This window comes from Streptomyces sp. NPDC058579 (genome assembly GCF_042718575.1).
Lineage (GTDB): Bacteria > Actinomycetota > Actinomycetes > Streptomycetales > Streptomycetaceae > Streptomyces.
In genome coordinates this window covers 168674-226344 of sequence record NZ_JBHXPI010000009.1, presented here as the reverse complement: position 1 = coordinate 226344, position 57671 = coordinate 168674, and the positions used below count along the sequence as shown (strand labels likewise).

Annotated in this window: 42 protein-coding genes and 4 pseudogenes (2 of these 46 running past the window's edge); 34 read left to right on the top strand and 12 right to left on the bottom strand. The window is 69.8% G+C overall.

Annotation, left to right across the window (positions count from 1 at the left end):
* Positions 1–1097 carry the 3' portion of an MFS transporter gene (locus tag ACFWRO_RS15125; protein ID WP_384509686.1) on the top strand. The gene continues 571 nt to the left of window position 1, outside the view, so only the last 1097 of its 1668 coding nucleotides appear in the window; its start codon lies beyond the left edge, outside the window; the stop codon is at positions 1095–1097.
* An 89-nt stretch (positions 1098–1186) separates the two neighbouring features.
* Here the strand turns inward: ACFWRO_RS15125 and ACFWRO_RS15120 are convergent, their stop codons facing one another.
* Positions 1187–1621, bottom strand: coding sequence for a cell division protein SepF (locus ACFWRO_RS15120; protein WP_384509683.1), 435 nt, complete (start codon positions 1619–1621; stop codon positions 1187–1189).
* Between the two features lie 322 nt (positions 1622–1943).
* Here ACFWRO_RS15120 and ACFWRO_RS15115 point away from each other — a divergent pair.
* The 5 genes and pseudogenes from ACFWRO_RS15115 to ACFWRO_RS15095 all read left to right on the top strand — a co-directional run bounded on the left by ACFWRO_RS15115 (position 1944) and on the right by ACFWRO_RS15095 (position 8943).
* A pseudogene (locus tag ACFWRO_RS15115) lies at positions 1944–3199 on the top strand (DUF5685 family protein).
* A 312-nt stretch (positions 3200–3511) separates the two neighbouring features.
* On the top strand, positions 3512–4324 hold the full coding sequence (locus ACFWRO_RS15110) for a DUF1684 domain-containing protein (protein ID WP_384509680.1): 813 nt from the start codon (positions 3512–3514) through the stop codon (positions 4322–4324).
* Positions 4325–4553: 229 nt separating this feature from the next.
* On the top strand, positions 4554–5444 hold the full coding sequence (locus tag ACFWRO_RS15105) for a S1 family peptidase (protein WP_384509678.1): 891 nt from the start codon (positions 4554–4556) through the stop codon (positions 5442–5444).
* A 100-nt stretch (positions 5445–5544) separates the two neighbouring features.
* Positions 5545–6252: a hypothetical protein gene (locus tag ACFWRO_RS15100; protein ID WP_384509675.1), complete on the top strand. Its 708-nt coding sequence runs from the start codon at positions 5545–5547 to the stop codon at positions 6250–6252.
* 69 nt (positions 6253–6321) lie between these two features.
* Positions 6322–8943 (top strand): DUF6185 family protein, encoded by a 2622-nt coding sequence (locus tag ACFWRO_RS15095; protein ID WP_384509673.1) that lies wholly within the window; start codon positions 6322–6324, stop codon positions 8941–8943.
* A gap of 9 nt (positions 8944–8952) precedes the next feature.
* Here ACFWRO_RS15095 and ACFWRO_RS15090 read toward each other — a convergent pair whose 3' ends face one another.
* Entirely contained in the window at positions 8953–9816 is an 864-nt protein-coding gene (locus ACFWRO_RS15090) for an alpha/beta fold hydrolase (RefSeq protein WP_384509671.1), read from the bottom strand.
* Between the two features lie 225 nt (positions 9817–10041).
* On the opposite strand from ACFWRO_RS15090, the gene adhE reads away from it, so the two are divergent.
* The gene (gene adhE / locus ACFWRO_RS15085) at positions 10042–12636 is read left to right on the top strand and encodes a bifunctional acetaldehyde-CoA/alcohol dehydrogenase (protein WP_384509668.1); all 2595 of its coding nucleotides are present in this window, start codon (positions 10042–10044) and stop codon (positions 12634–12636) included.
* An 83-nt stretch (positions 12637–12719) separates the two neighbouring features.
* Here the strand turns inward: adhE and ACFWRO_RS15080 are convergent, their stop codons facing one another.
* Positions 12720–13766 carry a DUF3533 domain-containing protein gene (locus ACFWRO_RS15080; RefSeq protein WP_384509666.1) on the bottom strand — a complete coding sequence of 349 codons (1047 nt, stop codon included), beginning with the start codon at positions 13764–13766 and terminating at the stop codon, positions 12720–12722.
* 206 nt (positions 13767–13972) lie between these two features.
* Between ACFWRO_RS15080 and ACFWRO_RS15075 the strand changes: the two are divergent.
* The 7 genes and pseudogenes from ACFWRO_RS15075 to ACFWRO_RS15045 form a co-directional block, all read left to right on the top strand.
* A pseudogene (locus tag ACFWRO_RS15075) lies at positions 13973–15889 on the top strand (PHP domain-containing protein); the annotation flags it as partial.
* Between the two features lie 136 nt (positions 15890–16025).
* Positions 16026–17573, top strand: coding sequence for an integrase (locus tag ACFWRO_RS15070; RefSeq protein ID WP_384509664.1), 1548 nt, complete (start codon positions 16026–16028; stop codon positions 17571–17573).
* The gene (locus ACFWRO_RS15065) at positions 17570–19534 is read left to right on the top strand and encodes a hypothetical protein (RefSeq protein WP_384509661.1); all 1965 of its coding nucleotides are present in this window, start codon (positions 17570–17572) and stop codon (positions 19532–19534) included. The genes ACFWRO_RS15070 and ACFWRO_RS15065 overlap by 4 nt, the downstream gene beginning before the upstream one ends.
* A complete protein-coding gene (locus ACFWRO_RS15060; RefSeq protein ID WP_384509658.1) occupies positions 19531–21726 on the top strand; it encodes a hypothetical protein in 2196 nt (731 codons plus the stop codon). Before ACFWRO_RS15065 ends, ACFWRO_RS15060 begins: the two co-directional genes overlap by 4 nt.
* Positions 21707–22168 (top strand): hypothetical protein, encoded by a 462-nt coding sequence (locus tag ACFWRO_RS15055; RefSeq protein WP_384509655.1) that lies wholly within the window; start codon positions 21707–21709, stop codon positions 22166–22168. Before ACFWRO_RS15060 ends, ACFWRO_RS15055 begins: the two co-directional genes overlap by 20 nt.
* Before the next feature lie 122 nt (positions 22169–22290).
* Complete coding sequence (locus ACFWRO_RS15050; protein WP_384509652.1) at positions 22291–23388, top strand: helix-turn-helix domain-containing protein; 1098 nt, start codon at positions 22291–22293, stop codon at positions 23386–23388.
* A gap of 10 nt (positions 23389–23398) precedes the next feature.
* Positions 23399–24598, top strand: a complete 1200-nt coding sequence (locus tag ACFWRO_RS15045; RefSeq protein WP_384509650.1) for a hypothetical protein — start codon at positions 23399–23401, stop codon at positions 24596–24598.
* On the opposite strand, the gene ACFWRO_RS15040 is transcribed toward ACFWRO_RS15045, so the two are convergent.
* The 5 genes and pseudogenes from ACFWRO_RS15040 to ACFWRO_RS15020 form a co-directional block, all read right to left on the bottom strand.
* Positions 24583–25185, bottom strand: a complete 603-nt coding sequence (locus ACFWRO_RS15040) for a hypothetical protein (RefSeq protein ID WP_384509647.1) — start codon at positions 25183–25185, stop codon at positions 24583–24585. The two genes, ACFWRO_RS15045 and ACFWRO_RS15040, sit on opposite strands and share 16 nt — an antisense overlap.
* A gap of 63 nt (positions 25186–25248) precedes the next feature.
* A complete protein-coding gene (locus tag ACFWRO_RS15035) occupies positions 25249–25539 on the bottom strand; it encodes a hypothetical protein (protein WP_266513747.1) in 291 nt (96 codons plus the stop codon).
* Positions 25540–25683: 144 nt separating this feature from the next.
* Positions 25684–26658 (bottom strand): hypothetical protein, encoded by a 975-nt coding sequence (locus ACFWRO_RS15030; protein ID WP_384509644.1) that lies wholly within the window; start codon positions 26656–26658, stop codon positions 25684–25686.
* A 6-nt stretch (positions 26659–26664) separates the two neighbouring features.
* On the bottom strand, positions 26665–30138 hold the full coding sequence (locus tag ACFWRO_RS15025) for a DNA polymerase III subunit alpha (protein WP_384509640.1): 3474 nt from the start codon (positions 30136–30138) through the stop codon (positions 26665–26667).
* Between the two features lie 125 nt (positions 30139–30263).
* Positions 30264–30805: pseudogene (locus ACFWRO_RS15020) on the bottom strand (UvrD-helicase domain-containing protein); the annotation flags it as partial.
* Positions 30806–31111: 306 nt separating this feature from the next.
* Here ACFWRO_RS15020 and ACFWRO_RS15015 point away from each other — a divergent pair.
* From ACFWRO_RS15015 to ACFWRO_RS14975, 9 genes and pseudogenes are all read left to right on the top strand, one after another.
* A complete protein-coding gene (locus ACFWRO_RS15015) occupies positions 31112–31858 on the top strand; it encodes a hypothetical protein (RefSeq protein ID WP_384509637.1) in 747 nt (248 codons plus the stop codon).
* Complete coding sequence (locus ACFWRO_RS15010; RefSeq protein ID WP_384509634.1) at positions 31843–35472, top strand: DEAD/DEAH box helicase; 3630 nt, start codon at positions 31843–31845, stop codon at positions 35470–35472. The genes ACFWRO_RS15015 and ACFWRO_RS15010 overlap by 16 nt, the downstream gene beginning before the upstream one ends.
* A 277-nt stretch (positions 35473–35749) precedes the next feature.
* Positions 35750–37921, top strand: coding sequence for an AIPR family protein (locus ACFWRO_RS15005; RefSeq protein ID WP_384509631.1), 2172 nt, complete (start codon positions 35750–35752; stop codon positions 37919–37921).
* Positions 37914–39341 carry a protein kinase gene (locus ACFWRO_RS15000; RefSeq protein ID WP_384509629.1) on the top strand — a complete coding sequence of 476 codons (1428 nt, stop codon included), beginning with the start codon at positions 37914–37916 and terminating at the stop codon, positions 39339–39341. Before ACFWRO_RS15005 ends, ACFWRO_RS15000 begins: the two co-directional genes overlap by 8 nt.
* An 89-nt stretch (positions 39342–39430) precedes the next feature.
* Positions 39431–40981 (top strand): annotated as a pseudogene (locus ACFWRO_RS14995) (OB-fold nucleic acid binding domain-containing protein); the annotation flags it as partial.
* Positions 40982–41012: 31 nt separating this feature from the next.
* A complete protein-coding gene (locus ACFWRO_RS14990; protein WP_384509627.1) occupies positions 41013–42077 on the top strand; it encodes a helix-turn-helix transcriptional regulator in 1065 nt (354 codons plus the stop codon).
* 142 nt (positions 42078–42219) lie between these two features.
* Positions 42220–42534, top strand: coding sequence for a hypothetical protein (locus ACFWRO_RS14985; protein ID WP_384509625.1), 315 nt, complete (start codon positions 42220–42222; stop codon positions 42532–42534).
* Positions 42535–42662: 128 nt separating this feature from the next.
* A complete protein-coding gene (locus ACFWRO_RS14980) occupies positions 42663–43703 on the top strand; it encodes an ImpB/MucB/SamB family protein (RefSeq protein WP_384509622.1) in 1041 nt (346 codons plus the stop codon).
* A 127-nt stretch (positions 43704–43830) separates the two neighbouring features.
* On the top strand, positions 43831–44703 hold the full coding sequence (locus ACFWRO_RS14975; protein WP_384509619.1) for an esterase/lipase family protein: 873 nt from the start codon (positions 43831–43833) through the stop codon (positions 44701–44703).
* A gap of 15 nt (positions 44704–44718) precedes the next feature.
* Here ACFWRO_RS14975 and ACFWRO_RS14970 read toward each other — a convergent pair whose 3' ends face one another.
* Both ACFWRO_RS14970 and ACFWRO_RS14965 read right to left on the bottom strand, forming a co-directional pair.
* On the bottom strand, positions 44719–45735 hold the full coding sequence (locus ACFWRO_RS14970) for a lytic polysaccharide monooxygenase (RefSeq protein WP_384509617.1): 1017 nt from the start codon (positions 45733–45735) through the stop codon (positions 44719–44721).
* A 639-nt stretch (positions 45736–46374) separates the two neighbouring features.
* The gene (locus ACFWRO_RS14965) at positions 46375–47499 is read right to left on the bottom strand and encodes a hypothetical protein (RefSeq protein WP_384509615.1); all 1125 of its coding nucleotides are present in this window, start codon (positions 47497–47499) and stop codon (positions 46375–46377) included.
* A gap of 346 nt (positions 47500–47845) precedes the next feature.
* Here ACFWRO_RS14965 and ACFWRO_RS14960 point away from each other — a divergent pair, with 346 nt between their 5' ends.
* Positions 47846–48289 (top strand): GntR family transcriptional regulator, encoded by a 444-nt coding sequence (locus ACFWRO_RS14960; RefSeq protein WP_384509613.1) that lies wholly within the window; start codon positions 47846–47848, stop codon positions 48287–48289.
* An 11-nt stretch (positions 48290–48300) separates the two neighbouring features.
* The gene (locus ACFWRO_RS14955) at positions 48301–48867 is read left to right on the top strand and encodes an HD domain-containing protein (RefSeq protein ID WP_384509611.1); all 567 of its coding nucleotides are present in this window, start codon (positions 48301–48303) and stop codon (positions 48865–48867) included.
* Here ACFWRO_RS14955 and ACFWRO_RS14950 read toward each other — a convergent pair.
* Together ACFWRO_RS14950 and ACFWRO_RS14945 are read right to left on the bottom strand one after the other, a co-directional pair.
* Entirely contained in the window at positions 48855–49328 is a 474-nt protein-coding gene (locus ACFWRO_RS14950; RefSeq protein ID WP_384509608.1) for an NUDIX hydrolase, read from the bottom strand. The genes ACFWRO_RS14955 and ACFWRO_RS14950 overlap by 13 nt on opposite strands.
* Positions 49325–50095 (bottom strand): helix-turn-helix domain-containing protein, encoded by a 771-nt coding sequence (locus ACFWRO_RS14945; protein ID WP_384509605.1) that lies wholly within the window; start codon positions 50093–50095, stop codon positions 49325–49327. The genes ACFWRO_RS14950 and ACFWRO_RS14945 overlap by 4 nt, the downstream gene beginning before the upstream one ends.
* Before the next feature lie 561 nt (positions 50096–50656).
* Here ACFWRO_RS14945 and ACFWRO_RS14940 point away from each other — a divergent pair.
* The 9 genes from ACFWRO_RS14940 to ACFWRO_RS14900 form a co-directional block, all read left to right on the top strand.
* Positions 50657–50920 (top strand): DUF6284 family protein, encoded by a 264-nt coding sequence (locus ACFWRO_RS14940; RefSeq protein ID WP_384509603.1) that lies wholly within the window; start codon positions 50657–50659, stop codon positions 50918–50920.
* The gene (locus ACFWRO_RS14935) at positions 50920–51195 is read left to right on the top strand and encodes a DUF6303 family protein (protein ID WP_384509601.1); all 276 of its coding nucleotides are present in this window, start codon (positions 50920–50922) and stop codon (positions 51193–51195) included. Before ACFWRO_RS14940 ends, ACFWRO_RS14935 begins: the two co-directional genes overlap by 1 nt.
* Positions 51192–52196, top strand: coding sequence for a DUF2637 domain-containing protein (locus tag ACFWRO_RS14930; protein WP_384509598.1), 1005 nt, complete (start codon positions 51192–51194; stop codon positions 52194–52196). The genes ACFWRO_RS14935 and ACFWRO_RS14930 overlap by 4 nt, the downstream gene beginning before the upstream one ends.
* Positions 52193–52549: an RRQRL motif-containing zinc-binding protein gene (locus ACFWRO_RS14925; protein ID WP_384509595.1), complete on the top strand. Its 357-nt coding sequence runs from the start codon at positions 52193–52195 to the stop codon at positions 52547–52549. The genes ACFWRO_RS14930 and ACFWRO_RS14925 overlap by 4 nt, the downstream gene beginning before the upstream one ends.
* Complete coding sequence (locus ACFWRO_RS14920) at positions 52546–52785, top strand: hypothetical protein (RefSeq protein ID WP_384509592.1); 240 nt, start codon at positions 52546–52548, stop codon at positions 52783–52785. Before ACFWRO_RS14925 ends, ACFWRO_RS14920 begins: the two co-directional genes overlap by 4 nt.
* A 95-nt stretch (positions 52786–52880) precedes the next feature.
* The gene (locus ACFWRO_RS14915; RefSeq protein WP_384509589.1) at positions 52881–54464 is read left to right on the top strand and encodes a hypothetical protein; all 1584 of its coding nucleotides are present in this window, start codon (positions 52881–52883) and stop codon (positions 54462–54464) included.
* Positions 54465–54467: 3 nt separating this feature from the next.
* On the top strand, positions 54468–56564 hold the full coding sequence (locus ACFWRO_RS14910) for a hypothetical protein (RefSeq protein WP_384509586.1): 2097 nt from the start codon (positions 54468–54470) through the stop codon (positions 56562–56564).
* 223 nt (positions 56565–56787) lie between these two features.
* Positions 56788–57273 carry a hypothetical protein gene (locus ACFWRO_RS14905; RefSeq protein ID WP_384509584.1) on the top strand — a complete coding sequence of 162 codons (486 nt, stop codon included), beginning with the start codon at positions 56788–56790 and terminating at the stop codon, positions 57271–57273.
* A gap of 87 nt (positions 57274–57360) precedes the next feature.
* Positions 57361–57671, top strand: partial view of a bifunctional DNA primase/polymerase gene (locus tag ACFWRO_RS14900; RefSeq protein ID WP_384509581.1) — the 5' end (the start) only. Its footprint extends 592 nt past the window's final position; 311 of the gene's 903 nt are visible here — the first part of the coding sequence; it begins with the start codon at positions 57361–57363; its stop codon lies off the right edge, out of view.

Here is a 57671-nt window from a genome sequence, read left to right as displayed (position 1 = left end):
TGCCGCTCGGCCGCTGGCTGCTGCCCGAGTCCAAGGGTCGCGACGACGGCCCCTGGGACGTCCTCGGCGCGCTGATGGCCGCGGCCGGCGTGCTCGGCATGGTCCTCGGCGTGAAGCGGATCGGCGGGGGCGAGAACCTTTTCGCCCCGGCGACCTGCGGCCCGCTGCTCATCGGCGCGGCGCTGCTGATCCTCTTCGTACGGCGGCAGAAGCGCCGGGCGCACCCGCTGATCGACATGCGGCTGTTCTCCCGGCCGGCCTTCACCACGTCCGTCGGCTGCATCGTGCTCGCCATGCTGGCCCTGGTCGGCCTGGAGCTGATCGCCGTCCAGTACCTCCAGCTCGTCCTCGGGCTCAGCCCCCTGGAGACCGGGCTCAGGCTGCTGCCGCTCACCTTCGCCGCCATGGCGGCCGGTGCCACCGGCTCGTACACCCTGCGCCGGATCGGACCGCGCCGGATGGTCTGCTGGGGCTTCGTCCTCACCGCGGCCGCCGTGCTGCTGCTCGTCATGATGGGCCAGACCGACCGGCCGCTCCTGCTCACCTGCGGCTTCGTGCTGCTCGGCTTCGGCCTGCAGACCACCCTCTTCTCCGCCTACGAGTCGATGCTCAGCGAGGCGCCGCCGGAGAGCGCGGGCGGCGCGGCGGCGATCGGCGAGACCTCGTACCAGCTCGGCGCGGGCATGGGCATCGCGCTGCTCGGCAGCGTGATGAACGCGGCGTACGCCCCCGGTCTCGCCTCCGTCCCCGAGGTCCCGGCCGCCGCGAGCACGGCCGCCGCGAACTCGCTCGGCGAGGCCTACCAGGTCGCCGACCGGCTCGGCGGCACGGCCGGCGCGGCGCTGTACCACGCGGCCCGGCACGCCTTCGTGGACGGACTGCACATCACCCTGTTCGTCAGCGCGGGGCTGCTGCTGCTCGGGGCGGTGATGGCGCTGCGGCTGCCGCGCGTCATGGAGTGCACGGTGGATCCGGAGGACCTGGTGGCGCCGGTCCCCGAGGAGGTGCGGGTGCCGGGCCGTCGCGAGCCGGCCGAGCGTGAAGCGGTCGGCCGCGAGCCGATCGAGCCCGTCCGCTCCGGCCGCCCGGCGCGCTGAGACCCGCTGAGGCCCGCTGAGGCACCGGGGCGTCGGCCGGCGTTCGGTGGGCGGCTTCCGGCGCCGTTGCCGGAAGGGGCGCCCACCGGTCAGCTCTGGTTGAAGAAACCGTCCTGCGTACGCGCGGCCGGGTCCCCGCTGATGATCTGCGTGTCGGCCGGGGTCAGCAGGAAGACCCGAGTGGCCACCCGCTCGATCGAGCCACGCAGACCGAAGGCGAGTCCGGCGGCGAAGTCCACCACGCGCTTGGCGTCGGAGGGCTCCATGGCCGTGAGGTTCACGATGACCGGGACGCCGTCCCGGAAGAGTTCGCCGATGCCCCGGGCGTCCCGGAACCCGTCCGGGGAGACGGTCGCGATCCGGCGGCCCTGCTCGTGGGCCGAGTCGGACGCAACCCGGACCCGGGGGTCCGTCACCCAGGCGTCGCCGCTCTCGTTACCCTCGGCGTACTCGTCGTCGTAGTAACGCTCGTCGTTGTCCTCGACGAGTCCCAGCCAGGCGCTCGCCTTGCGCACCGATCCCATGGACGCCTCCTTTCAGCGCGGTCACTTGTGGTTCCGCAATACCTATCGTCGTCCATGATGCGGATTGCGCGCCAAGTGGATAGTCGGCGCGCGCGTGTTTCGTGACGGTACTGGTGCAGAACGTGAGGCCCCGTTTCTGGCGATTCGTCAGGAATCTTGCGGTATGCGGGGCCTGACGGAGGTTCCGCAGGAGCTGTGCAACTTAAAATATGAAAGTCGGGCCAGAAGGGTGACGGTCGGAGCGTCCGGGTGAACGGGACGCTCGATACGATGCCCCGCACACGCACCACCAGCACATGCGCGCGACTCACGGGGGAGTCTCTTGTTCGGAATAGTCAGGCCCTGCACGCACCGGCTCACCGAGGGCCTCAAGACCGAGTGGATGGCCCATCTCTGCGGCCTCTGTCTGGCACTTCGGGCCGACCACGGGCAGTTCGCCCGGGTGGTCACCAACTACGACGGGCTCATCGTCTCGGTTCTGACGGAGGCTCAGACCGGCCCGCTCGACGGCATACGCCGCACGGCGGGCCCCTGCCCGCTGCGCGGGATGCGGAGCGCGCCCGTCGCCCAGGGCGAGGGCGCGCGGCTCGCGGCCGCCGTCTCGCTGGTCCTCGCGTCGGCGAAGGTCCGGGACCACGTCGCCGACCGGGACGGCCTGTTGGCCCGCCGCCCGGTCGCCGCGGCGGCCCGCCGGGTCGCCAGGTCCTGGGACCGGGCGAGCGGACCGGGCGCGCGCTCGGCTTCGACACCGCCCTCCTCGTGGACGCCGTGGACCGGCAGACCGGGATCGAGACGCTCGCCGGACCCGGCACACCGCTCCTCGTCGTGACCGAGCCGACCGAGACCGCGACGGCGGCGGCCTTCGCGCACACCGCCGTCCTCGCCGGGCGGCCCGGCAACGTCGAGCCGCTCGCCGAGGCCGGCCGGCTCTTCGGGCGGCTCGCGCACCTGCTGGACGCCGTGGAGGACCGGGAGACCGACGCCGCTTCGGGCGCGTGGAACCCGCTCGCCGCGACCGGCACCTCGCTCGTCGAGGCCCGCCGGCTCGCGGACGACGCGCTCCACGGCATCCGCCTGGCCCTGCGGGACACGGAGTTCGTCGACGGCCGGCTGGTCCACATGCTGCTCGCGCACGAGCTGCGGGTCTCGGTCGACCGCGCCTTCGGCACGACGACCTGCGCGCACGGGACGCCGGGTCCCGGCCAGGGGCCGGTGCCGGGGAATCCGTACGCGGGCGGGAACCCGTACGGGAGCGGGGGTGGCAATCCGTACGGGGGCGGTGGCGGGAACCCGTACGGCGGGGGAGGGCCCGGCGGCCCGGGTGGTCCCGGCGGTCCCGGTGGGCTGCCGCCGCAGTTCGGGGGCGAGGGGCCGCAGCGGCCGAAGCCGCGCGGATTCCTGGCCGGATGCGCCGCGTTCACCTGGCTGTTCTGCACCTGCCAGATGTGCTGTGCGAAGCAGTACGAGGGCCCGTGGTCCCGGAAGAAGCGCAAGGGCACCTGCCGGAACCGGGACAACGCGGAAAACGCGGCCGACGCCTGCGAGTGCTCGTGCGACTGCTGCGGCTGCGACTGCTGAGTCCCGGCGGCGGCGCGGGCGCGGGCGGGAGACACGGTCGCTGGTGATCGTCGGCGCCGGGCCGCGCGGGACCGGGGTCCTGGAGCGGATCGCCGCCAACGTGCCGGAGCTGTACGACGGTTCCGGTCTCGACGTCCATCGTCGACCCGTACCCGCCGGGCGGCGGCCGGTTCGCGCTGCGGCAGAACGACGCGACCGCGCGGACGGTCCTCGCCCTCCTGCGCGACCTGCCCGGCCCCCGCCGGGCCTGACCGCATCACCCGAAGCGTCGCGTCCGGGGCTTTTCGGACCCGTATGGAAGGGTGGATCACCATGAGCACGGATAGCACCGATCCCCAGGACCGGCAGGACCGGCAGGACTGGGAGCACTGGCACGAGCAGCGCACGGCGGCGGTCTCCTCGTCGTACGGTCCGCTCTCCCTCACGGGCACGTACTGGCTCTCCGACTACCCGGAGGGTCGAATTCCGGCCGTTCCCGGGCGTTGGCGGGACGAGGGCGACGAGGTGGTCCTCACGGCCGGTGCCGAGGACGCCGTGACCGTCGACGGCAAGCCCCTGATCGGCAGCGTTCGGCTCACCGCCGACCACACCCCGATCCACGAGTCCCGGGCCGAGTCCGCCGGGCGGCGCCTTGTCGTGCTGCGCCGCGAAGGGCTGTGGGCGGTACGGGACTTCGACCCCGAGTCCCCGGCGCGGCGCGCCTTCCGGGGCATCGAGGCCACCCCGTACGACGCGAGCTGGGCGGTGCCCGGCACCTTCCGGGCGTACGAGGAGTCGCGGAGCGTCCGGGTGGAGAACGCGGACGGGAAGGAGCGGGGGCTCGGGCTCGCGGGCGTGCTCTCCTTCGAGCTGCGCGGTGTCGAGCACACCCTGCGGGTCGCGGTGGAGGACGACGGCACGCTGTGGGCGGTCTTCGCCGACGCGACCAGCGGCCGGGACAGCTACCGCTTCCGTTTCCTGCGCCCCGCCGCGCCCGCCGAGGACGGCTCGGTGACCGTCGACTTCAACCGCGCGCTGCTGCCGCCGTGCGCCTTCGTGGACCACTTCATCTGCCCGTTCCCGCCGCCCGGGAACACGCTCGACACCGCCGTGCCGGCGGGGGAGCGGCGACTGATGGAGGGCTGACGCGGGGGACGGCCGGGGGCTTCCGTGGACGGTGGGGAGCGCCGTCCACGACACGCTGGTGATCAACTCCCTTGTGGCGTCAGGTAGTTGAGCGTCGTACGGCCGAAAGACGCCCTTGCGGCGGCCGGTCGGGGACCCCGAGACTCCCCCACAGCGCCGGCCCCTGGCCGCGCCTCACGGGTCCGACACCCCACTGTGGACCCCCGATTCCCCTCTGGAGGAACGTCAAGTGAGGATCAAGCGCACCACCCCCACGAGAACCATCCGCCTGCTCGCCGTCGCCACCGGTCTCGCCGCCGCCGCGGCCGTCGCGGTCCCCGCCGCGAACGCCGACACGGCGCAGACCTTCAGCGCGTCCCAGCTCACCGCCGCGGGCGACGCCGTCCTCGCCGCCGACGTGGCCGGTACCGCCTGGCACGTCGACCCGGCCACCGACACCCTGGTCGTCACCGCCGACTCCACGGTGTCCAAGGCGGAGATAGCCGACATCAAGCGCGAGGCCGGCGCCAACGCCAAGGCCATCCGCGTCGAGCGCACCCCCGGCAAGTTCAACAAGCTGATCTCCGGCGGCGACGCCACCTACGCCACCAGCTGGCGCTGCTCCCTCGGCTTCAACGTCCGTGACAGCGCGGGCAACTACTTCTTCCTGACCGCCGGGCACTGCACCGACGGCGCGGGCACCTGGTACGCCGACTCGGGCCGCGCGACCGTCCTCGGCTCCACCTCGGGATCCAGCTTCCCGACCAACGACTACGGCATCGTCCGGTACACCAACGCCGGCATCACCAAGTCCGGCTCGGTCGGCAGCGTCGACATCACCAGCGCCGCCAACGCCACCGTGGGCATGTCCGTGACCCGTCGCGGCTCCACCACCGGCACCCACAGCGGCTCGGTGACCGGCCTCAACGCCACCGTCAACTACGGCGGCGGCGACATCGTGTACGGCATGATCCGCACCAACGTCTGCGCCGAGCCCGGCGACTCCGGCGGCCCGCTGTACTCCGGCAGCCGCGCGATCGGCCTCACCTCCGGCGGCAGCGGCAACTGCTCCAGCGGCGGTACGACGTTCTTCCAGCCGGTCACCGAGGCGCTGAGCGCGTACGGGGTCAGCGTGTACTAGAGCGTCCGACCGGGCACCATGATCCGAACAGAAGTCGGGTCCCCCGTCCCCCTCGTGGGCCGGGGGACCCGACGCGTGGACTCGTGGTGGGGAGAAACGTGTGACCGTCCGGCCCGGTGGACCGATACCCGAATCCGACGCCCAGCGCAGGGTCCGGCGCAGCCGGCTGCTCTACACGGCCCCGATCGTGCTGCTCTGCCTGCTCACGGCCGTCCTGGGCTGGGAGATCGTCCGCGCCAACATGACCGAGCAGGCCAGGACCGACTGGCCGTGGCGGCTGCAGTTACTGGACATGGAGCCGCTGGGCAGCCTGCTCGCGGTCGCGGCGGCCGCCGTCCTCGCGCGGGCGCAGTACGCCCGTACCGTACGACCCCTCCTGGGCTGGCGCAGCGACTGGACGACCGGGCAACTGCGCGGCGGCGGAGTCGAGTGGCGGGCCGGGGTCTACAACGGCGGCCCGTACACGGCCGTGATCGAGCGGTGGGAGTGCCGGGTCGTCCTGGCGGGGGAGCCCGCCCCGGAGTCGACCCCGTGGACGGACCTCCCGGCTGCCGTGGCGACCCTGACCGGGGCCGGTCTGGTCGCGGGCGAGGACTTCCAGATCCCTCTCTACGGCAACTTCCCGCTGGTCGGCACGGGGACGTACGAGACCGTCCTGATGGGGGCGTTCTCCCGGCGCTTCGTCGACGAGGTCGACGCCTTCCACATCCGGCTACGGGTCGTGGACACCGTCGGCGACAGCCATGAGCGGATCATGAACTGCCTCAAGGGCGCCCGCTCGGAGGGCTATCCGCCGCCGCCTTCCTGAGCGGTCGTTCCCAGGCCGTCGGCGCGTGCGCCATGATGTGGTCCACACAGCGGGGGCGGGGGGCATCCGGTGAGAAGACGCGCGCTCACGTCGGTCGTGGTGATCCTGCTGGCGGCCCTGGGGACTCTGGGCGCACCGACAGCGGCTCGTGCGGCCCCCTCGCCGCCGGCGGCCGAGGAGTGCGAGTCGGCGGGCCTTGCCAAGGCCGAGGTCAGCGCGTCGGCCCGGCTGCAGCACGACGACCGTACCTACACCAAGGTCGACACAGAGCTGAGCGTCGAGGTCCCCGGCGACTGGGCGTTGGCACCGGACCTGATGCTCGGCGAGGGCAGTCAGCGGTACATCACCGCCATGGCCTGCCTCACCATGAGTGAGGTGGGCCAGCAGCGTCGCTGGTCGGAATGGCGTACCAGCAAGCCGCGCGTCTCCTCGAAGGACGGTCGCGTGAGGGTGGTGGACAGGGCGCATTCCTGGGTCAACCGGTACGGGACGAGCATCGACGTCGGCGTCTGGCGGCTTCGGGTCGGAGCGGATCGCTGGACCATGACCCTTCGGCCGCCGCCCGCGCTGGCCGGAGCCCGGTGGAAGAAGGTCACCGTGGATCCCGGCTCGCCGGGGGCCGACAGTGCGACGCCTCGTCCGACGGCCGGGGTCGGCGCCACCGGGCTTGTCTGGCAGCCCGCCGAACCGAGCGAGGCCCCGGAACCACGCCAGACGAAGCAGCCGACAGGAGGGGGCTCCGCGCGGACTGCCGTCGGCGGCCCGCCACCCGACGTGTCCGTCTCCCTCATACCCCCCTGGCAACGTTCATGGAGCGCCCAGACCAACCGCCTGACCGTCGTCGCGCTGGACCGCCTCGGCTCTCTGCTCTGGACGGCCGGCATCTCGGCGCTGCTGTGGTTCGCCGCCCGGCGATACCGCAGTCGCTTCGGCGCTCCGACGGTCGAACAGGACCGTGCGCTGCGCAACCTCGGCGGGTGGGCCCTGACCGCCGTCCTTCTCGACGTCTTCATCCGCGCGGACGACCTCATCACGCGGTACGGGGACCGAAGAGGCGGGTTCCGGTTGGAGGAGTGGCTCCTTCTCGAGAACACCTTCGCGATGGCCGCCATCGTCGTACTGCTCGGCTTCGCCAAGCCGTCCGGACGGGTCTGGGCCGCGTCCGGCGTCCTGGCCGTCCCTCCGTTCGCGGTGATGACCTGGCCGGACGGGTTCGCTCGGCGTCCTTCCTCCGTCGAGCCCGCCGATCTCGGCGTTCTCGCCGTCTCTTCCTCTTGTCTTCTGGCGCTCGCGCTGCTCGGCTGCGCCGCGGCGACATGGCGCCTGGCCGTCGACGGAGGCCTGCTGCCGCCGAGCCGTCGCTTCCCGGGCAGCCGACGGGTCCTGAGGCTCCGCTGGGCCGGACCGGCGGTCGGCGCGGCGACGCTCGCCGTCGGTGTGGGCTTCGCACTGACCGAGGAGCGGAGCTGGCAGCGTGTGTCCTGGCTGAGCAGCCGCGCCGACCCCGTCTACGGATGGGAGCACCGGAACGACTGGTTCTGGGAACTGACCTGGTCCGTCTCCAACGCGCAGGACTGGCTCCTCGACGACAGCTGGATGATCACGTGCGTGGCCATGCTCGCCGTACTCCGTACCTGGCGTGCGCCCTCCACCTTGTCCCCCTTCGAGGACGACGCCGACAGGCTGATGTTCCTGACGTTCTTTCCTGTCGCGGTCACCCTGGTCCCCGGCGGCTATTTCGACAACGCGGCGCTCTACGTCCTCTCGATCCCCTTCTGCATGTTCGCTCTGTACGGCGCGGCCAGAGCGGCCGGCGGTCGCGCGGTCATGGTTCAGCTCTTCGAGCGGTCCGGCCTGCCCCTGTACGCGGCGCGCGGCCCCGTCGCGCGGAGAGCGCTGCTGCGGAAGGCCCGTGCCTACCGCGAGATCCATGCCGAGCTGCGCCGCCTTGACCAGGGCCTCTTCGGGGATGTTCCCCCCAAACGGAGGAACCTGGAGCGGGACTTGAACGATCTGCACGACTGGCCCGCGAGCCTGTGGCACGCAGGTCCCGACCGGCTCCCGGGGAGAGTGTCGGTGGTCGACGCGGCACTGGCGCTCGGCCCGCGCGACGACTGGTGGGCCAACGGCAGTCGTGGCGCACGCTTCGCTCTGGTACCGGGCGTTCCCGCGAGCGTCCTCGCCATGTGGGCGTGGGCGTTGCGCGGAGAGGGATGGCAGGACTCGCTCTCGTACCTCTACGGAATTCCCGACCTGGTGCTCGCCCTCGCCTTCTGGATGGTGGGCTTCGTCGGTGCGGGCTTCACCCTCGGGGCTCTGTGGCGGATACTCCCGGGGCGGCGGGGCGCCGCCAAAGCCGTCCCCGTGGCGCTGGCGTTCGCCGTGCCCATCGGCATCGACGTCGTGGGCTTCTGGTTCACCCGGGAGAGCGCGGACGGCATGGCGCTCTACGTCCTGGTGATGCTGTTCGTGCTGACCGTCACCGGCATCGCGCTCGACCTCGACACGTTCCAGGGCGAGCGACGCTACTGGCAGAGCCGCCTCGGACTGCTGCTGTCCGTCTACCAGATGCGCTACTACTCCCTTCAGATGGCGTACCTCATCGCGCAACTCGTCGCGATGATCACGATCTGGGAGTTCTTCGTGGAACCGGACGCCTCTCCGACGAAGCAACTGACGACCAACAGGTAGCCGGTGCGGCTACCTGGCCAGCCACTCCAGGACGGCCGGCAGGGCGTACTGGGCGGCGAAGTGGCCCGCGTCCGGGACGAGTTCGAGGGTCGCTCCGGGGATCCGGTCGGCCAGCCAGCGGGTGTGGGCGGGTGGCGAGAAGGCGTCGTCGAGGCCGTGCCAGAGGAGGACGGGGGCGGTGACGGCGGAGACGTCGAAGCCCCAGGGGCGGGTGAAGGCGAGGCAGTCGTCGGTCCAGCCGTGGTGCGTGGTGCCGAGCGCCTCGCGGTAGGAGCGCAGGAGCGTGGCGCGGACGGCGGGGTCGGAGACGACCGGCAGGTCGTGGTCGGAGAGTTCGGCGCGCAGGTCCTCGACCAGCCGCTCCGGGTCCTGCCGGATGGCCGCCGCCCGGGCGGCCAGGTCCGCGTCGAGGAGCTCGGGCGCCTCGGCGGCCAGGCCGAACTCGCGCACGTTGAACGGGGTCATGCCGGCGAACCAGTCGAGCCCGGCCGCGTCCCGGGGCGCGATGCTCACGAGCGCCGCCGCGGCCCGGACCCGCTCGGGCAGCAGCGCCGCGCAGGCGAGCGCGTGCGGGGCGCCGCCGGAGCGCCCGACGACGGCGAACCGCTCGATGCCGAGCGCGTCGGCGACGGCGGCGGCGTCCCGGGCCGCGTCGGCGACCCGGCGGCCGGGGTGCCGGTCGGAACCGCCGTACCCGGGTCGGTCGTAGGCGAAGAAGCGCACGTCGGGGCGGCGCTCGGGGAGGTCGGGCAGCGCGGTCCCCAGCCGGCTGCCGGGTGTGCCGTGCAGGAGCAGTACGGGGGTCCCGGCGGGATTTCCCCATTCCTCGGCCAGCAGCAGGCGGCCGTCATCGGTGCGCACATGCTTTCCCATGGGCGGGAGCTTACTGGGGAAATTCTTGTGAAAGATTTCACAAACTCGCAAAGGTCTAAGGTCCCGGGATATTTATACAGGTCAGGTGTGCCTTCCCGGTGGCCTTTGGGATCTTGAAGGGGCTTTCGGCCCGCCCGGGCAGGGCTTTGTCCGGCCCTTTTCGGTATATCCCGGGTGTCGAATGGAGTCATCGGAGAAAAAGGGATCGAAGAAGGAGTACCTGCCATGGAGGCCAAGGAGATGGTGGACGGACTCGTCCAGGGAGCTCTCGCGGCGCTCGGGCGGTTCGAGGAGTTCGACCAGGAGCAGGTCGACCACATCGTCAAGAAGGCGTCGCTCGCGGCGCTGAGCGCCCACGGCGAGCTCGCGAAGCTGGCCGTGGAGGAGACCGGCCGCGGGCTGTTCGAGGACAAGGCGGTCAAGAACCTCTTCGCCTGCGAGCACGTGACGAACTCGATGGCCGGCCTGAAGACCGCCGGAGTGATCCGCCGCGACGAACTGAACGGCATCACCGAGATCGCCGAACCCGTCGGCGTCATCTGCGCGATGACCCCCGTCACCAACCCCACCTCGACCACGATCTTCAAGGCGCTGATCGCCCTGAAGACCCGTAACCCGATCGTCTTCGCCTTCCACCCCTCCGCGCAGAAGTGCTCCGCGGAGGCCGCCCGGATCGTCCGCGACGCGGCCGTCGCCGCCGGCGCGCCCGCCGGCTGCGTGCAGTGGATCGAGGAGCCGTCCATGGAGGCCACCGGCCTCCTCATGCACCACGACGGCGTCTCCACCATCCTCGCCACCGGCGGCAACGCGATGGTCAAGGCCGCCTACTCCTGCGGCAAGCCCGCCCTCGGCGTCGGCGCCGGAAACGTTCCCGCGTACGTCACCAGGAGCGGCAGGCTCCAGCGGGCCGTCCACGACATCGTGCTCTCCAAGGCCTTCGACAACGGCATGATCTGCGCCTCCGAGCAGGCCGTCATCCTCGACCGGGAGGTGTACGAGCAGGGCATCGCCGAGTTCGAGCGGCTCGGCGCGTACGTCGTCACCGCGGCCGAGAAGACCAAGCTGGAGGAGTACGTCTTCGGGACCACCGCCTACGCCACCACCTGCTCCGGCGCCAAGCTGAACGCGGCCGTCGTCGGCAGGTCGCCGCGGTGGATCGCCGAACAGGCCGGCTTCGAGGTCCCGGCAGGGACCACGCTGCTGCTCGCCGAGTGCCACGAGGCCGGCGAGGGCGAGCCGCTCACCCGTGAGAAGCTCTCCCCGATCCTGGCCGCCCTCAAGGCCGACACCACCGAGCACGGCCTCGAACTCGCCGCGAAGATGGTCGAGTTCCACGGTCTCGGGCACAGCGCCGCGATCCACACGGAGGACGAGGAACTCGCCGAGGAGTTCGGCAAGCGGGTCAAGGCGATCCGGATCATCGTCAACGCGCCCTCCACCTTCGGCGGGATCGGCGACGTCTACAACTCCTTCCTGCCCTCCCTGACCCTCGGCTGCGGCTCGTACGGACACAACTCGGTCTCCGACAACGTGACCGCGGTCAACCTGATCAACGTCAAGCGGATCGGACGGCGCAACACCGACATGCAGTGGTTCAAGGTCCCGCCGAAGATCTACTTCGAGCGCAACTCCCTGCGCTACCTCGGCGAGATGGACGGCCTCGAGCGGGTCACGATCGTCACCGACAAGACCATGGGCACGCTCGGCTTCGTCCAGAAGGTCACCGACATCCTCCGGGCCCGCCCCTCGGCGGTCGTCCTCCAGGTCATCGACAACGTCGAGCCCAACCCCGAGCTGGCGACCGTCCAGGCCGGCGCCGCGCTGATGCGGGACTTCGAGCCCGACACGATCGTCGCGCTCGGCGGCGGCTCGGTGATGGACGCGGCCAAGATCATGTGGCTGATGTACGAGCACCCGGAGGTCGAGTTCGCGGACACGAAGGAGAAGTTCTTCGACATCCGCAAGCGCGCCTACAAGTTCCCGGGGCTCGGGAAGAAGGCGCAGCTGGTGGCCGTCCCGACCACCTCGGGCACCGGCAGCGAGGTCACGCCCTTCGCCGTCATCTCCGACCCGGCGGCCGCCCAGAAGTACCCGCTCGCCGACTACGCGCTCACCCCGAACGTCGCCATCGTCGACCCGGTCCTCCCCATGGGGCTCCCGGCGAGCGTCACCGCCGACTCCGGCTTCGACGCCCTGACCCACGCCACCGAGGCGTACGTCTCGGTCTACTCCAACGACTACACCGACGGGCTCTGCCTCCAGGCGATCAAGCTCATCTTCGAGAACCTGGAGCGGTGCGTGGTGAACGGGGCGAAGGACCCCGAGGCGCGCGAGAAGATGCACAACGCCTCGACCGTCGCCGGAATGGCCTTCGCCAACGCCTTCCTCGGCCTGGTCCACGCCATGGCGCACACCCTCGGCAACACCTTCCACGTCGCCCACGGCCGCACCAACGCCCTGCTCCTGCCGCACGTCATCCGGCACAACGGCCAGGTCAGCGGCAAGGCCACGCCGTGGCCGAAGGCGGAGGTCTACCGGGCGCCGGAGCGCTTCCAGGAGATCGCGAAGATGCTGGGCCTGCCGGCCGGGACGCCGGAGGAGGGCGTGGAGTCGTACGCGAAGGCCGTGGAGGAACTGCGCGCCAAGTGCGGGATCCCGGCCTCCTTCCAGGAGGAGGGCGTCGAGGAGGCCGCCTTCCTGGAGGCCCTGCCGCAGCAGGCGATGAACGCGTACGCCGACCAGTGCGCGCCGGCCAATCCGCGGATGCCGATGATCGAGGAGATGAAGGAGCTGATGACCCGGGCGTACTACGGCGCCTGACGGTCACTCGGACTCTCGGCTCTTGAACAGCAGGCCGCCCCGCGCGAGGAAGCGCGGGGCGGCCTGTCACCGCGAGCCGAGGTTCACGCGGCGGCACCGCCCGCCGCGCCGAGCTCCTCGGCGATCGGCTCGGTGCCGGGCTTGCGCCCGAGCGAGGCCATGACGAGCGTGACCACGGTTCCGACGACCGCCCAGGCGGAGAGCACCAGGAGCGAGGCGGTGACGTCGTTGCCCTTGAAGTACGCGATGGAGCGCGCGACCCAGGTGCCGGCGCCCGGGGGCAGGGCGGGGCCGATCGCGTTCCAGAACGGCGGCAGCATCGGCAGCGGGAACGCGCCGCCCGCGCTCGGATTGCCGGCCACGACGATCAGCAGGATCGCCAGGCCGATGCCGACGATGCCGAAGACCGACTGGAGGGCCAGGGTCGCGGCGCCGACCGCGAAGACCACCAGGGCGCCGAGCCCCCACAGGGCGAAGACGCTGCCGGGCAGGGCGCCGAGGATCGGGCCGACGATGATCGCGCCGCCGAGGCCGCCGAGGATCGAGTAGAGCGCGAGGGCGCCGAGCCGGATGATCGCGCGCTCCCGGTTCGCGGGGCGGGAACCGGCGCTGATGGCGAGGATCGCGGCGCAGATGTAGCCGCCGACGCACCAGCCGACGACCAGGTAGAAGGCGGAGAGGCCGTCGAAGTCCTGCGGGGAGGCGGGGGCCACATCGACGGTCCTGACGGTGCGTCCGTTCGCGGCCTCGACCGTGGTGAAGAGCCTGTTCAGGGAGGAGGCGAGCACGGTGCCGCCGCCGGAGGCGACGAGCAGGGTGTCGGTGGTCCCGGCCGGGTTCACGAGCAGAGCGCCGTCGATGTCCCGGTTCAGGATCTGCTCGCGGGCCTCGGCCCCGTCGGAGACCGTCCGCGGGTCGAGCGGCCCGCCGGGGAGCTGGTCGAGGCGGCCGACGAGCTGGGCGGAGACCGCCGGGGGCGCGACCACGCCGAACGGGACGTCCCTCGGCTTCGGGTTGTGGAGCGCCCCGACGTACGAGGCGATGAACAGCAGCTGGAGGGCGAAGACGCCGACGACCAGCAGGGCGGCGCGGGGCGTGACGGCACTCTTCAGTTCGTCGACGAGGCTCATGCCCCCACGCTCCGGGGAGGGGAGTGATCGCGCAGGCGGGATGCGGCCGAACGGATGAGGCGTGTGTGACCCCTCGCGCAAGAATCGATGATGTGTTCGAATCAGGTCGCCGACCAGGGTCGATGAGGGAGTACAGTAATCGAACGAGCGTACGATGAACATATCGGGTGAATCGTCGAAAAGGGGTGGAGTGATGGAGGTGCGGCATGGCGGGCTTCGCCCATCTGCACGTCGCGTCCGGTTACTCCGTCCGCTACGGCGCCGCCCACCCCGAACACCTCGTCCGGCGGGCCGCCGAGCGGGGCGTACCCGCGCTTGCGCTCACCGACCGGGACACCGTCACCGGCGCCGTCCGGTTCGCGCGGGCCTGCGCCGAGACCGGTGTCCGGCCGGTCTTCGGCGTCGACCTGGCGGTGGAGGCCCTCGCGCCCCCGCCACCGGCGGCGCGCCGCCGCACCCCGGCGCGCGGGGGCGCGCACGTCGTCGAGCCGCCGCTGCGGTTCACCCTGCTCGCGCGGGACCGGGAGGGGTGGGCGCGACTGTGCCGCATCACCTCGGCCGCCCATGCCGACGCGCTCGGGGGTACGGCGCCGGTGGTGCCGTGGGAGGCGCTGCGCGCACACGGCGGCCCCGGCCTGATCGCGCTGCTCGGACCGCTCTCGGAGCCGGTACGGGCCCTGGCGGCGGGACGCGAGGACGTCGCGACGAGGCTCCTCGCCCCCTGGCAGGAGATCTTCGGCGGCGGACTCGGTCTGGAGACGGTGGCGTACAAGCCCTCCGGCACCGGCCCCGGATCGCTCCGGCTCGCCGCCCGGACGCTGGCGCTCGCCGACCGCACCCGTACCACCGCCGTGCTCACCAACGCCGTGCGCTACGCCGACCAGGACCAGCACCGGCTCGCCGACGTCCTGGACTCCGCGCGGCTGCTGCGGCCGATCGACCGGCGCCGCCTGGACAGCGGGCAGCGCTGGCTCAAGGGCGAGGGGAATATGACGAGCATCGCGCGGCTGATCGCCGAGTGCGCGGGCGCGGACCCCGCGCGGGCCCGCCGGCTGCTGGCCGACACCGCCGCCGCGGCGGCCGCCTGCGCCCTCGACCCCGCCGCCGACCTGGGACTCGGCACGCCCCACTTCCCCGAGCCCGACGTGCTCGGCGCGGAACCCGGGGCGGACGGCGCGGCGCGGCTGCTGCGCGCGCGGAGCGAGGCCGGCCTGGTCCGGCGCGGCCTGGACCGGGACCGCGCCGCGCTCGACCGGCTCGACGACGAGCTCGCGGTGATCTCCCGGATGGGCTACGACTCGTACTTCCTCGCCGTCGGCCAGGTCGTGGCCGACATCCGGGAGAAGGGCATCCGGGTCGCGGCGCGCGGCTCCGGCGCCGGATCGATGGTCTGCCACGCGCTGGGCATCGCCACGGCCAATCCGCTCGACCACCGCCTGCTGTTCGAACGCTTCCTGAGCGTGCGCCGGAGGTCGCTGCCCGACATCGACATCGACGTCGAGTCCGCCCGGCGCCTGGAGTGCTACGACACGATCTTCGACCGCTTCGGCAAGGAGCGGGTCGCGGTCACCGCCATGCCCGAGACCTACCGGGCCCGCCGCGCCCTGCGCGACACCGGCCTCGCCCTCGGCGTCGCGCCGGCGGACATCGACCGGATCGCCAAGAGCTTCCCGCACCTGCGGGCCTCCGACATCACCGGCGCGCTCGCCGAACTGCCCGAGCTGCGGGGCCTCGCGGCCGAGGCGCACCGCTACGGGCCGCTGTGGAAGCTGGCCGAGGGGCTCGACTCCCTGGTCCACGGCATGGCCATGCACCCCTGCGGCGTGGTCATCAGCGACGCGACGCTCCTGGACCGGCTGCCGGTTCAGCCGACCCCGCAGGGCGAGTACCCCATGGCGATGGCGGCGAAGGAGGAGATCGAGGCGCTGGGCAACATCAAGCTGGACGTCCTCGGGGTCCGGATGCTCTCCTCGATGACCCACGCGGTCGCCGAGATCGAACGGGTCACCGGCGAGCGCGTCGACCTGGACGACCCGGCGCAGGTGCCGCTCGACGACGTCTTCGCGTTCAAGCTCATCCAGGAGAGCCAGACCCTCGGCCTGTTCCAGCTCGAATCACCCGGCCTTCTCTACTGTCTGAGTCACTGTCGGTTTTCGGCTCGGACTTTGGCACGGAGGCATCTGCATGGAGGAGCCCGAGGGCTCTTGGGCTGTCGAGTTCTACGACCTCAGCCGGGACTTCCCTGTCCCCGTGGGCGGCGTGGATCTCGGGCAGCTGGGCGACGTACACGAAAGAGCACGCGAGAACGGAGCGCGGGATGGCACGCCGATCGTCTGGTCGAGACGGCACGGCACGGATCCGTGGATCAACCTCTTCTTCCGTGCTGACGAGATCGTATCCAAGCAGCGGACCACGTGGCGCCGGTACGCGTACGCGCTCGTCGTCTGGCTGAACTTTCTGGAGCAGCGGGGGCGGCTCTGGTACGAGGCGAGCAAGCGCGACTACGCGGACTTCAAGCACTGGCGGATGGCAGACTCCCGCAACTGCTGGCGGGTAGAGGGCACCTCCTTCGACACTGACCGGGCGGGACTGAAGAGGTTCTACGTGTGGGCCTCCGGCGAGTACGAGGTCTTCAATCCGATTCCGTCCCAGTCTGCGCAGTCCGGCGGCAACCTCGGGCAAGGGGCCGGGCGCCGGGATCCCTCCCGTCCGGCCGGAGCGCCTCGACGCCAGGTGAAATGGCTGCTGCGCAAGGCTTTCGAGCAGTGGAAGGACGTGGGGCTGAGGGGGTATGGGTTCGACGGCCTGCGCCCGGAGAGCTGGCACGGCTTCAACGAGGACCGCAACACGGCGTTCGTCGAGGGGCTGTGGGGTACGGGGCTTCGGCTGGAGGAGTGGGCGAGCGTCCTGGACGTCGAGCTGCCGCTGGCCCCGGTGACGAGCAGGTACCCGAAGGCGTGGCTGGCGCAGTCCTGCGCCAAGGGGCGTCGCTACGGACGTAACTACCGGATCCCGCGGGCGGTTGTGAAAGCCGTGGCAGGCTACATGGACCCGATGGAAGGCTCGCGAGCAGAGGCGATCGGGCGGGCGCAGAGGGTCGGTCGGTACGAGCGGGTGCCAGGCCTCGTGATGGTGACCGGGCACAACCCCCGTGCGCGGACACTCAAAGTGCGGACCCCGCGCGGGAGTTCCGCGACGATGTCCCTTGATGTTCTGGGTCCACAAGAGCGGCTCCGCTTGTTCCGGGAGACAGAACACGGGCTGGAGCCGCTCGCCGTCTGGCTGAGCGTCGACGGCCTGCCGCATCGGGCCCACAGCTGGGAGAACACGTTCGCTACCGCCAACTCCCGGGTTGCCCAGGCGTGGGCACGCTCGCGGTGGCCCGGGTTTGACGACCTGGAGGCGGAGCAGCGGGAGAGGCGGGCCTCCCAGTGTCCGCTGTGGGCTCGGCCGCACATGCTGCGGCACTCCTACGCGCTGGTCTGGTACTCGATCCTGAGCGCCGTATGGGAGCAGCGCCTGCAGGGGTTCACCGAAGCCGAGAAGCATTCGTTTCGTGAGCAGTTCGGCGACATCTGGTACCAGCTGGCCACGATGCTCGGGCATCGCAACCCGCAGACCACCAGGGACTGGTACCTGGCACCCTTCACGGCCCTGGAAGTCGACTACCTGATGGCGTTGGTCGACGGTGATCAGCGGGAAGCCGTCGACATTCTGCTGGGGAGAATCGCCGCGGATAGTGAGCTGGTCCTGTCTCCGGTTCCCGAGGATGGGGAGCTTCTCGACGACCCGGAGGACGGCGAATGAGCCGGCGAGGTCGCAAGGCGAGCGTGCCTTCCGGGGACTGGCAGTCGCCGGAGCGGCTTGTCATCACTGAGGACGAGTGCAGCGTCTTCTTCGTCGAGGAGAAGGGGCGCCGCAGCAAGGTGTACGACTTTGCGAAACTGCAGGTCAGCGCTGGTATTCAGCGGTGGCTGGCCCGGTCGTTCGCGCGGGTGACTGGACCGACTTGCGGAGTCAAGCGGGCTAGTGCTGCCGAGGGTCTCTGGTGCGGGGTGCAGCTCCTGGCGGGATATCTCGCGAAAGTGGACCCGGTCGTGTACGAGCCCGCGCACATCACTGCCGCCCACATCAAGGAGAGCTTGCTTGCCGTTTCCCTGGGCTCCAGGAAGTCCCATGTGGAGCGACTGCGTGCGATCTTCCGTGCCGACAAGGAGCTGTCGACCGAGGCGCGCAACGCCATCCTGCACGGGCGGTTGCCCGCGTACGAGTCGAAGGTGCAGCCGTACAGCCACGAGGAGCACCAGGAGCTCATGACCGCGGTTCGTCACGACATCCGCGTCGCCCGCGACCGGATCCAAGAGGGGCGCGAGGTCCTGGCCGCGTACCGCCGCGGCGACCTCGGCCCACCCGGCCGTTTCAACCATGCCGAGAAGCTCGGCCGCGTGCTGGACACCCTCGACCGAACCGGGGACGTGCCACGGCGCGTGACACCGTCGTCGCCACAGGGCGGGATCCCCGCCTGGGTGCAGGCACTGGGCGGGGTCTCCGGACTTGTGTCCCGGCTGACGCTGACGCGCACGGAGACGGTGGCGTTCTGCTTGATGTTCATCGATCTGACTAGTGAGAACTTCGGCACGATCGGAGAGTGGCCGGCGGCGCACTTCCGGCCGGACGGTGACCTTGGAGGGCCCGCACTGGCTCTCGTGGACGAAGTGAAGCCACGTCGAGGGCCGTCGTTGGAGTTCATGGTGACGTCGTTGGAGGATGTGCCTGCATCGCTTTCCGACGTGCTGCAGATGAAGGATGACGACAAGCATCTGCTCCGTTCTGCCTTCCGCGTCTACCAACTGCTGCTGGACCTGACGGAGTTCGCGAGACGCCACGGCGGAGACACACACGCCCTCTGTTACCCGAAAGTCCGCGCTCGGGGAGGTCTCGCGTGGGGGAACGGCACCCATCGGAGCGGGATCGTGGCCTGGGCGGCGGGGCACGGCTTCCGTCCTGAGGAGAGAGCCGGCCGCCCGGAAAGCGAGGGTGATACGCCTGGTGAACTCATCGACGATGGTGCGACGACCGAGCAGGACAGGGGGAAGGAGAAGGCCGAAGAGGCAGCGGACAAGGGGCTGGCGGTCAATGTGCACCGGCTTCGGCGGGCGGCGCTGGAGCGCGGGGGAAGACCCGTGGCGCACACCAGGGAGACGTATCAGAACTATCTGCGGACGAGCCGTCCGGCGACTGAGCGCGGGCGCACGGTCATGCGCGAAGCGCTGGAGGAAGAGGTCACCAAGGCACGCGCGGTGCAGGAGATTCCGGTGCTGACGGACGACTTCCTCGCACGTGCTGCCGAGGCTCCGAAGCAGGCCGCGGCTGATATCGGCGTGGACACGGAGACTCTCGCCCGGCTGGTCTCCGGTGAGCAGGACACCGTGCTGGTGGGCTGCACGGCCCCGGAGGACAGCCCGTTCACGGGGTCCGGAAAGCCATGCGGCGCCTCATTCCTCGACGACTGCCTGCGGTGCGAGAACGCGCGTGCGCTGCCCCGCCACCTGTCGGTCCAAGTCGAGGCGCACGGTCGCCTCAAGCATCTGCAGCGCGACCTTGATCCACGCCTGTGGGCCCACCTCCACGCCGAGACATTCGCCCGTCTGTCCAACCTGCTGGGGCACTACACCCCGGCCGAGCGCTCCGACGCCCGCGACCGCGTCACGGCCGCCGAGCGAGCGCTCGTGGACGACCTCATCAACGGAAGGATGAACCTGCGGTGACAACCGTGTCGTCACCCGGCCCCTCGGCCGGGGCAGCCCTTCTGCCGGGACCGGATACCGTGGTCCTGGCTCACCGCCCGCTCCGTGACTCGACGGACAAGGCCACACTGTCCCGGTTCGGGGACCCGGTCTGGCGTCTGGGTCCAGGGCTGCTTGACGATCAGCTGTGCCCGGTCAGTGAGAACTGGCCGCGTCTGGTGCCCGACTCTCTGCGGGAAGGCTTCACGACGTGCGCATGGGTCGCGCTCAACACCAACTGGCCCGCTCAACTGCGGCCGGGACTGATCGATGAGCAGCCCGAGGTCCTAACGATCCACAAATGGGTCATGTCCATGTCGCCTTTTGCCGCATGGCTGGATTCCCGCGGTTTCACGCGCTTGTGTGATGTCAGCAGTCGGGACCTGGGCCTGTACAAGAGCCACGTCCTTGCCCTGCCCAACTCCACGGAGGACAAGAGACGCCTGCTGCACGCGGTTCGGGTCGTCTGGGGTTACCGGGACGCGCTGCCCGACGAGCACCGTCTCCCGCCCCGCAGACCATGGGGTGCCGCCTCGACGGATGACCTGGTCGGCGTCAAGCGCGTGCAGAGCCGGTACAACAAGACGCCGCGCATCGATCCCCTCACCATGGATGCCTTGCTGGCATGGGCCCTTCGGATGGTCGAGGGCTTCGGGCCCGACATCCGCGACGCGGCCCGTGAAGCACGACTGCTCTTGGACGGGCGGCATCCGGCGACCCTGGCAGCACGTGACCGGTTCGGTTCCGGTTCCTTGAAGGGGCGTCTCGCGGTCTACCTGGCCGAACTTCACCGCGCGGGCCGCGGCCTGCCCGGCACGAAACGCCGCGAGCGCCACGGCGGCCAGCTCGGAGTGGATCACCAGCACATCGCCCGCATGGTGGCGTCCACCGGACCTCATGTGAAGCCGTACGACGGCCTGTTGCTGTCCATGGCTGAGGGCTACGGCCTTGAACTGGAATCCGACGCCTACTTTCTCGGCCCGATCGCGGGCAGCTTCCAGGGTGCTCCGTGGCGCGACCGCCCGATCGGTGTGCGCGAGGTCAACCAGCTGGTGCGCTACTTGACGGCCGCATGCTTCATCGTCATCTGCTACCTCTCCGGCATGCGCAGCGGCGAGGTTCTGCAGCTCCGCCGCGGATGCCTGCGCGAGGACGAGTACGGCGGACTTGTGCTCGTTGGGCGGCGCAGCAAAGGTTCCGACCATGATCCCGATCCCGACCCGGAGGGGACGGAGGAACGGGCGTGGGCCGTGGTCGGAGCGGTCGCTCCCGTCGTGCAGATGCTGGAGTCGCTCTCCGATGCCGAGCTGCTGTTCCCGCCGAGCCGGCAACGCACCACCACGGTCCGCTCGCGCCGGAAGCAGTCGAAGCCGACGGGCACGATGAACGACGACATCCGGGAGTTCATGGGCTGGGTGAACGCCCAGTTCTCCGGCCGGGACGATCCGGCCATCCCGCCCGACCCGACGAAGGACATTCACGCGGCACGTTTCCGCCGCACGCTCGCCCACTTCGTGGTACGACGCCCGGGCGGACTCGCGGCGGCGCAAGCGCAGTACGGGCATATTCGAGCCAAGGTGACACTCGGCTACGCCGGAGACGCCGACACCAGCTGGATGGAGGACCTCGCCCTCGAGGAACTGGAGATGGTCAGCGAGCAGGTGGACGAGGACCTGCGAGCGCTCGACGACGGCGAACACGTCAGCGGGCCGTCCGCACGGGAGTACCGGCACCGGGTCCGGAAGTCCGCGGCCGTGTTCACAGGGCGCGTCGTCATCCAGGCCGACAACGCCCGACGCCTACTGTCCAGCAAGCATCCCGACATTCACCACGGACAGGGCATGACCTGCGTGTGGCGATACGAGACCGCGGGCTGCCGGGAGGAACGAGAAGCGGCCGGAGTGGATGTGCACGGACCGGACGAGCCGCTCTGCCGCACCGAATGCGTCAACCTCGCCTACACCGACCGCAACATCGAGGACAAGAAGAGAGAACTCGCCCGGCACGAGGCCGCCGCAGTCGATCCGCTGTCGCCAAGGCCCCTGAGGGACCGGGAGGCGGCGAAAGCCACCCAGGCGCGCGCGGTGATCACCGCACATGAACTGGGGCGGCACGGAAACAGCCAGCAGAAACCAGCGGGTAAGGAGCGGCTTGATGGGACGCAGACCTCGTGACCGGGACAGAGATGCCACCGCGATCAAAGCGGCGGCCGAGCGGCTACTGGCCGGAACCCCCCTGCGCTCGGCCTCGGGCAGGCTGACCGCCACCGAACTTATTGTCGAGGCGGGACTGCGCCGCGACGTTGTATATCCCCACCACCAGGACCTGGTCGATGAGTTCCGGCTTCGCGCCCAGGCGCAGGACCGCGTGCCGACTGCGGCCCAGGAACTCGCCGAGCGGTACGCGGCCGTGACCGAGGAGCTGAAGGAGACCACGCAACAGCTCGCAAAGGAAAGGAAGTTGACCGCCTACCTGCGCCGAACCACCGTGGAGCTGGCCATCGAGGCGGAGAACCTGCGCCGCGACCAGGAGGACGCTGCCGACGCCACGGTGGTGTCGATGCAGCGACGGCGCGGGCCGGGCCGCAGGTTCCCGCCGTCGGGGCCGGAGAGCTGAAGAGTCACGGCCCCTGATCTGCGCGAACGGTTCTTCCAGAGGGCGGCCATTGACTGCATCCGGCGTGGAATAATTTGAGGTGCTATTCTGAGGAGTGAACTGAGGTCGGAGGAGGTGGAGGAATGGTCGGCACGCAAGCCCACCCCGGGATGCTTGTCCTGCTGCGTGAGTCTCGCGGGCTCACGCAGGCGGAGGTCTGTGCGGCCATGTCCAAGGCATCTCCCATGGGTGCGACGGCGGTGTCGCAGGGATACGTGAGCCGAGCGGAGTCAGGGCGACTCACCGTCTGTGACGACCGGCTGGAGTGGTACGCGGCCGCGCTCGGCTACCCGCAGGACCTGCTCTGTCTGGATCCGCAGGTGGGAGGGGTGGGCGTCGGGCTGATCCATCACCGCAAGAAGGCCGCCCTGTCCGCCTCCGCGCTACGCCAGGTGCACGCCCAACTGGCCCTCACCCGAATGCAGTTGCAAGGAATCACGTCGGCGGCACGGACTCCTGGCGAGGCTTCCGGGTTTGCGCGCGTGCCGTTGTCCACGCTCACGACCCCGAAGGACGCCGCCCGACAAGTACGCAAGGCGTGGGGGCTGGCCCCGGGGCCGGTTCCGGACGTGATCGAGGCGGTCGAGAACGCCGGAGGGCTGGTAGCCGTACGAGATCTCGGCAGCGATCTGCTGGACGCCGTCAGCCAGTGGGGCGAGGCCGGGCCCCCGCTGCTCCTGGTCAACGACCGGGCGCCCGGCGACCGTTGCCGGTTCAGCGTCGCCCATGAACTCGGCCACCTGATCATGCACGTGGAGCCCGGCGCCGGGTCCCAGCAGGAGAAGCAGGCCGACGCCTTCGCGGCGGAACTCCTCATGCCGGCCGCCGACATCCGGAACGCCTTCAAGGGCGGCGTCGATCTGCAACGGCTCATGGAACTCAAGCGAACCTGGCGGGTATCCATGAGCGCCCTGCTGCGCCGCGCCCTTGACTTGAACGCCCTGACCGAGTGGCAGCACCGTACCCTCGTCATCGAGATGTCCGCACTCGGCTACCGCACGGCCGAACCCGTGAAGATCCCCCGCGAGCAACCCCGGACCGTGCCTGCACTCGTACGAACATTGCTCAACGAGCGCGGGCTTACCCTCGAAGCGGCAGCTGCCTGCGCCCGGTTGCTGCCCGAGGACTTCCAGCACTTGTACGTCGAAGGTCACCGCACGTCACCGTTGCCGTCGCATTGAAGGACCGTCCATGACCGACGCTTCCGCTGTCCCGCCCCGTCCTCGCACCTCCGATTCTGTACCGGACGGCATGGCCCTCCTGCGCGGCCGCATGCTGATCCAGTCCCGCCCCACCCTCGTCAAGAAGGTGGCGGGGCAGATCGCCCCCAGTCTCAGCGGCCTGATCCTGTGCGGCGAGAGCGCTGCACGGACGGCGCAGCGGATGCGGCGGGACGAGGGGTACAGCGGGGTCCTGCTCGCTGATCCGGCCCGCTACGAATCGGAGCCCGCCACCGAGGAGGCCCCGTTCCCCGAGAACGAACCGGCCGGGTTCTTCATGAATGACCCGCTGGAGGTCTCCCTCTCCCGGCAGCGAGCGGCCGGCGTCACCGCGCCGATCACCCCGACCGGCTACATCCAGGCCGAGGACTCTGACGCTCTCCGGGCCGCGGTCCGCCGCATGGTCGAACTGGGCGACCCTTCGGTGATCTTCGCGGTGCCGGTCGACGTGGCATGGCTCCGGAACGAGGAGTCGACGCGACAGTTGATCGGTTTCTTGCAGATGGTCCGAGGACCCAAGGCGATCATGCTGGGCGGGCAGATGGATCCGCTCGCGCGGTACGCGAAGGCGGTCGCCCACCTGCGCATGCTGATCGCCGAGGTGCCGGACGCCGCACTGGTCCGTGCCGATCTCGCCGCATTCGGTGCCCTGGCGTCCGGCGCCCTCTTCACCGCCTTCGGCGGGAGCAGCGGCCTCCGGCACATTGTCGCTCCCGGAGAGAAGGCGCAGACCAGCAGGAAGGGCGGCGGTGGGCCCACGGCGCCGCATGTGCTTCACCCCGAGCTGATGGACTTCTACCTGGGGGACAACCTGGCGGACAAGTACGGTGGCGCTCCCGCACCCATCTGCGAGTGCTACGCCTGCGAAGGCCGGTCCTTGGACATCTTCACCAGCAACCACGCGCCCCTGCCTGCGCAGGCCGCCGCCCACAACATCGCCGTGCTCATGGGCTGGCTCCGCGACCTCTGCGCGATTCCCGCAGGGACCGAGCGGGAGCGGTGGTGGCACAACCGATGCCGTAGCGCCGTTGACCAGTACCCGTTGGTGAACGCCACCCTCCGGCAGCCCGGTGCTTTCAAGGTGCCCGAGCAGCTCAACCGGTGGGCGCTGGCCGCGCCGGATTCCGCCCGTGCCGCACTCGAAGCCCCGCGTGCTCAGCACACCCGCTGATACAGCTCCTCCACGAACCGCCAGGCCGCCGCGGTATGCCGCTGCGGCCGGTAGAGCTCGGGTTCCAGAGCCATCTCGATCTCGTCCCCCATGTCGATGAGGACTCCGATGCCGTAGAAGTCCGCCTCCGCCAGCACCTCGTCCAGACGTGCGGGGCGGCGGCTGAGCAGCATGGCCCGACGGCAGAACGGGGCGAACCGGCCTGCTCTCTCAAGCCCCTGGCGCCACCCGGACGCCGGTACCACGGCGAGATCCACCTGCAAGGGGCGCACCGCACGCCGCGTCACCGTCCGGCGGTCCCGGTCCGCCGCTCCGGCCGGCAGGGAACGCAGCGCCCGCCTCTCGTGCTGGTCCAGTGAGGCCAGCGGAACCGGCATGCCGACCGGCAGCGACAGCAGCGTCTCCAGTGGGTGCCGCCGGTCCAGGCGTTCCGCGCCGACCTCTCGGCGGCGCTCGTCCTCGGCAGGGGCGAGGCGGTAGAAGAACAACGCCTTTTCGCCGATGACCTGGGTAAACGCGGTCTTCCCGCCCTGCCCCACAAGCTGGGCGGACACCGTCTTCACCGAGCCGTCAAGCACGGAACCCACCGAGGTCATCATGGTCTCCACCCTGCCTCACCCGGCCGTGACCGCAAACACCGGCCCCGTCGGCTATCCAACCTGTTCCGTTCCTGTCACCGCTGCCAAACGACGCAAGAGGCCCTCCAGGTACTGCCAGAGCTCGTTGTCGTCGCTACGTCGGTAGTGCTTGCGCCGCTCCCCGGGATCCTGCGGAAGCCGCACGGCGAGCTCAGCCCTCACCAGCGCCCGGATCGGCGCCTGATAGAGGCTGGCGGAGATCCCGTAGGAAGCTGCCAGGTCTCCCATGCAGACACCCCGGTCATCGGCCTGGGCGAGCGCGAGTAGTACTTCCGCCCGATAGCGGTTCCCGAAGAGGCTCACCGAGAGCTCCCGCATTCCCTCGGATGGGCTTTGAGGCATGATTCATGATTCATTTATCACGTCTCATATGTCAACCCACCGGTCCGAGCCCTTCGGTTCTGTTTTGCCGGAGCGCCGTTCTTCGTTCTGCGCTGATCCAGGCGTTCACCGCAGGCCCGCGGTGCTGGCGGGCCGTACCGCGCCCGGTCCGAAGCGGGCGCGGGCGCGGTCGGCCGCGGCCTCGATGCGGCGGGTCTTGTCGTCGTCGGGGCCGAAGGTCAGCTGCCGGGACGCCGAGGCGGCGTCGCCGAGCTCGCCCGCGCGCAAGGTGAGGGAGCAGACACGGGCCCGCTGCAGGCCCAGAGACCAGTGCAACATGTGGGCAGACGTGCGGAGTTGGGGGCTGTGCGCGGTGGACTCGGACAGGGTGCGGCTGCGGGTGGTCGTGGAGCGGTCGGCGTACTGGACGGTCAGGGTCAGCGAGCGGCAAGCCTGCCGCTCTCCGCGGAGCCGGGCGCCGAGTTGTTCGGCGAGGTGGGTCAGCGCGGCGCGCTGTCGGGTGGCGTCGAGCTCGTCGCGCTCGAAGCGGTGCTCGGCGCTGAACGTACGGGGCGGGGCGCCCGCGACGACTCGCGCGGGGTCGATGCCGGCCGCGCGTTCGCGGAGCGTGCGCCCGGTCGCTGTGCCCAGGATGCGCTGGAGGGTGAGCAGCGGGGTGGCGGCGATCTGGTCGGCGGTGTGCAGTCCGTACGAGGTCAGGGTGCGGGCGGTGGCCGGGCCGACGCCGGGCAGTGCGGCGGCGGGGAGTCCGTGAAGGAACCGGGTGATGGCCTCGGGGTCGTCGGGAACGGTACGGATGGCGCCGGGCTCCCCGCGGTGGGCGGCGAGCTGGGCGAGCAGCGGGTTGGGGCCGATGCCGACCGTCACGTCGAGGCCGTGGAGCGCGGCCGCGCGCATCCGGATCAGGGCGGCGAGCCCGGCGGCGTCGCGGTCGAAGTAGCGGGTGCTCCCGGACACGTCGGCGAGGGCCGCGTCCGGCGGCAGGGCCTGGGCAACGGGGGTGAACTCGCCGACCATGTCGAGAAGTCGCCGGTAGACGGGGTTGGGCTGCGGGTCGCCGAAGTGGAGGTAGAGGATCATCCCCGGTCACCCCGCGCTTCCGGGGCTCGCATGGTGGAAGGACCGTCCGTCGAGCGCGTCGAGGGCGGGCAGGCCGGCGGAGGCGGGAGTGCCGGGCGGCTGGAGGTCGGCCCAGGGGTGCAGGGTGTAACCGGTCGGCTGGGTGATGGTGCGGCGCGGACCTGCCCGGCGTGCGGCACTCTCGGGCCGGGTGAGGCGGTTGGCGACGGCGGCGGGGCCGCCCTCGCGGTACAGGTCGATCAGCTCGGCCAGGTTCCAGGCGGCCGTGCCGGTGATGCTGAAGGCGCGCGGCGGGCGACGGGCCAGGGTGCCGCGGACGAGAAGCAGACTGCTGTGGAAGACGGTGTGGGCGCAGCGTGCGTGGCTGTCCTCGAAGAACGCCAGGTCGGACAGGCCGGTGGGGTCGTCCAGGGTGGCGAAGATGACGCGCTTGCCGGAGCGGATCGGCGGGGTCTGGGTGGCGACCTTGACGCCGGCGACGAGCACGGTGGCGCCGTGCCGAAGGCCCGGCAGATCGGCGGCGGGGGTCGCGCCGATCTCGGCGAGCAGGGACCTGTGCTCGTCGAGGAGGTGGTGGGAGATGTCCATGCCGAGCACGTCCAGCTCGGCGGCGAGCTGCTCGGAGCTGCTCATGGCCGGCAGGCCCGTGGTGGTGACGGTGGCGTTCGGCTCCGTGTCGGCGCCCTCCGTGTTCTCTGTGTTCTCCATGGGGAGTTGACCCGCGGTTGAGCCGCGCTTGCTGCGGCCCGAGCGGTGCAGCTCGGTGACCTTCAACAGCAGCTCACGGCGGGGACCGAACGCGTCCAACGAACCGACCTGCGCCAGCCGTTCGGCCAGCGGGCGGCTGGGCCGGGCGCGCTGCCAGAAGTCCTCGAGCGAGGTGTACGGCTGCCCGGCGGTGATGCGCCCGCTCTCGGCCTCCGTGATGCCGCGTACCTGCGACAGACCGATCCGCACCCCCCACTTGCCAGACACCAGTTCGATTATGTGTGCGGCCTGGGAGTGGTTGATGTCGGGCAGCAGCAGCGGCACCCCGTGACGCCGGGCGTCCGCGGCCAGCACACGCTTGTGGTACATCCCCGGATCGTGCGTGAGCAGCCCCGCGAGCAGGGCCGCCATCCGGTGGGCCTTGAGCCAGCTCGACTGGTAGGCGGGCTGCGCGAAGGCCGCGGCGTGCGCCTTGGCGAAGCCGAAGCTGCCGAAGCCCTCCAGGATCTTCCACACGTCGCGTACGGCTTGGACCGGATAGCCGCGCCCCCGCGCCTGGTCGGCGAACCAGGCCCGGACCCGGCCCTGCCGCTCGGGGTTCGACAGGGCACGGCGGGCCTCGTCCGCCATGCCCCGGTCGCAGCCGGTCAGCGTCGTCATGATCGCGATGACCTGCTCGTGAAAGACGACCTGTCCTTCGGTCTCCTTGAGGATCGGCTTCAGGTCCGGATGCGCGTAGCGGGGCCGGTTCTGGCCGTCGCGGGCCTTGATCAGTGGCTCCACCATGTTCGCCGCGACCGGTCCTGGCCGGAACAGGCTGATGTCGAGTGCCAGGTCGTCGAACGACCGAGGCTGCAGATTTTGCACCAGCTCTCTCTGCCCCGGACTCTCCAATTGGAAGGTTCCCAGGGTGTCCCCGGAGCTGATCAGGTCGTACGTGGCCGGGTCGTCCGGCGGCACCTGTGCGGGGTCGTCCAGGTCGAGCCGTTCGCCGGTGACGCGTTCGATCTCGGCGGCCGCGTGCGCGAGCGCCGACTGCATGCGTACGCCGATGACGTCGATCTTCGGGTGACCGGTGTCCTCGATGTCCTCCTTGTCGAACTGGGACATGGCGATGTTCTCCACCGTGGTCGGCGCCACCGGGGTGCGCTGCAGCAGCCCGGCGTTGGAGACGAGGAGGCCGCACGGGTGCATCGCTGCCTCGTGCGGCAGCCCATCGAGCGCCTCCACCAGTTCCCAGAGCCGGCCGTGGTCCTCGGAGGCGACCTCGCGCAGCTCCGGCAGCTCGACGAGCGCGGCCCGCACGTCCTTCGCCCGGATATGGGGGAACGCCTTGCCGAGCCGGGCCGCCTCGTCCGGGTCCATACCGCGGGCGCGGGCCACGTCCTCGATCGCCCCGCGCGCCCGATACGTCTTGTAGACCGCGAGCGTCGCCACCCGGTCGGCCCCGAACCGCTCCCGTACCGCCTGATACACCTCCAGGCGGCGTGCCGACTCCACATCCAGATCGATGTCGGGCAGCGCGGACCGCCGCGCGGACAGAAACCGCTCCATGAGCAGGCCGTGCGCCACCGGGTCGACCGGGCTGATCCCGAGCAGGTGCGTGACAAGCGAGCCCACGCCCGAGCCGCGGGCTGCAACGCGGATGTCAAGGCGCTGGGCCTGCGCCGCCACCTCGGCCACGGTCAGGAAGTACCCGGCGAAACCGTGCCCGGCGACGATCCGCAGCTCGTCCTCGAGCCGGTCCCAGCGCCCCGCCTCCCGGTGGTAGCCGCGGTTCATCATGCCCGCCGCGCACTTCTCGGCCAGCACGCGGTCGGCGGTGTCCGCCCGCGCGCCCACCAGCTCGGCCTCGGGAAGATTCAGCCGGCCCAGACCGAAGGCCTCGCCCGGGTCGACCACGCAGGCTGCCGCCGTCTCCTCGGTCGCCGCGAGCAGCCGCCGAGCTTCCAAGCCCCGGCCGCCCACCGCCTCGGCGATCCGCCCGGCGATCCGCTCCATCTCCCCGGTGTCCTTCAGCCACCGCTGCCCGCTGTCGAGCCGGGACGCGTCCCGGCCGTCGATCGGCACCAGCGAGCGTGCGGAATCCAGAATGTCGGCGACCTCGCCCTGATGCGGGTCGGCGTAGCGCACCGAATTGCTCAGCACGGTCTCCACCTGCTGCTCGGCGGCCAAGCCCGCCATCCGTGCGGCAAGGCGCAACGACCCAGGACCCGTACCGGTCCGCCCGTGCCACGACACCTCCATACGCAACGACTGGCCGAACCGCTCACGCCACGGATCCAACAGGACCGCGGCCCGGTCCGGGCGTCCCGATGCCAGCGCTTGCCCCACCTCAGAATCGGCCCCGAGCAGCACGAACACCTCATCGTTCGCACAGGCCAGGTCCTCCCAGGTGACGCCCTGACCGGATGCCGCCGACACGAGACGGCACAGCTCAGCCCAGCCGTGCGCGGTCCGAGCCAGGAACACCGCGCGCAGCGGCGCCTCCGTCACGAACGCGCCGCCCCTGGCGGGGGTCCGCTGCCGTGTCGTCGGCGACGGACCGGATGTCGGCACGCCGGGCACGGACAGGTCGGCGCCGAACAACGGGCGGATCCCGGCCCGCGCGCACGCCTTGGCGAAGCGCACCGCGCCCGCGAGGGAGTCCCGGTCGGTCAGCGCCAGGGCGTCTAGCCCCCGTTCCGCGGCCCGCTCCGCCAGTGCCTGCGGGTGGCTGGCCCCATAACGCAGCGAATAGCCGCTCGCTGCACGGAGGTGCGTAAACGACATACACACCTCCTGTTGCCCATAATCCCCCTTTGGGTCATCTGCGTCATCTCGACCGTGGAAGCACTCTAACTCAATGTTCGCACATTCGTTCGATAGTCGAGGGGCTGGAAGCCTCAAGGCGTGGCTCACCGGGTGGCTACTCGACGGGGGTCAGGGTGGTCGTTGATCCAGGACAGGCCGCCGAGGTCGAGGCGTCGACGTGTGCAGGTGGCGGCAACGTAGGCGAGCTGGGCTTCGCTGTCGTTGATCGGTGGGGTGCGACGGGCTGTGTGCCATTGGGTTCACAGGAGAACGGTGGTTCGAAGTTCGCGGCGAATTTCACTGACGCCCATTCCCGGCCCCTGGCCCGGTGGGCGGTGGATACGGTCACCTCGGCAGCGTCCTCGGGTGCCAGGCGGGCGACGGTGGCCAGGATGGCGTTGGGGCCGTGGGCGTCGACGAGGTCGACGAAAGGCTGCAGGTCGCGACCGCTGGGTCGCACGCGGCGTACTCCTGGAGGTCGCCACAGGTGGTGAAGAGCAGGAGTTCGGGGTGTCGCGCCGCCACTGGTAGATCGCCTGGGCGGAATCTCCGACCATGACGAACTGGGCGTGTTCGCTTGGGCGAGGAAGACCTGCTCGACTGTGGGGTTGGTGTCCTGGGTCTTATCCAGGAGGAGGTGGGAAGCGGGGTGGCAAGCCAGCGAGTAAGGGGATTACCGGATGAAAAGGAAGGTTCCGTCATACGCTTGGGTGGCCAGATAGTCTTCGACACTGGGGAACTCGCCGGTGACGGGTAGAAGCGGAGCGTACGCATGCCGATAGCCGTTCCCGCTTCTCGAGGCCGGGTTCCGGCAGCGGCAGCGGAGCAGTTCGCGGCAGCCCGGGGTGGGCAGGTGTCGGCGTTCGTGACTCGGACCAGCCGGGGAGTCGGCCAGCGATGCCCGTGGGAGCTGGTGTCTATGGGTGGGCATTCGGACTCCGAGCGCGGGGCGGTGGCATGGATCATCGCGGAGGCCTTGATGCGACAGCGGTGCGGCAAGGTGACACACGCATTCGACTCTTGGAGGGCGGCCGCGCTGGGCGGCACTCCGCTGACTGGGCAACGGCGGCAGTTGGTCACGGCGTTTGCGGAACCGGTATTTAAGCCGCAGAACGATCCGGCGGCCAAACCGCATCACGGAGTGCCGGGCCATGTAGGCGAATGGCTCTGGTACTTGCTGGCGTTGGAAAGCCCGGATACGCCCGCACGAGCACGGGAGTACCTGACCCCACCCAAGGACAACGTCAACGACTCCGGTGGAGACGGTCTGGTGATCTATCGCTCACGTTCAGGCACCGGACCAGAACTTCTCTTCCGTCTATGGGAGATGAAGAAATACACCGGTAAGGATGATTCGGTCACCGACACGGTTCGCGGTGCCTGGGATCAGCTATCGGAACATGGCATCAACTACGTGATCTCCCAGATAGCCTGGGCCGACCGGGAAGTCTCTGGCGACGTCGGCACGTTTGTCAGCGAACTGGCCGATCTGTGGCTGGAAGGGCATCCCAGCAGCGGTGCCGGGGTGAGCGTGGCCACCAACACGTCTGCGGCTCCGAAACAGCGAGCCTTCACCACGTCTCACGAGCGCATTCCGCACCTACGGCACGATGGTCAACTTGAAGGCGTGATCGTGGCCATCGATGACTTCCCCGATTTCGCCCGGCACGTTCAGGAACTGGTGTGGACCGCACTGTAAACCCCGAAATCCTCGCGATCGCGCTCGGCGTCCACGAGGCTGGCCTGCTGCCGTCCCCAGATGAACTCGCTGCATTGATCGCCGAGGTTGAAGTCGGCGCTATCAGGTCCGAGGCTGGCGTTTCGGACCAACTGCTAGGGACAGCCTGGTACCTGCACGGCATCGCTGCGGCTCTTGAAGGCACCGAACTGTATGATCCGGTTCGGCGCCGACACGCCTTCGCCGTCAGCGCCCACATTCTTGAACTGGCTCTGGACGACCGCCGCAATCGTCTCGACACCGCCAATGGGCCCGAGGACGACAGGACCGGCGAAGACGACGACCTGGCGGAGACCGCAGACGCGGAGGATCCCGATGAGGTTCGAGCCCGCCGTCTGGCACTGGCGTTCGGCGCCCAGGTTGGCTACCGGCGATGTGAGCAGGACCCGAACGCTGCCGCAGTTTTCCGTCAGGTCGACCCACTCCTGGTCACCGAGGAGTCGCTGGCCTCTCACCTGGATACCCTCGCGGTTGAGGCCGGGGTGGCTTTTTTGGGCTTGCAGCGACGCAGGCTGACCCGGGTAGTACGCGTATGGCGAAGGCAGTTGGGCGATCTGCAGCGACTGGCCGGCGTCACCGATCTACGAGAGAGCATGTATGGCCCGGCGCAGGCCGTCATTGAGGCGGTTCACAACCTGACGCTGTTTCTCACTCGTGCCGACCCCGCAGCATTGGAGACCGCCCGGGCCCACCTGCAAGGCGTGGTCACCGGCAGCGCTGGCCTGGCGGACCGCTCCGCTCGATGGGTCGCTGCCCATCTGCTGGAACTCCTGGATGACCTGGCAGACGGCAGTCTCCAGCGGCTACTGCCTCCCGATACCCCGCCAGCACTCGCCCAGGCCTTTGCCCTGTCCGACCCCCCAGTGATGACGCTGTGGCCGCCGCAGCGCGAGCTGCTGCAGCAGTCTCGCCCGCTGGACCCGGCCACCTCCCGGCTGCTGATCAGCGTGCCGACCAGTGCTGGCAAGACACTCATGGCACAGTTAGTCATCTGCGCCCATCTGGCTGCTGACGCCGGTCGGGTGCTGTATGTCTCGCCACTGCGCAGCCTGGGCCGGGAGATGCGCCAGGCCCTTCGCTCCCGGCTACGGGTGCTGGGCCGCAAACTCGGCGACGACCAGCCCGACTTCCCCGCGCCCGGCGCCCAGGCCACAGTCGGCGACGCAGACGTGGAGGTCCTCACTCCCGAGCGGCTGATGCACGCCCTACGGCAGGACGCGAATGCGGCCCTGGAGGGGGTGGGCCTGATCGTGGTCGATGAAGCTCATCACATGCAGCACACCGAGCGCGGCTTCCTCCTCGAAGGACTGCTGGCGTTCTGCCAGGCCCATCCAAGCCCACCGCGGCTGGTCCTGCTGTCTGCCGCGGTCGGCAACCACGCTGAGCTCGCAGCCTGGCTCGATCCCAGCCAGCCCGCCAAGGACGTCGTGTTCACCTCACAGTGGCGCGGGCCCCGTCGGTTGCACGGCCTGCTGAGCCCGATAAAGTTCACTGACCAGCTCACTCGCACCAAGCTCCCGCCGCGCGCGAACCGGACCCGCAACACCGAGGCAGTCCTGCCGATGGGCCTGCGCATCAGCGTCCGCCCGACCTCGACCGGCAAGACTTTTCACATGGCCACTCAGCGTGACCAGCCGCTCGGCCAGCGGATCTACCGTGAGAAGTTCCCCGGCGACACCACCGGTAAGCAGACCTCATCAGTAACGAACTACGCCCTGTTCGCATTCGGGGCTGCACATCTATCGCGCGCCGGCAGTGTCTTGGTGGTCTGCACCTCCCGCGTCGCCACGCGCAACACCGCCCGGGCCATCGCCGCCCTCCTGCCCGAATTTCCGCCCGCGGCCCCACTGGCCGGTTTCCTCGCCGACACTCTCGGCGCCGACCACCCGATCGTGGACTGCGCCCGACACGGGGTCGCCTACCACCACGCCCAACTGCCCGCCGAGGTCCTGCACGCGGTCGAGGACGCCCTACGCAGTGACCAACTCAAAGCACTGTGCTGTACCAGCACCCTCACCGACGGGGTCAACCTGCCGGTGCGCTCCGTCATCATCAACAGTGAGGTCGACGACGGTCTGCCACGCACATGGTCCGGCCAGCCGCAAATGGGACCAGCGCAACTGCTCAACGCCGTTGGCCGTGCCGGCCGGGCCGGACGCGAAAGCGAAGGCTGGATCCTGCTCACCCGCCACCGCGACCCGCGCTCCCCGGACTTTGCCTTGCTCGAACCTAGTGCGGAGCGCCTGCAAGTGTTGTCCGCGCTCGGCACCGATGACGCCCTGACCGACCTCGCCGCCGCCGAACAGCTGATTGCCGACACCGCCGATGCCATCTTCAAGCTCGCCGAGAACCACGCTGCCAACTTCGTCTCCTACGTGTGGTTCACCCTAGACGCGCTCTCCCGCGTTCCCACCCTCACAACCATCGAGCCGATGGCTGCCGTCGGGCGGCTGCTGGCCATGCGACAGCTGCCGCCCGATCTCAAGGACCGCTGGCTGCATCTGGCCGCAAAGGTCGCCGAACAGTACGAGGCCACCGAACCGGCCGCCCGGCGGCGCTGGACCACCCCGGGCACCAGCATCGGCACCGCCCGCACTCTGGACTCGATCGCCGAAGCCCTCACCCAGGCCCTCCTGCGAGACCCCGCCGCCACCGCGCCGGCCTACGAGGGCATCTGGGCGGAGGTCCTGGCTGGCGTGTTCCCCGACGAATGGCCACTCCAGCGCACCCTGGACTTCTTCACCCAATACGGCGTGTACGGCGTTCTGCTAACTTTCCCGGAAGCCAAGGAAGCGTGGACTTTCACCGAGAAGCGGACCGGCACCAGGGCTCGCCTCCACGTAGACATCGCTGCGGCGATCACCGGATGGACCGGTGGCACGACCATCCCCGACCTCGCCGACGCCTGGCTGCCGGGCCTGCCTCGCGAATGGGCTTTGGAACAGACCGTCAGCAACATCAGCGTCACCTTCGAGCACTATCTTGCCTGGACCCTCGGCGCGCTGACCAACCTCATCAACACCCGTCTGGAACAAGCACGGGCCGAGATCAGGCTGCCCGCCACCGTCGGCTGGCACCTGCGTCATGGCGTCGACACCGCTCAGGCCCTCGCCCTGCTAAACGCTGGAGTCACCTCCCGCCGCCTCGCCCACCAGATCGGCCGGTCGGCCAACGACCGGAACATCGGCGCCGATGAACTGCGCGCCTGGCTGACCGACCTCCACATTGACGGATGGCGCCGCGAATTTTCCGCCACCTCCTATGAGATCAACGACCTGCTGGACTACGTCCGCACCCGCCGCCCCAGCATGATCGGCAGCCTGCTCGACGCCAGACGTACCTCCTTGCATGTCACCACCACCGGAGTGACAGTCGATGACGGCCTCCCCGTTCAGTTGAGGTTCGCTCCCGGTCCTCAGCCATCGCCCCTGACCGCCGAAGCAAACCAAGGCACTGTGGCTATCATCCCGGCCGACGCGTATCTCGACGTCCTCACGATCATCGACAGCGGAATCGATTTCGACGCGACCCTCACTGACGACCGGCTCACTTTGAGCCTGCGGGCCGCCTGGTGACATCCACACCATTCAGCAACCCGGACTTTAGGATGAGGGGGGATCTTCAATACGTTGGGTAGGGGCGCCCGTTGCACCATTGCTAATGGTGTGGTCTATTCGGGACGGCTCCGCCTAAGGTCGACTTGCAGCCGGGCCCTGTGCTGGTCGCCGTAGATGGCACTACATTTCTGGAACCCGGCATGTTCCGGGCGCGCTGAGCCTCTGGGAACCTTCGCTAAGCAGTGCGCGTCCTCGCTCGTATAGTGCTGGGATCACGAGCGGATGGAGGCGGGGCGTGACGGCAGGGAGTAACCCAGAGGCAGCCAGGCCTCTGCAGGTCCGGCAGGTCCGGCAGGCCCTCGCGCGCGAGTTCGACGGGCTGATCGACGTGGGGGACGGCGGCTTCTCCCGATACCGCGAGATCTTGTTCTTCTCCCGTGCCCTCGCGGCGAAGGCAGTGCGGATCGCAACAGACTGCACCTCGCAGGAGGCGGCCACGGCTGTCACCGACGGAGCGGATGACTTTGGCATCGATGCCGTGGCCGTGTCCTCGGCCACTGGTGAGTTGTGGTTGATCCAGGCCAAGTGGAGTGACCAGGGCACGGCCCAGTTCACGTCCGCCGACGCCTCCAAGCTCCTCAATGCCTTTCGGATGCTGGACAACCTGGACTTCGACCGCTTCAACGCCCGGTTCCAGGGCTTCGCGGACCGGATCCACAGTGTGCTTGCCCAGCCCATGTCCCAGGTCCACCTCGTCGCCGCCGTCATGGGGCCGGCGGCACCAGCGACGAGTGCCCTGCAACTAATCCACCGGGAGTCCCCCGACCTAGGCGCCCGCACCGACCTGAGGGTGCTCGCAAGCAGCGACCTGCATGCGGCGATCCGTCAGGACCTGGCGCCACAATCAGTGACCGTGACGGCCACCTTCGCCGACGGCTGGTACGGGCAGGACCTGCCGTATCCCGCCCACGTCGGCACAGTCACCGCGGACGAGATCGCCCTCTGGTACGAGCGGCACGGCGGAGAACTACTCAACATCAACGTACGCCGCTCGCTGGGGCACACACCGGTCAACGCCACGCTAGACGACAGCCTGGCCAAGAACCCCGAGAACTTCTGGTACTTCAACAACGGGATCACCGTGCTGTGCGAGTCAGCCACCGCCGAATACTTCGGCCGCCGCGCCCAGGGCGCGCCGGTGCGCCTCACACTGGCTGACGCGCAGATCGTCAATGGCGCACAGACCGTGGCATCGCTGTACCGCGCCTTCGCGGACGATCCGCAGGCGCTCGCCGATGTGAAGGTCATGGTGCGGATCATCACCGTCGGACAAACCCCGCCCGGGTTCGCCAGCTCGGTCACGGTGGCCACCAACACCCAAAACCATGTGGAGCAGCGTGACTTCATTGCGCTGGACCCGGTGCAGGCCTACATCCGCGACGACTTCCGGCTCACTCTGGAGAAGGACTACATCGTCAAGCGCGGTGAGCTTGAGCCCGCGCCCGACGCGGGCTGTACCGTGCTGGAAGCGGCCACCGCGCTGGCCTGCGCCCACCCCGACGCACGGATGGTCGCAGGAACGCGTGCCTCCACCGACTTCCTGTGGCAGTCCGCCCCGGAGGGCGGCTATACGCAACTGTTTGCCGAGCCGCCCACCGCCGTGCAGATCTGGCGCTCGGTGCAATTGCTGCGCATCGTGCAGCAGACCGTCCACGGCCTGGCCGCGACCTTGCCAGGCCGGGCTGCCGCGATCGCGGAGAGCGGCGCCCTCCTGGTGGCTCATCTGGTGTTCCAGCGCACGAACATTGAGGCGATCGACGACCTTGACGCGGACTGGCAGCCCACGTTGGACGCTGCTGTAAAACTCACCGCGCAGGCACTGGCGCACCTCATCGCCGAAGTCGACCGGCTTTACGGGCCGCATAGCTTCATCTCGCGCACCTTCTCACAGGCGACCGCGTGCCGGGACCTGGCTGCAGCAGTTCTGGCCTCGTTCGAACGACAGGGGCACCACCCCGAGCTCGCCGTCTATCAGCGTCCCCCTGAGACGCGCCGCGGGCGGCGTCCCAACCCTGTGCGGCTCTTGGTTGATCAGCACCGGCTGCCGGAGGGCACCCAGCTCATGTACCACCCCGGGACCCGTGAGGACGAGGCGATCGGAGAGTGGTTGAACGCCGACCCGAACCGGTTCATTGCGACATGGACCAACGACACGGCCAAGCCCCTGCTGTGGGCGGCGGACGGAGGCCGCTACTCCCTCGCCGGTCTGATTCTGCACATGTGGCGACAGGCAGGTTGGGACGACGCCCCGATCGCGGTGCAGGGCAGTAGGCGCTGGGCTCTGCCCGGCGGCCCCGCATTGAGCGACCTTGCGCAGGAGCTGTGGCACGAGACCCACACCACCGAGCCGTACCCGGGCGAGAGTGGCGGGGACGTGAGGCGGGAGGACGGCACGAACGGTGCCTGAGCCACGGATCATCGCCAAGCGCTACGCGCTGCGCGAATCGCTCGACGAAGGCGGCATGGGGCAGGTCTGGCGCGCCTACGATCTGCTCTTGGGCCGCGATGTCGCCGTCAAACTCATCCTGGACGACCTCGCCGCCCACCATGACGCCGCCGCCTTCGTGGAACGCTTCCAACGAGAGGTGCGTGTGACCGCGCAGCTGCACCACTCGGGCATCCCCCAGGTGTACGACGCCTTCCTCGACGGCACCGCAGACCGCATGTTTATGGTCATGGAACTAGTACAGGGCGTTTCCCTGAAGCGCGTGATCGACGTTTCCGGGAGCGTGCCTTCGGTGTGGGCCGTGTGTCTGGCCCTGCACGTATGCGCCGCCCTGCACCACGCTCACGAAGTCCACGTGATCCACCGCGACATCAAGCCAGCCAACATCATGATCACGGTCGACGGCGCCGTGAAGGTTCTGGACTTTGGCATCGCCATGGCCCTGGGAGCGGATGCGCCCACCCGCCTGACGAAACCCCAACAGATCATCGGCAGCCCGCACTACATGGCCCCCGAACAGTTCGACGCGGGGCACATCACGCCGCAGACCGACCTCTACGCCTTGGGCGTGGTCCTGCACGAGCTCCTGGCAGGTGAGCGGCTGTTCGACGGGGGCAACATCGTCAACCTGATGTGCGCGCACGTGCTCCAGCCGCCCGCACCAGTGCGCAGCACCCGCGGGGATGTTGACCCGCGACTGGAACGGCTCATCCTCGATCTGCTGGCCAAGCGAGCCTACGAACGCCCCAACAACGCCCGCCACGTGATCGACGAGCTCCTGGGACACCTGCCACACCAGCATCCCGGCTACCTGTCCTTCCCTGACCTGCCGACTTTGACAGTGCCCCCGGTGCCGATACCCGGTGGCCCACTGCGCTTGCCGGCCGTCACGTCGACGGCCGATCCCCAGCAGCGCCACATGCCGGTCGGCGCGGTGGGACGCGCCGACCGCCTGGCGGTCGCCCAGGCCCTGTTCGAGGCGGGCAAACTGAGCTCGGCACTGTCGGCCTATGAGGCCCTGGTCGCCGAACTCGGCCTCCCCGGCACACAGGCGGCGGACGACGCCCAAACCTGCCGTATCCAGGCCGCCCGCTGCCGTATCGGACTCGGCCAGCACCAACGTGCGCTGGACGATCTCCAGCGTGAACTGGCCCTGTTGAGCAGGCACCGGGCACCCACGGACACCGTGGTCCTGGAGGTACGTCTGTACGTTGGCCTGTTGCTCCGCGACGTGCACCGCTTCGCGGAGGCAGCCCGGGAGTTGGGCAGCCTGTACAAGGACCTGGTGGATAGGAACGGTCCGGATCCTGCCCTGGTGGGCCAAGTGCGCGAGGCTCTCATCGGTATTCGTCGGAGGCCGCCGGGCGGCCACTCCGTTTGACGAGGCATGGGACGGTTCCTGGGAAGACCCCGGGGCCACGCGGGGAAGCCGACACATAGAAACCCGACACATGACTTGACTAATGAACCGGTCAGCAGGACCTGCTCTCCCGGCTCCAGCCCCGCGACCCGCAGGACGTCATCGCCGACATCAGCCTCTTCCGCCCCGGGCCGGTCGCCGGCGGCATGCCCGAGCGGTACATCGCCGCACGGCACGGCGGCACACCGGCGTACGCCCATCCCGACCTGGAGCCGGTGCTCGCCGACACCTACGGCGTGACCATCTGGCACGAGCAGATCATCGAGACGCTGTCGGTGATGACCGGCTGCGACCGCGCGCTGGCCGAGGTCGCCCGGCGGGCGCTCGGCGACAAGAAGCGGCTGCCCCGGATCGAGGACTGGTTCCACCGCCTGGCCGGCGCCCGGGGGTACGACGCGGCGGTGCGGGAGCAGGTCTGGAAGACGGTCGAGGCCTTCGGCGCCTACGGCTTCTGCCGGGCGCACGCGGTCGCCTTCGCCGTACCGGCGCTGCAGAGCGCCTGGCTCAAGGCGCACCATCCGGCGTTCCTCCTGGCCGGCCTCCTCGAACACGATCCCGGTATGTGGCCCAAGCGGGTCCTCGTCTCCGACGCCCGCCGCCGTGGCGTGCCGATCCTCCAGGTCGACGTCAACGACTCCCGGGTGAAGCACACCGTGGAGAAGACCGACGGGGACAGGTGGGGCGTACGGCTCGCCCTGTCCGCCGTACACGGCATCAGCGAGGAGGAGAGCGCGCGGATCGAACAGGGGCAGCCCTACGGATCACTGTCGGACTTCTGGCAGCGGGCCCGCCCCAGCCGGCCCGTCGCCGAACGCCTCGCCGAGATCGGCGCCCTGGCCTCCCTCCACGAGGACGGCCTCACCCGGCGCGACCTGCTGCTGCAGATCGCCGAACTCCACCGGCAGTCCCGCACCCGCTCCGCGGGCAAGGGCCAACTGCCCCTCGACGCGGGCGCCGTCGGCGGGGCGGAGCCGAGCGGGCTGCCGGAGATGACCGGCCGCGAGGCCCTGGCCGCCGAGCTGAACACCCTCGGCATCGACGTCTCCAAGCACCTGATGGAGCACCACCACCGGCTGCTGCGCGAGATCGGCGCGACCGACGCCACCCACCTGGCCGGGATGCGCGGCGGGCAGCAGGTGCTCGTCGCCGGCGTCCGGGCCTCCACCCAGACCCCGCCGATCGCCAGCGGCAAGCGGATCATCTTCGTCACCCTGGAGGACGGCTCCGGCCTGGTCGACCTGGCCTTCTTCGAGGACTCCCACCCGGCCTGCGCGCACACCGTCTTCCACAGCGGGCTGCTGCTGGTGCGCGGCACGGTCCAGGTGCGCGGCACCCGCCGTACCGTCGTCGGCACCATGGCCTGGGACCTGGACGAGATCGCCGCCGCCCGCCGCGACCGGGGCCCCGAGGCCGCGCTCGCCCTGCTCGGCGCCGACCGGCCGCACCCGACGCCCGCCCAGACGCCCGCCCAGCCGCACCGCGTCCTGGTCAACGGCACCACCGGCGCCCGCCTCCATCCGTACGCCGATCTGCAACCGGCCGGCAGCCGTTCGGCGGACCTGAAGAAGTTCGGCTACACCAGCCCCGGTTCTGCGGGCTGACCACGCGAGGCCAGGGGACAATGGGGGGGATATGAGCCTGAGGTTCTTCGACGACAGGCGTCTGGCGTCCGACCTCTACGCCGCGGCGAGCCAGGACACCGGCCCCGAACAGGTCGGGTCGGGGATCTCGCGCGTGCTCGCCCCCATCGTGGCCCACGACGCGCTGAGCCTGGTGGGAACCGACCCGGCGACCGGTCCCGGTCTTGGCAGTTTCAGTTTCTGGCACCAGTACGACCCCGTGCTGGTCAGGGAGCTCGTCATGCACCGGCATCTGGGGGGCGACCCGCAGCGGCCGGCGATCCCGACTCTCCTGCGGACGCCGGCTGTCGTCGTGGGCGCGGGCACCGACGGGTCGCCCGCGTCCGACCCGCGTGTACGGGAGATCCTCACCACCCACGGGGCGAGTTCCGAGCTGCGTCTGCTGCTCCAGGACAGGCGCGGAGTGTGGGGGGCTCTCGGGCTGCTCCGCTGCGAAGGTGCCGCGCCGTTCAGCCAGGACGACGCCCGGCGGGCGGCCCGGCTCGTACCGGCGCTGCTGGCCGCCCTGCGCCGGTACGCGACGGCCGGCCCTCTCTGCCCCGAGGTTCCCCCGCTGTCCGCGGGAGTGATCACCGTCGGTCCCGACCACCGGATCAAGGCCGTCAGCCCCCAGGCGCGGCTGTGGCTGGACCAGTGGTCGGCGCACGCCATCCCCTCGTGGGTGCCGGAAGCCTTCTTCGTCTCGCTCTCCCTCGTCGCCCGGGCGGAAGCCCGCCGTCAGGACGGGGCGCTTCCCCTGGTGTGCGCGCCCCCGGCCGCCTCCGGCCGCTGGACCACCTGCCAGGGGCAGGTGCTCGACGCGGGCGCCACGGGTGATGTCGCCCTCGTCGTCCAGGGCGCCACATGGGACTTGGTCATGCCGTCGTTGTGCGCGTGGTACGGCATCACCCCCCGAGAACGCGACGTCGTCACGCAGCTCCGCACGGGGGCGTCCGTCAAGCAGATCGCCCGGCGCCTCGACCTGTCCGCGTACACGGTCAACGACCATCTCAAGGCGGTCTTCCGCAAGACCGGAGCGGACGGGCGCGAGGAACTCAGCGCCGCGCTGACCCGCTGATCCGCTGCCTTCCGATCCGCGGTCTGTCCATCCCTGAATTCAGGGGGTCCCGGCGACACGGATCCCGCCCAGCATGAGAAGGGAGATCGGAACATCCGCGGTCGGTTCGCACAACCAGGCCGCTCACCGAAGGGAAACGGACATGACTGACACGGCAAGCGTCAGCGGAGGCAAGGCACTGCTGAATCCGGAGATGGCCGCCCAACCGTTCGACATCCGGGGCCACGGCGTCTTCGAAAAGGTTCTGGATGTGCCTGGCTTCCTGGGAGCACACGCCTTCGTGGTCGGCAGCGTCACGGAGTTCAACCGAGCCTCCGACAAGCCCATCATGGGGGACGCGGTCATCACCCTGCACAGCCTGGTGGCCATGGACGGGAAGAAGGTGGCGGTCCGCGTGGAATCGAGCTGGCCCGAGGACCTCGACATCAGGGTCCAGCTCCTGTGGTTCCTCACTTGAACCGCTCACCGACCCGGCACAGCAGAGGAGGGGCGCGGGCAACCGCGCCCCTTTAAATTCGCACACATATTCGAACAAGCGTTACGGTGGGGCCAGCGGAACTCAAGCCCGAGAGGAGGGTCGCCGTCATGGCCTCGCCGCACCGGCACATCGCCCACCTCCACCTGCATACGGTTCCGAGCGAGGAGCAGTACGGAGCCATAATCGAACTGGTGTCCGGCATCACGCCTCACGTCCAGGCCGTCCCGCCCCAGGCCGTCCAACTGGACCTGACCTCTGCGCTCCGCTACTTCGGCCTGTCCCCCTACGACGTCGCCCAGTTGGCGAAGCTCCGGCTGAAGGCGCTCTACGACATCGACAGCAGCGCCGGACTCGCGGGCAACCGCATGCTCGCCGCCATGGCGGCCGACGCGTCCGCGCCCGGCGAGACCACCTGGGTCCCCGCCGACCGGGCGGAGGAGTGGCTGTACCCACGTCCGGTCACCGCGCTGCCCGGGATCGGGCGCGCCACGGCCGACTCGCTCCACCGGTACGGGCTGCACACCATCGGCCAGGTCGTCGAACTGCCCCCGGCGACCCTGCAGCGGCTCCTCGGGGCCGGCCCTGCCCGGCTCCTCGCCGAGCGCGCCCGCGGCCACGACCCGCGCCCGGTCGTCCCGTCCGAGCCCGCCGCGCACCTGAGCGCCGACCTGGTCCTGGAGCGGGACTGCCTCGACCCGGCGCAGCACCACCGGGCGGTCCTGGGGCTCGCCGACCGGATCGGGCAGCGCCTGCGCGGCGAGGGCCTGGCCACGGGGCGGCTCACCCTCACCGTGCGGTACGCGGACCGCAGCTCCACCACCCGTACGCGCGCCCTGCCGGAGTCCACCGGCCACTCGCCGGCCCTCGCCGCGACCGCCCTGGGGCTGCTTGCCGCGCTCGGGCTGCAGCGGGCCCGGGTGCGCGCGTTCGCGCTCCGCGCCGACGACCTGCTGCCGGCCGGCGGCGCCTACCGTCAGCTCTCCCTGGACCCCGGCGACGCCCGCGCCCGCGCGGCCGAGGCCGCCGCCGACCGGGCCCGCCGCCGCTTCGGTCCGGAGGCCGTCCGTCCGGCCGCCCTGGGGCGGGTGGCCCGAAGTGGTGGGCCCGTACTCCGTATTGACGAGAAGTCAATTTTTACCGACGCGTAACTTCCCAGTGATGGCTACTCGTGCGTAGCTTGGCCTGAAGCAGAGCATCCCCACTTGTGGTCCGGGCCGCAGGGCTTACTGCCGTCGTTCGTTTCTGATTTCCCTTGAGCCGCAAGGAGATCGCACGATGCTGCCCTGGAAACACGCGCTCAGAACGCTCTCGGTCCTGCTGCTGACCGCCGCCGCGACCCTCGCCCCCACCGCCGCGGCCCAGGCCGCACCCGCCCAGGCCGCCGCCACAAGCCGCGGCTGGAACGACTTCTCCTGCAAGCCCTCGGCCGCCCACCCGCGCCCGGTCGTGCTGGTCCACGGCACCCTCGGGAACTCCATCGACAACTGGCTGGGACTCGCGCCGTACCTCGTCAACCGGGGCTACTGCGTCTTCTCGCTCGACTACGGCCAGCTGCCGAACGTGCCGTTCTTCCACGGGCTCGGCCCGATCGACAAGTCCGCCGAACAGCTCAAGGTCTACGTCGACAAGGTCCTGGCCGCCACCGGCGCGCCCGAGGCCGACCTCGTCGGGCACTCGCAGGGCGGCATGATGCCCCGTCACTACCTGAAGTTCCTCGGCGGGGCCGCGAAGGTCAACGCGCTCGTCGGGATCGCCCCCGACAACCACGGCACGACCCTCAGCGGCCTCACCAAGCTGCTGCCGTACTTCCCCGGCGCCGAGGAGTTCATCAGCGCGAACACCCCGGGCCTCGCCGACCAGATCGCGGGATCCCCGTTCATCACCCGGCTCAACGCGGGCGGGGACACGGTCCCGGGCGTCACGTACACGGTCATCACGACCAAGTACGACGAGGTGGTGACCCCGTACCGCTCGGGCTTCCTCGACGGTCCGAACGTCACCAACATCGTCATCCAGGACAAGTGCGCCCTGGACCTCTCGGAGCACGTGGCGATCGGGACGGTGGACCGGGTGACGTTCCACGAGGTGGTCAACGCCCTCGACCCGGCCCACGCGACCCCGACGACCTGCGTCTCCGTGATCGGCTAGCGAAGGCTCAGCGCTTCAGCGCGCTGCGCGGCGGCCGCGGCCGCGGCGGGTCGCGCCGAAGAGCACGGCCGCGCCGAGCGCCAGGACGGCGGCGCCACCCATCGCCAGGTACGAGGTGGTGGCGTCGCCCCCGGTCTCGGCGAGCCGCTCGCCCTCACCGGCGGCCGCCGGCTCGTTGGGCGCGGTCGAGGCGGCCGGCTCCGAGGCGGCGGGCTCCGACGGGGTGGTCGCCGGCTGCGAGGTCGCCGGCGCCGGGGCCGTCGCCTCCGCGCCGGTCCCGGCGTGCTGGTCGCCGTGGCCGCCGTGCTCCACGGAGGACTCGTCCGTGCCCGCCTCGATCTCCTCGTCGGTCGGCGCGGAGGCCGTCGGGGCGGGCGCGCCGCCGGTGGTGCCGTTGTCCTTGCCGAAGACGACGTCGGAGCAGGTGTAGAAGGCCTCGGGGGAGTCGGAGCGCTGCCAGATCGAGTAGATCAGGTGGCGGCCGGACTTGTTCGGGATGGTGCCGTCGAAGACGTAGTCGCCGTTCTCCATCCGCGGGTCGGTGACCGTCGCGAACGGCTTGGCCTCCAGGTCCGACCACTTCAGCGGCTTCGACGGGTCGTAGCCGTCCTTCGTCACGTACAGCTCGAAGGAGCCCCGGTGCGGGGCGGTCCCCTTGTAGCGGAAGGTGTGCTTGCCGGAGGCGAGCGTGCTGGCGGGCCAGTCGCCGCGCGCCAGGTCCAGGCCCCGGTACTTGTCGTTGCCGGCGCTGCAGAGCTTGCCGTCCGCGATCAGGTCGCGGTGCTTGCCGGCGGCGTTGGCGATGTTCACCGCGTTCCAGTCGTAGAACGCCTGCGCCCCGCTGGCCGCCACGGCCGCCTTGCACGCGGCCGACTTCGGGCTCTCAGGACCCTCCGCGTAGCACGCGGACACCCGGCTCACCGGATCCGTCATCGACCCGTGCGCCACGGCCGGCGAAGCGGCGAGCCCGGCGAGCGCGAGCGGCGCGACACCGAGCGCGAGGACGGCGGAAGCGGTACGGCGAGCGGTCATGCGGAACAACTCCTTGGAGGGGGGACGCCTGGGGTTCGATCAGCAAGCTAGCCGCCGAAATCCGCGAAATCGCCTGCGAGGAGGGGCTGATGGCGATCCTTATGGTCGCTTTAAGGAGCCGCTAAGCGGGGGCTCAGGGAGCACCCGGCGTCCTGTGTCGCGGGGCTGGCGGGACCAGCTCTTCCCGTCCGCGAGCGTCCGCCGGCGTCCGGCTTGTGTCGTGTCCGTTGGCTCCCTGTGTGGCTCTCGTGGGGAGCCACACAGGGCCGACGCCCGTATCTGCTTTGTCAGTCCGGACGGACCTCACCACGTCGCCTTGGCCGCCTGTCGGCGACCGCGTTAGGGGCACTGGGGTCCGCGCCTGACCGGCGCTGCGGATGCCAGACGCCTTCTGAGCCATAGGAAGGGGCCGCATGAGATGAGGGGCGAACGATCAGCGAGAGGCGGGGAGCTCCTACCTGGGCTCGGTGACTTCGGTCCCGGGGTTCCGCAGGTGTGCACTGCTGTTTGGTGCCAGGAGTAGTTCGGGGAAGGGTCGGAAGATCTCGAACGGAGTCGACCAGCGTTGATCTAAAGGCCTTCTCTCTAGTCCGGCTGCCCTGTCGATGCCCTCGATGGTGAGGCCGCGAGGCATGGCCGTCAGTCCTGGATCCCTTCTGCCCACTCGTCAAAAGCGGCAGCAGTGGAAGCTCCGCATTCGCGTACCAGCTCAACGAATGCGCCATCGTCAAACTCTGGGAAGTAGATGGGAATCAGCCCAAAGAATGATTTGGAGAGATCGACACGGTCGACATCGATCTGGAATGGCAAATTGTAGTGCATTATCGTATTCCGGAACGGCCTGCTGCTTCTTCTCGTGATCACTTGCGCGGAGGGGGAACATGAAATGCTTCTGGCGATCCGTTCGGATCGGGTGGTGAGCGGGTAGGCGGAATCATCGAGTAGTAGCCGCACGCTGCGTAGTACCTGATATACCGAGAGGTATCCAACCTTGAAGGCGGTGTAGTCCAGGTGCTGTCGGTTAATCCCAGCCTCCATGACCAGTTCGGCGAAATTTAGCATTGCTCGAAAAGTCGTGAGTAGGGCGTTAATTTCAGGAGTGTCTCGACCGTTGAAGATCTGCCGGTAGTAAGACTTGGCTCGGACGTCACGCGGCTTGGCCAAGGCTGCCACCTGTAGCGACCTGATAAAGGTCTGCTCGCCCTGACCTTCTAGGTTGGCTCCAAGGGCGCCGAAAAAGGACCCATACTCTTCGAACACTGAACTGATGTACGGCCCAGAGTTCGGTGCGAGCAGCCGATTCGTATCGAAGCCGAGATGGAATGTTGCTGCGTGCGTAGTGGAAATGAGTCGACCGGCGTAGAAGTTCAACCCGAGATCGGTCTCGAAGTGGCGTGCCAGGGGCAGCCAGGTGTTGTTGAGGAACCTCTCTGAATGCGCAGCGAGCACGTCATCGCGGAAGTAGGAGAGTTGTCCTTCGATCCCGCGCTTTGTATCCTCGAAGAGCTTCAGGGAATGCCGGGAGCGGGCGCTAATGGAAAGGGCATCCTCGGAGAAGACTGTCGAAATTTCTGGGCTCAGCTTCTTGAGCTTCTGGAGGGATTCGTACATCGCCAAGGAGAGATGGGGGACCATGCATAGCGCCATGGTGGAGCTCAGGTACGGGTCGTTGCACAAATTCAGATCGCGCGCAAAGCGGCCAAAATAGTTGGCGTCGCTGGTGATGCCTGACCAGATGACAGCGTTCCGCGTGTCCGTATCCATGGTGCGCAATCATGTCAGCGCGCCATGGGTGTTGGCGATCAGGTTTACAGAAAGTACTGCTGAGTACTCCAGTTGTGGATCGTGATCTTCACGTCTGGGTTGCGGCCTGTCGTCGGTCTCGCGACGGATCTGTCGCTGATGGTGTCCCGGTTCAGCCTTGGCAAGTTCGATGACGGCCCAGTCGTAGAACCGCTGTCGTGAAGGTCAAGATCTACAGCCCGAGTACTACGCGGTCGCGGTCCGTCTCGCTGCGTTGCGCTTCAGTGCAGCTGCGGGGAGGTAGTGGCTTCACTAGCTGCTCCACGTGCGACCCTGGCAGCACCAGACGCTCCCGGAAGGAGGTGCCGTGCCGGAGGCCAGCCCGCGCGGAACCTATCTGCTCATCGCCGACGTGCTGCGGAAGGAGATTGAGAAGGGCCTGGATGGAGATGCCCTGCCGTCCGAGGCTGCCCTCATGCGCGCGCACGATGTCTCACGCAATACGATCCGGCGCGCGCTCAAGAAGCTTGAGGCTGAGAAGCTGATCAGCTCCGAACCTGGCGTCGGCTGGCGGTTGGCCAGCGGGCCCATTCCGCCGCTCGTTGAGCGTATGTCCGCCCTGATCAACGAGGAGGGGCTGTCGGTGGGAGACGGCTACCCGTCGGAGTCGAAGCTTTGCGAGCTGTTCGGTGCCTCGCGTACGGCCGTGCGTCGTGCCCTCGCGCAGATGGAGGGAAGCGGGCTGCTCGTCGCTGTCCATGGCAAGGGGCGAACTGTTCGTGCCCTCCCCTCCCGGCTAGAGGGGCCGTAGCCTTGGCGCTCATGGGGCTTACTGAGTGGGCGTACTCGCTCTCCGAATCGCTGTTGTCCGAGCCGTTGCCGCGCCGCTGGGCGCATTCCCTCGGGGTCGCTAAGCGGGCCCGCTCACTGAGCCCGATTCTCGGGAAAGACTCCGAGCTGCTGGAGGCTGCGGCGGTCCTGCACGACATCGGCTACTCGCCCTCGCTCGCTGTTACCGGCTTTCATCCGCTCGACGGGGCCCGATTCCTGCGCGATCAGGAGGGAGCCGACGAGCGGGTTGTGCGGCTCGTCGCCCACCACTCGTGCGCGCTACTGGAAGCTGAGGAGCGTGGGCTTCGGCAGGAGTTGGATACCGAGTTCGCATTGGAGCGGCCCGAGCTGGTGGATGCGCTCATCGTTTCCGACATGACGACGACTCCATACGGCGAGCACACGACGCCGGCGGCGCGGCTCGACGAAATCGTGCAGCGGTACGGCCCGGACACCATCGTCGGCCGGTTCATCCAGCGGGCTGCCCCGGAGATCCATGCCGCCAACGAGCGGGTGGAGCTGCGCATGGCCGCAGCAGTCGGCGCTCAGCCGATGTAGGGCTCCCCGCGCGAGGCGTCCAGGCCGTGTTGGATGCGGAGGCGCATGGACGGGTGAATGTCGAGGTCGTTGAGGTCCGCTGGGTCTACCCAGCGGACCTCTTTCGATTCGCCGCTCGTACGGAGGGAACCGCCGACGGGCCTGGCTCGGAAACAGATCGAGAACTGTTGGCGTACCTCACCGTCGTCATACGCGAGCACGTGCTCCGGGTCGGTGTAGAGGCCGATGATTCCTATCACCTCGACTGCGATGCCGGTCTCTTCCTCGACCTCGCGGACGGCTGTCTGCGCGATCCGCTCGCCGATGTCGTGGCCGCCGCCCGGCAGCGCCCACAAGCCGTTGTCGGTCTTATGGATGAGCAGGAGCCGCCCCTCACCGTCGCTGACTACGACAGTGACCGAGGGGACCACCGAGTTGGCTTTCGGGGCCCGTGGGTCGCGGAAATAGTCGATCCGGGTCATGAGCGTGCATCTCCGAGGTCCGTCGGGGAGGAGATTCTCCGGGCGCTCTCCCACACTCGCTCCAGGCTCTCAGCGTATGCGTCGAACAGCTCGCCCCCCGGCACTCGCTGTAGGTGGAGGACCGGCGCCATGTACGCGCCGACGCCGTACAAGTGCCCGTTGGCGAGCATGGCGTCATCGGATCGGTAGATGGAGTTGTAGAGCGTGGTCGAGTGAAGTCGAAACTCGACTCTGGGGAGCCCGAACAGCGGTGCATAGTTGACCAGCGCGTTGCGAATCTTGCTGGCCATGGCGCCCCCGATTCCCTCGTCACCGCCGCGCACGGCAACTGCAGCCGACTCCGGGTCGCCGAGCATGAACCTGATCGGGACTCCGTCCGCGGACTTCTCCTTCACCACCTGGTGGAAGGTCGCATCCTCGGTGAGCCAGAACCCTGAGTAGACCAAGACGTCGAACTTTCGGCGGGCGCCGGCGTAGAGCTGCGGCCAGAGATGGTTCGGAACAACCGAGCGGTGCGGGTAGAGCTGGACAAGCTCGGCGTTGCCCGCTTCGGTGACTTCAGCAGACGTCCGCTCCTCTGGCCACAGGTAGGACAACTCTCGCTGGAGGAGAGAGGCTGTCGCGTACTTGAAGCGCCTGTACGGCTGGCGCTTGGGATCGTTGATCCAGCGCTCCACCGTTTTCGCGGACACCCCGAGCCGCTCGGCCACCTGATCCAGGGTCATGCCGCTCTCGATGATCGCGCCGCGTAAGCGTTCGTTGGCCATGCCGTGCACTCCCCGGACGGGACGAGTTGGGACGGCTTCACCGTAGCCAAGACGTCCTGTAGCCGTACATGCGTGGAGTCCAACGTCTGGCCAGATCGGGCCAAGCTGGAGGCATCGAGCGGGACGGACTCGCAGACGCCAAAGACCCAAGGGGACTTGACGGTGCGAATCCTTCTCTGCATGATGAGGAACAGGTAGTACATGTACCTCATCGGGCTTTGGTCCGGCGAACCGTGCTGCCTGAGCTTGTCGCCCGGAGAGCTCCGTGTAGGCGGGTCGGCTCGATGGAAGCGCCAGTTGGCTTGAGAACTGAACAGCGTGATGAGGGTTAGCCGCCTGTCCTTAGGCACAACAAGGCGGCCGGCGCGGCACAGGTCCGCGCACCCAATCTCTCCGCGGCTCACTGCTGCGGCCGGTTGCCTCCTCCGCCCGTCCGGCCCGTTCGCGGGTGCCGTACGGGCGGGGTTGAGGGGAGCCGGATGGTTCCAACGGCGAGAGGCCCCGGAGTTGCACCTCCGGGGCCTCGGTTCGGGCCGTTCCTGACTGGAAGGAACACACCCAATGAAGTCCATCGCTGCACTTCAGGCTGTTGTTACGGCCACCCTGTTTGACGGTGAGCCGTCGGACGCGGAGCTGGACGCGATCGAGCTGGAGATGCCGCTGATCGAGGCGGAGCGCGACCTGCTCGACGTGGAGATCGCGACGCTCGACCGCACGCCGTCGGTGCTGGACGCCCGGCGGATCCGCCGGGCCCGCCGCCGCGTGATCGCGGCCCGTATCGCGGTCGCCAACCAGGGCGCCTCTGGTTCGTCGGAGGTGGCGTGATGGCCGCGACGATCACCGCGCACCTGACCGGCCGGAACGACCGGTGGCGCCTCTACGTGCTCCTGCCCGGGCCGGTCGCCGACTGGCCCGAGTACGACCTGGGGTCGGGTGAGATGCCGACCGTTCGGGAGCGTTCACGGGCGCTGAACGCGCTCGGCTACGTGTTCACGGACGGCGCCGAGTGGCGCTGGACGGAGACCACCCTGTGGCCGAACGACCCGGACGCCCGGGCGTACCTGATCGCGTCGGTCGAGGTGCGGGAGGCCCGGGAATGAACAGTGTTCAGATCCGTTCAGCCGAGCGCGCTCTGTCGGTCGGCACGTGGCTGATCGTGGCCGGCGCGATGCTCTACTCCATCCTCACCGTCACCCCGCTCATGGCCGCTCACACCCCGGACAAGTGGGACTGGACGGCGCCGATCCTGCCGCTCGTGGTCGACGCGGCGGTGGTCATCGTGGTCCGCCTCGACGCGGTGCTCGCCCGGTTGGGTGGGCACGGTGGCCGGTGGCCCATCGTGCTGCGGTGGATGACCGGCTGCATGACGCTCGCCCTGAACGTGGCGGACTCCGCGCTGAGGAAAGACCTGGTCGGCGTGGCCGTACACGCGGTCGCCCCGCTCCTGCTGATCGTCACGGCGGAGACCGGACTCGCCTACCGCCGCGCCATCACCGCCGCCCTAGCGGCGCTGGAGACCGAGCGGAAGGCCGAGCAGGCAGAGCCCGACCGGGAGATCCGGGAACGGCGCGAGGCCGAGGCGCGGCGGGTCCGCGAGGAACGCGAGCACGCCGAGACGATCGCGCGTGAACAGCGCGAGCATGAGGCTCTCCTCGCCCGTGAACAGGCCGAGCGGGAGGAAGCCGCACGCCGCTTGGAGCGTGCCGAGCAGCAGGAGCGCGAGCGGGTCGAGCGGGAGGCCCGTGAACACCGTGAGCGCGAGCGTGAACAGCAAGAGCGGGAGCGTGAACGCCTTGAACGCGAGGCCGTTCACCGCCGCGAGGCCGAGCGCCTGGAGCGCGAAGCCGCCGCCCGCCGGGCGGAGTTGGAGCGGGAGGAGCGGGCTGCTCGTGAACGGGCCGCGCTGCTCGCCGGCGGTCCGGTGAACGAGAAGCTCCCCGAGGAACACGCCCGTCAGATCGTCGCCGCCGCCGTCGCGGAGGGCTTGTCCGTGAGGGCGGCTGTGGACCTGTGCGGCTGGTCGGTCGGCTGGGTCTCCACCCGCTACGCCGAGCACCGCGACAACGCCGCCGGCCGGACGCTCGAAGGGGCCACGTCGTGAGTGGGCTGCCGGTCTATCGGTGGCGGTGCGCCCCGGACGGGCTGAAGACGTTCCGCCAGCTGCGGGCGATGGGCCTTCGCCCGGGCGGTCAGGACGTCGCCGCTCAGCTCGAACGGCCCCGGCGCCGCCGGGGCCCGCTGGTCGCCTACCTCTACCGCATCGACCGGGCCAAGCCCGTCCGCCCCATGACCCCCGCCCGCTGGGCGGCCCTGGAACGGGCGAACACGGCCCGCCGGATCTGCCCGAACTGCCGCCGCGACGCCGGGTATCGCATCCCGCCGTCCCTCGGCACGTGCACCCCCTGCGCCGACACACCCACCGCCGTACGACACGGGACTGGAGAACCTCTGTGAGCAGCACCAACGAGCAGAACCCCGCCCCCGCGAACGAGCAGGGCTCGCACCACTACGTGCTGACGCTCGACCTTCCCGGCCGCGCGTCGGGGACCTGGACCGGCACCCTCACCCCCGGCACGGCCAACACCCGCCACGACCTCTACCGGCAGCTGCGCGAGCAGATCAGCGCCAGCCAGCCCGAGTTCGACCGGGCGAACGTCGGCTTCTTCTCCCTGGAACCGAACAGGCTCTGACCTGCAACACCTCGCCCAGCAGGACCCGCACGCCCGCGCCCTAGGAAGCCTTGCGTGCGGGTCCTGCTGTTCTCCGCGAAGGAGTGCACACCAGCATGACGGACACCACCCTCGCCCCGGTAGAAGGCACCGAGGCTCTCCCCGACACCCCGCCCCCAGCCCCCGAAGCGGCACCCGTATCGGCCCCGGTCGTGGAGCACACGCCGGGCGGCTGGCCGGTCGTGCCGCTCGCGGTGACCGGCACGAACACCACCACCACGCTCCTGGCCGCCGCCGCGCTGGTCGGCGGCCCGGCCGCGCTCGCGGTCGCCGCGACCGGCGCGGTGGTCCTCGGCGCCGCCGCAGCGACCGCCCGCCACCGCCGCGACCGCAAGAACAACCCCAAGCCCAAGGCCGCCAACGGCCGCACCGCCCGCGCGGGCCGTACGGCGGGGGCGTCATCGGCCGCTCGGCGCGGTTCGGGGCGGGTGCCGACACAGGCCCGTAACGGGAGCGCCGGCACCGGCAAAGCCGCTGGTCGTGGGCGCGGCGCCGGTTCCCGGACCGCCTCCGGATCGGCACCGGCCGGGAAGAAGACGGCCGGGCTCAACCGCAGCGTGAAGACCGCCAGGGCAGCAGCGTCCAGGGCGGGTTCTTCCGCCGCTTCCCGCAGGTCTGCGGGGCGTGTGGGGCAGGTCAAGGCCATGCGGCGAGCGGCCCGGCAGGCCTCGCCGTCCCGGGCCACTCGCCGCAACGACACCACGGGCGCCCGCCGTTCGATGGCGGACGCCCGCCGGAAGGCCAAGGCCGCCCAGCGGTCCGCCTCGCTCGCGAAGAAGGGGCTGCTCGGCCGGGCGATCGGCAAAGCCACCGGACGCATCGGCAAGGCCCGTGGCGCGGCGATAGAGCGGGCTCGTAAGGCACGGGACCGCCGGGCTGCCGGCCGGGTCGACGCCCAGCGTGACCGGGTCCGCAAGGCCCCCGCGCGCAAGGCGGCACGGAGGGCGCTGCGCAGGTCGGCGGCCCGCTTCCAGCGGCGCCGCCTGCTCGCGGCCCTGCTCGCCGGGGCACTCGGCATCGTCGGGATGCTCACGACTCCGCTCGGCCGGAAGCTCGGCCTGCCGTGGCTGGTCCACCCCGGCCGGCGCCTCTACGCCCGCCTCACACAGACCGCCGCCGAACAGCGCGCGGCCCGAGACGAGCGCATCCGGGCGGCCCTGCAGGACGACGAGGCCGCGATCGACGCCGAAGCCGCCGAGGACGGTAGCGAGCACATCGGCGACACGGCGGAGCGGCCCGCTGGGCTCGTTCCCGCCGCACCCACCACCAGCAGCGACACCACCGAGGGAGAGATCGTGTCGGGTTTCCGGTTCGAGGAGTACGCGGCGGAGATGGAAGCCGCGGCGAACAGCTACGAGCCCGAGAACGCCATGGAGATCCTCGCCATGGTCGAAGGGCTCCCCGCCGCGCTCACGAGCGTGGCGAACGTGATGCGGATCCTCGCCGAGCGCGCCGACTCCGAGTTCCCGCTGGAGAAGGAAGTCGCCGACGGCTTCAACGACATCTACGGCGCCCTCATGTCCGCGGTCGGGGTCGCGGAGGACATGGGGCCGCTGTTCCGCGTTGCGCACGAGCAGGACATCGCCCGCCACGAGGACCCGCGCAACGGGACCGAGGCCGAGAAGGGATGGAACGTCTAACCCATGGTCAACAACACTGCTGCCTCCACGGGGCCGGTGTGGGACTGGGCTGCCGGTCACGGACCCGTGACCGGCGCCCTGTCCGCCACCACCGGAGCCCTCGCCATCGCCACCACCGGCGCCGCCACCGGCATGCCCCCCGGCTGGGCCCTCGCCGTCGGCGCCGCCGGCGCGATCGGCCACACCATCACCAGCCTCCGCGACCGCCTCTCCGCCCGCACCATCACCATGCGCGCCGCCTCCTGGCTGGTCGGCGCCGGATGGACCACCTGGGCCATCACCACCGGCCCCCTCACCTGGGCCGCCCTCGGCTCCCTGGCCACACTCGGCGTCGGCCTCGGCGCCGCCGCCCGCTCCACGCTCCTGCACGAGGAAGCCCGCGAACTGGAAGCGCTCGCGCAGGCCGAGCGGCAGGTCGCAGCGGAGCTCTCCGCCGAGCGGCGCGCGATCGCAGCCGAGTGGGTCGACCGGATCCAGCGCGTCTGCAACATCACCATCCGCGTCCTCGCGGTGGAGATGTGGCCGACCGGCACCGGGTTCACCATCGACGCCGAACTCCCGCCCGGCGGCGCCACCTACGACCGCATCGCCCGCGAGGCCACCCGCCTCTCGGCCGACGCCCGGCTGCCGCACGGCTGCACCGCCGCCGCCTCGCAGGGCATCGACCAGGGCCGCGTCCTGATCGACGTCACCACCGTCAACGTGCTGGCCGAGGAGATCACCTACCCCACCGAGTACACGCCGCTGTCGATCTACACCGGGATCCCGTGGGGCTACCGCACCAACGCCGAAGAGATCCGCGTCTACCTGCGCGAGCAGTGCGCGCTCGTGGTCGGTCCGACAGGGTCGGGCAAGACGAACATGGTCCACGTCATCCTGGCCGGGTTCGCCCGCACCACGGACGTCCTGACCTGGGTCATCGACCTCAACGCCGGATCCGCCGGCCTGCCCTGGGTCCGCCCCGCACTCGACACCGAGGGCCGCATCGTCGACGGCCTCACGCCGGGGGTGGACTGGCTCGCGTCCTCCTACGAGGAAGCGCTGCTGATGCTGGAGACCGCGCTCGCGATCGGCTACCACCGCAAGGTCGCCTACCAGGACCTGATGGCCGAGCGGAACACCGACCAGCTGCCCGTCAGCCCGAAGATTCCGCAGATCATGCTCCTCATCGACGAGGGCGCCGAGATCCTGACCAGCACCGACCGGCGCATGAAGGAACTCGCCAAGAAGATCCTGGAGATCATCCGGACGCAGCGTGCCATGGGCATCCGGACCGTCCTCACCGCCCTGGGCGCCACCGGGTCCGTCCTGGGGGATCTGATGATCCGTCGCGAGGCCAAGGCCCGGGTCTGCCTGACCGGCGGTGAAGTCGAGGGCATGGACTTGTCCAAGGTGTTCCCCGGCTCCCGTGGCCTGCGGGTCGACCAGGCTCCCTACAAGGGGTCCGGGTTCATGGGTACCCCCGAGTCCCCCGCCGCCCTGTTCAAGAACTGGCGGATCCTCCCGAACCAGATTCGCGACATCGTCGCCGCCACCAGCACCATGCACCCGACCCTCGACGACACCTCCCACCACGTCGCAGGCACCGCCTACACCGACCGGTGGGCCCCCGACCGCACCGCGTGGATGCGCACCCACAGCCACAGCGCCGTGGACAACCGGCAGGAGCCGTCCGGCAGGCCGGAGGGTCTGAACCTGTCCGCGCTCCGCACCGAGCAGCCGCCCGCCGCAGAGTCGGAGGCGGACGCGCTCGCGCGGCGGTTCCGTGAGCAGATCGACGCCCAGTTCGGCACCACGCCCGACCCGACCGAGGCCGAGCAGCCGCCCGCCCCGGCCGGGCTCAACCTCTCCGCGCTCCGCGACGAGGACAACGCCGCCCGCACCGCCGCGCTCGCGCTGCTCCTGTCCGCCGGGCCCGAGGGCACCGGAGCGTCCGCGATCGCGCGTGCCCTCACCGCGGAGTACGGCACCACCCGCCAGACGGTGGTCGGCTGGCTCAAGACCTGGACCGACGACGGCACCGCCGTCCGCATCGGCACCGGCACCAAAGCCCGCTACGTCCACCACCGCCACGCACCCACCAACCCCGCCGAGGACTGACCACTTGTCGCTTGTCACCCACACCCGCGAGAAGGGGTCTGGGCGGCTTGCTGAGGGCCGGAAACGGCTTGTGACCTGCAAGGCGACAAGCGACAAGACAAGCGCGCGACAAGACAAGCGACAAGCCGCACGACAAGCCAGACGACAAGCGACACGACAAGCACAGCACCGGCCGGCACCCCTCAACGAGGGTGCCGGCCACCGTCGTTGAAGGGACCCCGTTGTGCACTACGAGACCCCGTACGAGAGCACCACCCCCACCCGCTACGGCGACCCGTACTACCGGCCCGCCGCCGTCCCCCAGCCGGTGATCCTCCCGGCGGAGATCCCGCCCGGCGTCGACTGGGTCACCCTCCCCAACGGGGTGCGCACCCTCGCCTACACCCAACCCACTACCCCGCCGCCCGCCGTGCCGGTCAGTCAGCCGGTCCCCGCCTGGGCCAAGACCACCGCCCTGCTCGCCCCCACGGTCGGCGGCGGGGTCGCCGCCGCCGGTATCGGACTCTCCTACGCCGCCCCGGGACTCCTCGCCATGAGCAACGCCCTCTGGTCCGCCGCCGCCCTCGTCATCGCCGCTGTCATCGCCGTCCCCCTCCTCCTCACAGGGAGCCGACGCGGCACTGGGCGGACGGAGAGCACGCACATCACGCAGAACATCACCGCCACCGGCCTGTTCGGCCGGGCCAACGGCACCATCAACCACCGCTGAACGCCGAAAGCGGCCCCTGTCTCACGCCAATGAACCCGGGGCCGCTCTCGTCTGCCAGCACCTCTTAGAGAACTGGAGACATCCAGCATGACCCATGACCCCCGCTTAGCGCTGCTCCGTGCAGCGCTGGACGCAGCCGAACGCGGCTGGCCCGTGTTCCCGTTACGCCCCGGCGACAAGCGGCCCGCCGGACACCCTGAGGCGTCCTGCCCCGGCACCGGCCGGTGCGCGGACGGGCACCTCGTGCCCGAGCGGCGCGCCACCCTCGACCCGGACCTGATTCGGGCCGCGTGGACGATGCGGCCGTACAACGTCGGGATCGCGACCGGCCCGGCCGGGCTACTCGTAGTCGACCTCGACACGCTCAAGCCGAAGGACGTGAAAGGAACGCCTGACGG

Coding starts and splice junctions, on each gene's coding strand:
- ACFWRO_RS15120 (WP_384509683.1), bottom strand. CDS start 1,621: ATGGGATCGGTGCGCAAGGCGAGCGCCTGGCTGGGACTCGTCGAGGAC.
- ACFWRO_RS15110 (WP_384509680.1), top strand. CDS start 3,512: ATGAGCACGGATAGCACCGATCCCCAGGACCGGCAGGACCGGCAGGAC.
- ACFWRO_RS15090 (WP_384509671.1), bottom strand. CDS start 9,816: ATGGGAAAGCATGTGCGCACCGATGACGGCCGCCTGCTGCTGGCCGAG.
- adhE (WP_384509668.1), top strand. CDS start 10,042: ATGGAGGCCAAGGAGATGGTGGACGGACTCGTCCAGGGAGCTCTCGCG.
- ACFWRO_RS15080 (WP_384509666.1), bottom strand. CDS start 13,766: ATGAGCCTCGTCGACGAACTGAAGAGTGCCGTCACGCCCCGCGCCGCC.
- ACFWRO_RS15065 (WP_384509661.1), top strand. CDS start 17,570: ATGAGCCGGCGAGGTCGCAAGGCGAGCGTGCCTTCCGGGGACTGGCAG.
- ACFWRO_RS15055 (WP_384509655.1), top strand. CDS start 21,707: ATGGGACGCAGACCTCGTGACCGGGACAGAGATGCCACCGCGATCAAA.
- ACFWRO_RS15050 (WP_384509652.1), top strand. CDS start 22,291: ATGGTCGGCACGCAAGCCCACCCCGGGATGCTTGTCCTGCTGCGTGAG.
- ACFWRO_RS15045 (WP_384509650.1), top strand. CDS start 23,399: ATGACCGACGCTTCCGCTGTCCCGCCCCGTCCTCGCACCTCCGATTCT.
- ACFWRO_RS15030 (WP_384509644.1), bottom strand. CDS start 26,658: ATGATCCTCTACCTCCACTTCGGCGACCCGCAGCCCAACCCCGTCTAC.
- ACFWRO_RS15025 (WP_384509640.1), bottom strand. CDS start 30,138: ATGTCGTTTACGCACCTCCGTGCAGCGAGCGGCTATTCGCTGCGTTAT.
- ACFWRO_RS14990 (WP_384509627.1), top strand. CDS start 41,013: ATGAGCCTGAGGTTCTTCGACGACAGGCGTCTGGCGTCCGACCTCTAC.
- ACFWRO_RS14985 (WP_384509625.1), top strand. CDS start 42,220: ATGACTGACACGGCAAGCGTCAGCGGAGGCAAGGCACTGCTGAATCCG.
- ACFWRO_RS14980 (WP_384509622.1), top strand. CDS start 42,663: ATGGCCTCGCCGCACCGGCACATCGCCCACCTCCACCTGCATACGGTT.
- ACFWRO_RS14975 (WP_384509619.1), top strand. CDS start 43,831: ATGCTGCCCTGGAAACACGCGCTCAGAACGCTCTCGGTCCTGCTGCTG.
- ACFWRO_RS14970 (WP_384509617.1), bottom strand. CDS start 45,735: ATGACCGCTCGCCGTACCGCTTCCGCCGTCCTCGCGCTCGGTGTCGCG.
- ACFWRO_RS14965 (WP_384509615.1), bottom strand. CDS start 47,499: ATGGATACGGACACGCGGAACGCTGTCATCTGGTCAGGCATCACCAGC.
- ACFWRO_RS14955 (WP_384509611.1), top strand. CDS start 48,301: ATGGGGCTTACTGAGTGGGCGTACTCGCTCTCCGAATCGCTGTTGTCC.
- ACFWRO_RS14950 (WP_384509608.1), bottom strand. CDS start 49,328: ATGACCCGGATCGACTATTTCCGCGACCCACGGGCCCCGAAAGCCAAC.
- ACFWRO_RS14945 (WP_384509605.1), bottom strand. CDS start 50,095: ATGGCCAACGAACGCTTACGCGGCGCGATCATCGAGAGCGGCATGACC.
- ACFWRO_RS14940 (WP_384509603.1), top strand. CDS start 50,657: ATGAAGTCCATCGCTGCACTTCAGGCTGTTGTTACGGCCACCCTGTTT.
- ACFWRO_RS14935 (WP_384509601.1), top strand. CDS start 50,920: ATGGCCGCGACGATCACCGCGCACCTGACCGGCCGGAACGACCGGTGG.
- ACFWRO_RS14930 (WP_384509598.1), top strand. CDS start 51,192: ATGAACAGTGTTCAGATCCGTTCAGCCGAGCGCGCTCTGTCGGTCGGC.
- ACFWRO_RS14915 (WP_384509589.1), top strand. CDS start 52,881: ATGACGGACACCACCCTCGCCCCGGTAGAAGGCACCGAGGCTCTCCCC.
- ACFWRO_RS14910 (WP_384509586.1), top strand. CDS start 54,468: ATGGTCAACAACACTGCTGCCTCCACGGGGCCGGTGTGGGACTGGGCT.